This window comes from Flavobacteriales bacterium (assembly GCA_021739695.1).
Taxonomy (GTDB): Bacteria; Bacteroidota; Bacteroidia; order UBA10329; family UBA10329; genus UBA10329.
Genome location: JAIPBM010000014.1, coordinates 1 through 57,671 on the forward strand (window position 1 = coordinate 1; position 57,671 = coordinate 57,671).

The window sequence follows — 57,671 nt, forward strand, 5'->3', positions numbered from 1 at the left end:
CGTTGTAGGTGCCGGCAACAAGGGCGGTGAACGTTCCAGAAGCTTGCGGACCAGAACCAATGTCATAGCTATAGGCCGTTGTTCCGCCCGAAGCCGATACGGTGAACGAACCGTTGGCACTGCCACAGGTGGCATCGGTCACAGCATCTTCACTGAGCACCAACACAGCGGGTTCTGCAATGACCACCGCCACCGAGGTAGGACAGCTGTTGGCATCCAGAATGTTGACGGTGTATGATCCCGCGGTCAGCCCTGTGAATGTTCCCGAAGCCTGAGGCCCAGCACCGATATCGAAAGTGTAAGGAGCTGTTCCGCCTGATGCAGATACCGTTGCAGAACCTGTTGCTGCTCCGTTACAATCGGCATCTACCGTGGCATCCAACGTTCCAACAACAGGCGTAGGTTCAGAGATGGTGATGGGCACCACATCACTACAGTTGTTCGCATCAAGCACGGTGACCGAGTATGAACCAGCAGCAAGACCTATGAAAGCACCCGAGGCCTGAGGGCCGGATCCAATATCAAAGGTGTAAGGAGGCGTCCCGCCAGAAGCTGTTACTGTGGTTGAACCGTCTGAAAATGCATTGCAAGTAGCTGGTGAATTGATGGAAGAACCAGAAACGACTGTCGGTTCTGTTATTGTCACTACGATTTCGGTTACGCATGAACTATACGTGTCTTCCACCGTAATGGTGTAGGTTCCTGCACAAAGATTTATTGCAGTGCTAGAACCTCCATTGTTGTTGTCTGTAAAAACGATCGAATTATTCGAATCTCGAACCCACGTATAATTATAAGGCCCTATTCCGTCACCAACAACGGTGGCACTACCTAAACAATCCCCGAAACACGGATTCGCAACTAAATTGACAAGTATGGGTTCTGGACAACAGGTCAAAATGGCATTGGAAACAACCGAAGGGTCTGGCGAACATGCATAACTTGTCCAGTCGCCACTTTCTCCATCAGCAGTTGTAGTCACATTAACTCCTAAATTCATACCATCTGAACCTGGAGGGCAATCTGAGGATGTAATTGTCCAACAAAACTCCCATCCGCCATCACCTTCATCTCCATAATTGTCGCCTGGGTCTGATGGACTATTATCAAAGTCATCATCCTGAATGCTTTCGTAATAAAATCCTGAAGGAAACGAACCATTCGCGGGAATAGCACTGGCAATAGGACCAGTGTACCAGTTCCAAGTGCCCATTCCATCCACAGATGCTGCCGGAACAGTTGTAAGTGTACTTTGGTCCCAACCGGCACCAAAAGAAACCTGCACTCCATGCAGCCAATTGATATTTTGCTGTACCCAGGTGTCAATCGTGTAGCAGAATTCTACAGATGTTCCATTCTGATAAAATCCGTTGGTTGGAGGCGGATTAACAGAGATACTGGCTTCGGTCAAACATATATCACAGTTGAAAGAATTGGTAATTGAAAGTTCAAAATCATCCACATCACCAACACTTCCGCCAGAAACTTGAAGGTAATATGTGTTTCCGGGTATAACGGGTTCCACAATCAAATTGGCACTTCCCGAACCATTTGCACAACCAATACCAGCCAAACCTGCACAATCTCCACTCCAAAGACCGATTGAAGGAGATATCAATCCATTCACGGCAATGCTCAGCGAATTCCCTTGAGGAGTGAAACTGTACCAAACTTCCGGAACAAACGTGGGCATATCGCCACCTCCAGAACAACTGAGTTGGTAACTGTAAGGGTTGGCAGCTGTAGCTCCAATATTGCTTCCACACCAACTCTGTTGCGTTCCGACACCATCAGGACAAGCTGTCGGTGCTGTCAACACCCCCAAATTGCATGCTGTTTCGCAGACATCAGCCGCTGCACCTGTGCAAACTGGTCCGCCTGCGCAAGGGGGTGTACATGTAATATTCAGGGTCATGCAAGCAGTACTATTCAAGCACGGCCACCTATCTATCAAAACCCTCAGAGAACCTGTGTAATTAGCTATCCAAGTGATGCTGGATTGAGTTCCGCATGCATCGTCATTATAACCGACTGAAGTACCTCCATTGTACAACGTAATTTGAGTGTCAAAATCAGTATCGCCACAAGTCGAGAACGTATAGGTATTGCCTGCAACTACATCGACCGTTACATATTGCCCTCCTTGCACACAGGTGTTGGTCGCTGATCCAGGGCAACTTGTGGGTGTCAAGTCGGCAAGAAAAGTGTTGTTGTTACCGCATTGAGCAAGCGCTTGTTCTGAAAAAACAAGCAGCAAAAGCATGAACGCAATATGTAATGACCAGCGAATCATTCCACCCTATACTCCTCAGGCTTAGAACGTATCATTAGCTGCTTTTCCTCGCTCATTTGTTCGAAATCCTCCATGGATACGAAGGTTTTGCGCGTACCAGAAAATCCGGCACCGATCTTTGCAAGTTTCGATTTTGGATCGATTTCAGTTCGAACTGCTATCTTACCATTCTCGCACAATTTGAAAACAATCGTAATGGCAGGATCCACTTCACTAAAAAGCGAATACGAATCCAACGAAATCTGATATCCACAAGCTATTAGTTCCTTGGCGGAAATCAATTTAAAAGTTACTCCACCCTCAAACTGAATGGTTCTATCAGAATTTCGAAATCTGTAAGATTCCAATGAAGCATTTTGCAGCGAAATCTGATAGCTATCTGAACCCATTTCATTTGTAAGTATCTGAAATGAAGGACAAGCGACTTGAATATCTTGTTGAGCAGCAGCCTCAAGCGTGAAACAACAAATTCCAACCAGCGACAAGCCCCAAACGAAGTATTTCATTTTGATGGATGTTTTATATCCGTTTTTGACGATCGTTTTCCAGTTTATCGTGTAAATAGCGGAACACACACATAGCTTATGTGATTAGAGGGAACAGGTTGTCGATTTGGTCTTGGAAAGATACGTTTTTTCGTACGTGAAAAACGTAAAAAGATTCTGTAATTCTGTAGAAATAAGTACAGGGTCAGATCACGGTCCAGTTGGTAACATGAAGAGTCATACCGCTCAATATTCCATGCCAAATACTGTTTAGGCACTTGTCTTGATGTAACGGATATCAGCCTATAAGGAGAATTTGGACTTAACTACGGGTATAAAGAATCTGAAAATCGTGAAACGGATTTAGTAGGCTCGACATTCGTCCACTTAGCTCCACCAAAATAAAGCCTTCTCAATTGAGATGGCTTTTTTGTTTTCCACCAATTTGAGATTTCAACCTCCAATCGCCACCATTTCACGGTTGTTTCCGTGCTCGTCTGGGTTAGAGAAATCTTCGAAAGATTCCATTCCAGCACGGACTGCCTTTTTGTTTTGAATCGATGAGGTGATCAGTGGCATAAGATCTTCTCCGTTTCTCATCGCTGTTAGTAGATCGGTTTCCGAACCGGAGAACAGGCAATTCTTCAGTTTACCATCTGCCGTAAGTCGAATGCGGTTGCAACTATCACAGAATGGATTCGTGACCGTGCTGATGATGGCGAAAGAGCCCGCTGAGTTTTTGAGACGATAGTTCTTTGAAGTATCATTTGGTCTGTCAGAAATTCGTTCAAATCCAAACGGGCCAAAATGGTCTGATGTTCGCTTCAGAATATCATCCAACGAAACGCCTTTACTCCAATCCCATTCGTTGCCATTAAAGGGCATGAATTCAATAAACCGAACCGTAACGGGCGTTTCCTTGGTCCATTGTATGAAATCGATGATCTCATCGTCATTCACACCTTTCGTCACCACATTATTGATCTTCACGTCAAAACCACGGTCAATCAGTAGTTGGATATTCTGCGTAATTCGGTCGAAGTAATCTCGTCTGGTAATGGCCAGCATGCGTTCGCGTTTTAGCGAATCAAGACTGACATTAACTGCTTTGACGCCACACACTTCCAGTCTATCGATATGTTGATCAATGAGAATACCGTTGGTGGAAATACTCAACTCCACCGGAAGCGAGGAAAGCAATTCGATCACCGCTCCCGCGTCTTTCCGAACTAACGGCTCTCCGCCTGTCAGGCGGATCTTTTTCACGCCAAGATCAACGAAGGTTTTGGCAATGGCCATCACTTCTTCGGTTCGCATGAATTCCTCGCGCGGACGAAGCACAATTCCTTCTGCTGGCATGCAATAGGTGCAGCGCAGATTACAGCGTTCCGTTAAGGAAATGCGCAAATAATCGTGCTTTCTGCCGAACTGATCGACCAATATGTTGGTTTCTGCGCTCATCTCAATCGTGGCGAGCACCTTTCAGGATTCCGAAAATGTGGAGCAACGGAGGAAACAGTGCATCCATACTTTCCTTGGCTCCATTGGTTGAACCCGGCAAAGCCAAGACCAGCGTTTCACCTATCACTCCAGAAACCGTTCGCGAAAGCATAGAATAAGGGGTGCGGTCCTGTCCGTAACTGCGAACAGCTTCTGCAATCCCTGGAATATTTCTATCCAGCATTGGGATGATTGCCTCTGGTGTCACATCACGCTTCGAAAGACCTGTTCCACCTGTGAAAATGACCATGTCCGCGCCACGTTCAACTGCTTTATTTACTTCCGATTGAATCGCTTTCACTTCGTCTGGAATCACCAAGTAATCAGCAATCTTCACATCACAACTTTCCAGTTTAGAGATGATGGCTTTTCCCGCTTTGTCTTCTTTTTCGCCTCTGGAGATGGTATCAGAACAGACCACCACCACCGCTTGCAGGTCTTTCCTGAAACGGTTGGTGAAATCCGATTTTCCGCCCTTCTTTTTCAGGAGTTTGATGTGATGGATCTCCACGCCTTTGTCAATCGGTTTGAGCATGTCGTACATCGTCAGCGCCACTACGCTTGCTCCGTGCATCGCTTCCACCTCCACTCCCGTTTTATAGATGGTTTTCACATGCATCAGAATGGTGATTTCTAGCCCATCCATGCTGTATTCGATGCTGGCCTGCTCAATGGGCATCGGATGGCAATCAGGCAGCAGATCAGCAGTTTTCTTCACGCCTAAAAGCCCTGCGGCTTTCGCCATTTCAAACACATCGCCTTTCGGAACGGTTCTGTTCTTCAGCGCCTCAATGGTTTCGGGTTTGCTCACGCGAACAATGGCCTGTGCCGTTGCTTCGCGAAGCGTGTTCGATTTATGTGTGATGTCAATCATTGGTTTATTGTTGCACAGAGAAATTTGAGGAGTAGAGACGCACAGAGTCGGAAACATACATGATGAACTCACGTGATGGCTCTGTGTCACTCTGTTTCTCCATTCTCGCTCTGTGAAATGTTTTTATTTGTTCTCTTTCCAAATATGTGTTCCGTCCTCAAAAACCTCTTTTCCAAACACGGGAACTTTGGTTTTTATCTCTTCCACCAAATACCGCGTGGCTTCAAAACAATCCTTTCTGTGTGCCGATGATGTGAATACGAACAGGCAGATTTCGCCAGCATTCACGCGCCCCAAACTGTGGTAAATGTGCATGCAGGTGAGGTCGAATTTTTCAAATGCAGCTTCGCGAATTTCATGAAATGCTTGATTGGCCATTTCCTCATAAGCCGTATAATCGATGGCCGAGACGGTCTTTCCGTCAATCTCGTCTGCGCGCACCTGACCAAGAAAAATATCGTGGCCACCAATATTGGTTTTCACTTGATGATGTGCAATGGAGGTTGCAATCTTCTCAGGTGTTATCGGCCCTTGAACAAATACGTTTTTCGGTTTTCGTTCTTTGGTCATAGTGCATGTTTTTCGCGTGCGGCAATAGCTTTTTCTTTCACTTTCTGAACCTGTTCGTCATTTCGAGAAAACTCAAACGTTCGGGTGGAATTTGTGAGGAGATTAAACGTCATCAGTTTTCCTGACAATACCTCTCCGATTCCGAGAATGATTTTCAAAACTTCGGTAGCCTGATATGTGCCAATAATTCCAGGAAGTACACCCAACACGCCTGTTTCATTGCAATTCGGAATCTGGTTTTCGCCAGGCTTATCTGGAAATAAGCAGCGATACGTTGGGCCGCCTTTGTAATTGAACACCGAAACCTGTCCCTCAAACTGATGAATGGCTCCGTAAACGAACGGTTTGTCCAATTTCACGCAGACGTCATTAATGCGATAACGCGCTGCGAAATTGTCTGTGGCATCCACAAGTAAGTCGTAATTCGCAACAATATCCATGGCATTTCCAGCAGTTAGAAACTCGAAAAACGTTTGGATTTCCACTTCTGAATTGAGTTGTTTCAATCGCTCAGCCGCAACTTCAACTTTAGGCTTTCCAACATCAGAATTGGTGTAAAGCACTTGTCTGTGCAGATTCGTCTCGTTCACTACATCGCCATCAACTATTCCGATGGTTCCAATACCTGCAGCGGCCAAGTATTGAAGTGCAGGACAACCCAATCCACCAGCACCAATGACCAGCACTTTGGCGTTCATCAATTTCTGCTGTCCGCTTTCGCCAACTTCATTCAATGCTATTTGGCGTGCATATCTCATCCGCCTGCAAATGGAGGTAAAACGGCAATTTCATCTCCGAGCGTGATAATCGCATCTTCAGCTACAATCACATGATTCACGGCAATTTGATACGATGCGCTGTTCAAACCCGGAATCCGCTTCTCAATCTCACTTCGCAGCTCCGCAACGCTCGTTCCAGAGAAGTCCAGTTGGTCGTTCTCTGAGCCAGCCCATTCGGCTATCATTCCGAAGTATTTTACGTTGAATTTCATGTGAAAAAGAGTTTAGCGCAGGCAATGATCAGCACGAAAGCAAGCATACGTTTCAGCACCAGATTGTCGAAGCGCATGCTGCCAAAATAGCCACCCAACAAACCACCAATCAACGCGATTGCGATGAGCATGTACGCCTGTGGTTCAATCGTAATTCCACGACTGAAATGACCAGCCAATCCAGCTGCTGAATTCACCCAGATGAACGCAGCAGAAACAGATGCAGCCTCTTTCATTCTTCCCCAACCCATAATGAGAATGACGGGACTGAGAATGATTCCGCCTCCAATGCCGATCATCCCAGAAAACAGACCGATGGCTGCGCCAGCAAGCATTCCGTGCCAGAAAGGAACGTCTTTGATCCGATCGCTTTCTTTTCCGAAAACGCTCAACATTTTCAGTACGGCAAAGACCAGCAACACCGCCAAGATCTTCTTGTAAATGGATGCGTCAATCTCAATCATGCCACCCAAAAATGCCATAGGAACAGACGCTAAAGCGAACGCCAAAAACAACTTGGAATTGAAGTGTCCTTTCCTCGCGTAAGCGAAAAACGAAATGGCCGCTACGAACAGATTAAGCACCAACGCGGTCGGTTTCATCATCGAAACAGGAAACGACCACAAGGCCATGAGCGCCAAATAGCCACTGGCGCCACCATGACCGACAGCAGCATACATGAATGCCACAATGGGCAAGAGCGCCAAAAACCAGCCGATTCCATCTATTTCAAATAGGTTCATGACTGCACATTTTTGAGTTCATCTTCAAGAAATGAATGACAATTGGCATTAACACGTTCGTAGAGCGCAATGGCATCTTTGCCAGCTTCGGTAACGGACGTTCCGCCACCTCCGCTTCCGCCTGTAGTGCGAACAACCAAGGGTTCATCAGCCAATGAGTTCATATCATCGATGGTTTTCCACGCCTTTTTGTACGACATCTGCATGCTTTTGGCGGCCGCATTGATGGAACCAAACGAATCAATCGCTTTCAGCAGTTCAACCCTACCTTTTCCAAGGAAAAATTGACCGTTTTTCTCAATCCAAAGTTTGTTTCCGATAGCAATGTTATACATGGCGTTATATCCGATAGGAAATAACGAAAATAGTATGAGCTATTCAACTAATGTGTGACTGATGTTGCTTTACGATGGCAAGAGATGAACCTCAACTAAATCGCCAGCTGACTTAGGTTCGCAATTCGCTTCTACATACACCAAAGCGTTGGCCAACGCAAAGGTGTTGAGCATGGCCGAGCTTTGTCCTTCAAGGATTTCAACTGAACCACTCTGAACCGTTGCCTTCAGGAATTGAGCTCGGCCTAAGGGGCGAATGGAATTCTGCTCGGCAAGCGGCAATTGAAACGAAGGAAGCCAAACATCCTTTCGACCGTAAAATTTGCGCAGAACGGGAAGAACATATTCGTAGAAACACGTGAGGCTTGCGGCAGGATTTCCGGGCAATGCGAAGATGGCTTTCCCATCTTTCGTTCCGAAAAAAAGTGGTTTGCCAGGTTTCTGAGCCACTTTGTAAAACACTTGTTTCACTCCAAGTTCAGACAAAGCTGATCCAACGTGATCGTGGTCGCCAACAGAAATTCCGCCTGTAATGATGATGAGATCGTTGGTTTGTAGTGCTTTGCCAATCATCTCAATCGTCTCATCCAAACTATCAGAAATGCGATTACTTTCAGAATCGGTTCCTTCTCTGTGCAAGGCAGAAATCAGCATCTGAGAATTACTCTCGTAGATCTGTCCGTATTCGAGGTCCGTTCCAGGTTCTACCAGTTCGTTTCCGGTAATAAGAATGGTGGTTTTTGGCTTGGCGTAAACACCCACGGATGTGATGCCAAGCATGTACAAAAACCCAATGGTTCCGGGCGTGATTAGCGTGCCTTTTTCAAGCGCAACCTCACCTGTTTTCATCTGCTCTCCCTTCGGTCGGATGTGCATCATTTCGGCTACTTCGCGCTGAAGGATGATGGTATCTCCATCGCGTTCAATCCATTCTTGCTGCACAACCGCGGTAGCACTTTCGGGAACTGCTGCTCCTGTAAAAATCCGAACACATTCGTTTGTTTTTAGGTCGTAGTGAACAGGACTTCCTGCGGCCACTTCTCCTATCAGTCTGAACTCGGATTCAGCAGTTTTCGGACCAATTCCCAAGGCATAACCATCCATGGCGCTTTGCGGAAATGGCGGCATATCGATGGGCGAAAGCACGTCTTCTGCAAGAACATATCCAGCGCTTTCAGCCACATCTATGCGCACTAAACGGATTGGAGCGCTGTAATCAGCAATGAGGGATTTTGCTTCTTCGACTGAAATCATTGACTAGTTACAATTCGTAAAACTCAAATGTAGGACAATGAAAAAGGCAGGAATAAACCTGCCTTTTCAATTCTATCGATTTTGACGAAAGTCTATTTCTTAAATCCGTAAAACAGCTGTTTCCAGAAAGAATGAACTGGAAACTCATCAATGTCATCGAAACCTAATTCGTACGTTCCATCCTCGCTTTGTGGAATGTAATTCGTTCCGAAAATGTAATCCCAACTTGAAAGACTGATACCAAAATTCACACCTGGCATCTGACCTTCTGGCAACGCTTTCATGTGATGAAAAAGGTGCATTACCGAGTTGTTGAAAATGTACTTCAGCGGTCCCCAAGTAATGCGAACATTCGCATGATTCAAGTGCCCAATGGTGATGGCTACGAAGTGAATAAAGAACGCTTGTTCTGGTTCGAATCCACCAACCAACATGACGGCCAATGTTTTTAGAGGCTTGTAGAATACGTTCTCCATCCAGTGGTAACGTAGGTGAGCGGCAAAACCCATTTCCTGTACAGAGTGATGTACTTTATGGAATCGCCAGAAAAACTCATAGCGATGAAGTATTACGTGTGTAAACCACTGCACAAAATCGTTCAGAACGAAGAAGATGAGAATCTGCGCCCAAGCCGGTAAAGCCGTGAAGTCAAAGAAGCTCAAGGAGGTCATCGTTAAACCGAACAGACCTGCAGAGTACTCAATCAGCGCGTAAACGCCTGTAATTACCAATCCGAAGATGAAAAAGTTGAAATACATGTAAAATCCGTCCAACCAGAAATCCTTTCGGACAATCGGCTGGTTCTTTCTCCACGGAAAGGCAATTTCCAATCCCCAAACCAGTAGTGAAAGCACGGTTAATCCCCAGAAATAATTCTGGTACCACGGTTTGTAGTCGTAGTTGAAGGTTACTTCGCTTACAATCCAGCCCCAGTAGTTACCAATGGCAGTTAGGATGATGTCAAAAAATTCGCTCATGACGCTTCAGATAAGTTAACTCCTTTACGCAAAATAGTGCTCCCTAGTGCAATCAGCCAAATCACTTTAACGTAGAATACGGGTTTGTATACCTCGTAGTTGTCATGAATGAACATTACGAGTCCCATAGCGGCAAGACCAAGGAGAATAGTGAATATGCTGAGCCATTTATCGGTGATATTAAACTTGAGAAAACCTGCTCCTAAAAGCACGAGACCTGCACCAGAGAAAACCTTTCCAAACCGTGCTAAACACGTTATGTAATGGGTAACCGGAAGTATTCCATTCATGAATTGCTGAATTTCTTCTGGCGACTTATCCATTGTCATACCAATGCCCCAAGCACCGAATGAATAGTAGAATGCTGTAGCAAGGGCAGAAACGAAGGTTCCCACAATCAAAATACCTGCACCTGCAGTGGTCATTGCACGGAATGGCGGTTTAAATGTAATAGCAGCTAGTCCAACAATACCTGCACCCATGCCAACCCAACCGAAAATGTGCAATCGATATAGCCAAATCCATGGCCAAAAGTTTTCGTTAATGGCGGTAAAGTCTGACGGCACCAAGTATTCGCCCGAATGGTGAGGTAGCAATACCCAACCAATCACTAGCATAAGTGCTCCGACTATCAGCGCCCAGCCGGTGAATTTAGTTTCGAAATCGTTTTTCATTTTCGTGATGGTTTTTAAGAATAACTAACGAAGCTAAAGCCGAGCTGCCTATCCGATTGTGACAATAGTTACGCAGTGGATTTATTCGGAACGGATATGACTCCATTCAATCCACGAACCATCGTAATTTTTGATGTTACGATATCCTAAAAGTTCTGTAAGAACGAATAAAGTATGGGCCGAACGAACTCCAGAATGACAATAAGTGATAACGGGTTTATCGCCATTCAGTCCAATAGCAGCATATTTTGCTCTAAGTTCATCTGCAGGTAGAAATCGCTGTGAGCCGTTGTAATCCACAGCTTCGGCCCAATCCAAGTTTTTGGCAGAATCGATGCGACCAGGACGTGCCGCACCATCCTTGTGTTTGGAGCCAATGTGTTCTTCCAAACCGCGTGTATCAAGAATGAAAATGTCAGTGTCCAAAAGCGATTTCACGACCTCCTCGTGCAACGCCAAGATGCTCGAATCTGAATTTGCCGTAAAATGGTAGTCCGATAATTGGGGCTTAATCATCTCTGTAGAAATGTCTCCGCCCGTGCTAGTCCAAGCCTTCAATCCTCCATTAAGGAGTTTGATGTGCGAATGGCCATAAAACTTCAGGATCCACCAAAGCCGAGCTGCATCACATTCCGCCTTATCGTCATAAATCACGATTGTGTCTGATGAACGGATTCCCAATTGACTCAACAGAATTTCCATCTGCGATCGCGTTGGCATCATGCCATCGTAACGGTAAGTTGTATCCGTAATCTGATCGCGCCAAACATTCAGCGCGCCCGAAATATGTCCTTCGGTAAATTCGGCTGGTTTGCGAAGATCGATGAGCTTCATTCCGTTGATAGAAGCGCGTTTTTTGGCCAATTCTTCTGCTTCTATAAGACACTCGGTCGAAGCGTATTCCGCAGGGTTTGTTTTAGTTGTTTCAGATTCGGAACCGCACGAAACCGCGAATGCTGAAATTGACCAAATGAGAAGGCTAGTTCTCCAATTCATACCAATCTATATTGGTAAGTGGTTGTCTGCGACCAGCTGCCTCTGGTGCGTAGTATTTGGCCAAATAGTCTAAGATCAGCGGTTCGCTTTCTCCCAGATCCCAAAGGTTCTGTGTTTCCTGCATCCATCGGATCATCGTTTGCCACCCTTCTCGGGTAGCGCGATTTTGCGTTACCATCTTGGCAGAATGGCACGTGGTGCAATTATTAATGACCAATTGAAGGTTTTCTCCTTCCTTAAATCCAGTGGCGAGATGAATTCCATTCTCATATTCGGGCAAAGGAGCTTCTGCAACAACAGCAGCGTCTTTGCTTGGCATTGAAAATTCGAACGCTGGTGGATTGATGATGTAGTAGACAATTGCTGCCACACCAATAACAAGCACGTAGATTGCACGAGCTATGAATTTGATGTGTCCCTGGATCTGGTCAAGGATCTTCTGCCTTTCTGGATCGATCATCTTATTTGACCTTAACGGCAATTCGGTGGCAAGCGTTATTCAAATATCCTTTCGGATTCCAGTTCGGCAAAACCATAGGCTGTGCATTTCCATCGCTATCAGTTGCACGTGCCCAAACTTCGTAATAACCGTCTTCTGGGAAGGAAACCGTAGCACTGAAATGTTGCCACGCCAAGCGATTGGCAGCCTTCTCTAGTTTGCAAGGTTTCCATGTTGAACCAAAATCGATGGAATATTCCATTTGGCTTACTTCCAGATCACCGGCCCAAGCATGACCACGGATACTCAGCGTTTTTCCTTTATCAAGCATGGCGCCCGTTTTTGGGTAGGTGATGAGCGATTTCACAGGCATCGATTCGATGATACACATGTCTTCATCGGCAACCTTGTCACCTGGTGCAACAGGTTTGCACGGAACACGATAGCTCGGAGATTCCATCTTGGGTCCATCATGAACCACATTCCTAACAGCAATCCTCTTGAGCCATTTTCCAGATACGGAAGCAGGCCAACCGCCAGCCACCAACCTTAAGGGATAACCGTGCGCCAAAGGAATTTCTTCGCCATTCATTTTGAAGGCGATAAGTGTTTCATCTTCCAGCGCTTTGCTCATTGGAACGCCTCTGGAGATGACCACTTTTTCGGGGTTTCCAGTGAGGTGAACATCCGCGCCATAATAACCGATGTAAACCGCGTTGCTTTTGATGCCGACATCTTTCAACACATCTGCCAAGCGAACTCCGGTCCATTCGGCACAGGAAACCGCACCGTATTCCCACTGGTTTCCCTTGGCTGGCGGGTTGAATTCCTTTCTACCATTACCTCCACATTCTATTGTTAACTGGTATGTATGCTGAGGGAATTTGGTCTTCAGCTCTTGTAGCGTATAGGTTTTGGGTTTAGCAACCGACTCACCATCAATGGTCAAGGTCCATTTGTTTACATCTATGTCTTCTGGTATCAATCCGTTATTTCGGACGAACATCTTATCGTTTGGCGTGACCTTATCGTCCAGCAAATGCGGAGCCGATTCGATGTTCCAAGGTTTGTTGTTGAGAACCACCATGTCCTTATGCTTCTTGAACATGGAGTACGGGTCTCCATCCTGAAGAATAACAGGCACGTAATCCTTTGGAAGGTTGTTTCCGAATACAATTCGTGAACCGATAAGGGCTCCTAGCGTTGCTATTGACGAACGCTTGATAAAATTTCTTCTGCTTTTCATTGGCTAAACAATCCTACAAGGTATGAGAATGAGATCAGCCTTTATGTGACATTCGGCACAGATGCAGAAGTGACTATTCCAATTTAACTATCCTGGTCTGAATCACATCATCAGCATAGCCGATGGTAATCGTGTAAATGCCATCTGCCCAGTTATCGCCATTGATGATCAGTGCTGAATTATTAGGCGAACTGCTGTGGACAATCCGACCACTTACATCTGTCACGGTGAGTTGTTTTATCAATTCACTGCTGCGGATGTTCAGTACGGATGAGAACGGTATAGGATATATTTCCAAGCCCAATTCCTGTTCTCTGATGCCAACCGTCAACCAATTGTAAGGTTGAGAAATGGAAGAACAGCCATTCGCATCGAAGACCTCAACTGAGTAATCTCCAGACGTGCTTGGCGTGAATACAGCATCGACTGCACCGCTGATCGGACTTCCATCCAAGTACCACTGATAGCTGGTTCCCGAAGTCGATTCAAGATCGGAACCATTTGCCGATATCTCAGGTTGCGCAGGTAACGAATTGACCACCACGGCAACATCTTCCGAAACAGAACCACAATTGTTGGAGGCAGTAACGGTGTAGGTAGTGGTTTGAGCAGGCGAAACGGTGATGTTGCTTGTGGTTTCGCCTGTTGGCTGCCAATCGATCGTACCTGTTCCAGATGATGTGATCTGAACCGATTCTCCAGCGCAAAGCTCTTGATCGGCAGAAGCCGAAATGGTCGGGAGTGGATTCACATCGATCGTTAGTTGATCGGTAGCATTTCCGCAGGCATTTGATGCCGTAACTGAATAGGTTTCCTGACTGGTTGGACTAACGGTAATGTTGGAGGTTATTTGCCCGTTCGACCACGAATACGAGTCCGCATCGGTGGCTGAAGTGGTGATCTGCACAGATTGCCCTTCGCAAACAGACGTATTGCCAGAAACGCTAATGGTTGGTATTGGAGAAACCGTGGCAGTTACTTGCGTTCGGTTGGTGGCACAACCATCTTGCTGAATCAACCAATCGTAGAAGAAATAGTAGTAATCGACACCAGCCGTGCTAGATGTGATGGAAACCACTCCCGGAATATCGTACGGATAGCTTGCACCAGTGTTGTTGCGATAAAGATTTGGTCCTGCGGAGGTTCCCAATTGAAGATCGGTTCCAATAGGGAGCGTAAAATTCAATGGAACCACACTTTCTCCATTTGGAATATTGACTGTGGCGCTTTGAATGACCGTTCCGCCACTGTTGCGCAATTCGATGGTTCTGTTTCCTGCACCCTGCGAATACACGCGCACCGAAACAAGCGTCACCTGCTCGTAGCAATCGAAGAGTTGCGATTGGATATTATTGAAGTTGCCACCCGTTCCGAAGTTGTTGTTGGGAGCACCACCGTTCAGTGGCGCTGGCGTTATCTCGCTTTCCACATAATAGGAAGTGGTTGTGCTGATGGATGGCGTGGCGAACGTTGGCCCCGTGTTCACTTGATTTCCGCCCGAAGCAGCATCGAACCAATTCAGGTTTCCTGAACCCGTTGCTGAAAGCGATACCGAACCCGATCCGCATCGCGCAGCATTCTGTACGCTGGGAGCTTCGGCAATCGCTGCCAACACAGCCGTTCTTTCCGAAATGCATCCTGGGGTTTCTATCACCCAATCGTAAAAATGGTAGTAGTAATCAACACCAGCACTACTGTTGGTAATGGAAACCAGCCCAGCCAACGTGTATGGATAACTCGGCCCAGCATTATTGCGGTAAAGGTTTGGGTTGGTGGTTGTTCCCAACTGATAATTTGTGCCGGGTTGAACCGAAAAGTTCAAGGTTACCACTTGTTCTCCGTTCGGGATGTTGACCGTTGCAGACTGCAAAACGACTCCTGCACTGTTGCGCAGTTGGATGGTTCTGTTGCCGGCTCCTTGCGCGTAAACCTTCACGGTTTTCAGCGTGAACGCGTCCAAGGCATCGAAAAGCAAGTGCTGATCGCCCGTAAAGTTGCCTCCAGTGCCAAAGCTGTTATTGGCCGGGCCAAGCTGATACGTAGAAGGAAGCACGACATTCTCTACATAATATGTGGTGCTTGTGTTGATGGTGGGCGTGTTGAAGCTTGTTCCTGTTGCCATAACTGAACCGCCCGAAGCCTGATCGTACCATTGAAGCGTTCCGTTTCCGCTTGCCGAAAGCGCTACAGGGCCAGCACTGCAGCTGAATCCGCCTGCGGCAGTTGGGCCTGTCGGACGATCAACCAAGATGTAGTTGTTCTGAGACACCACATTGCTGCCAAAGCCATTGGTGGCTGTGAGCGAAACGGTGTATGTTCCTTCGCTTTGATACGTGTGAGTCGGGTTTTGGTCTGTCGAGGTGTTCCCATCACCAAAATCCCATAACCAAGATGTAGCACCATTTATCGATTGATCGGCAAACGAAACTTCGCCATTGCAACTGATGATCGGTGAGCCGCTGAAACTTGGCGATGGCGGTGCATTGGGCTGCACACATTCCCATGTAAGGACAAACCCAAGTTCGGTTACATACACATCTGAGGTTTGCCTTAAGGTGATGGAGCCACCTGTAGACGTGACCGTCCCGCCATTTGGCAAACCAAAACCATCATATTGTCCGATCAGCGGACTGTTGGTATTCGGTCCATCGTAGATGAAGAGGTAATCATAGCCAGCTTCGTAACCGAACGAACTGAAGTTGAGTGTAACAGACGTGGCGCCTGTTGGCGATATCGTTGTGGTCACGTCACTGTTGTCCTGATAGTTTTCGTTGGGGCCGCCAGCATCGTAAAGCGTACCGGTGCACCAAGTGAGGGTTTGCCCGCCATTATCGGGCATCAAGGCCACACATGGGTTATTCGGGTCGATGCTGATATAATTCGTGCGAACGAGGTTGTCCGTTCCGCAGTTTCCGCCATCCACAAAAAGCGAAACCGTGTAAACTCCGTTGTTGGTGTAGGTGTGCGAAGGACTGGCCAACGAACTGGTGCCTCCATCTCCAAAATCCCACGTGAAGGCTGCTCCGTTTGCACTGAAATTGCTGAAATCGATGGTGATCGGAGCTTCACAATTGGAAGTGATGGAAGCCGCAAAATCGCTGACCACCGTAGCATCGAACGGGTCTCCGACACCAACAGCATACCATGCGTTGGCGGTGGCAATTACCTGTGGCGAACATCCGCCAAATAGATCGATGGCCGATTGGATGGAGTAGAAGCGCGCATCGGCATATTCGGAAGTAGGGCCGAGGTAAACGGTAAGACTGCGGTAGGCAATTGCCTGTGCATCGGCCAGACCAATGCCTGTAACGTTGTAGGAATCGCCAAGGTCATTCGTGCCTGTTTCTCCTTCCACAAGGATGTAATACCATTTGTTTTGCACGCCACTGTTGGTGTGTACGCCTCCATTGTCTGCCGTGCCTGTGGCCCAATTGTTTCCGTTGTACGTGTCTGGATCGCCATAGGCAGGCGGATTGCTCATCGAGCGGAGCGTTCCCACATCTTCGCCCATCAGCCAATCTCCCGATGATGGATTCTGGATCCACTCTACCGAAGCACCGAAAACATCAGAGAACGATTCGTTCAACGCACCCGATTCGTCCTGATAGACCAGTCCGGCAGAATTCTCGGTCACACCATGCGCCATCTCGTGGCCGCAGATATCCAAAGCGGTAAGTGGTTGGCCATCCCCATCTCCGTAGGTCATGCGGGTGCCGTCCCAAAAGGCATTGAAATAACCCACATCGTAATGCACGTAGCTATTGATCTGCATGTTGGCATCGTCAATGCTGTTGCGGCCGTGCTCGTTCAAGAAATAATCGTAGGTCATTTCGGCACCCCAATGTGCATCAGTGGCGTACTGGTCCAGGTTGGCGTTTGCGTTATTCCAAACGTTGTTCGCGTCTGTAAAATCGACCGAGTTACCATAACTCGTTCCCGTGTTCATGTCAAAGGTGCGCACACCGCCTCCTCGGCCAACCTCGCGAAGCCTGAAACCTCCATTGAAACTATCTGCAATGATGGTTTTTGTGCCAACATATCCCGTTTGGGCTGTTCCGGCCACATCGGCCACATGAATGCGGTGGTTCTCAAAAAGCACTTCACCCGTTAGAGCATCCACAAAGACTTCGGCACGATACAATGGCTTGTGTGCGTAGATGTCGAACTTGTAGGCAAGTCGGAAATCGGCTGGTTGTGTGAAGTCGAAACGTGGGTTGATGTACACCAATTCTCCCTTCGGGAAATAAGTGGCCGTTGGATCTCCTGATTCCCATTTCAGGTGATCTTCCTCACTCGGAAGTTCCCATTTATAAGACGCTGCACCAACGTGTTGCTTGGCGCTTTCCAAGGCATTTGCCTCTGTTAATGAAGCTTGCATGCTGCCGATCTGCGTTGGCAGCTTTCCGTTGATGGACGAAACCTTGTCGTTACTGCCATGGGTATGAACGAAGGCTCCGAAAACAGGAATCCCGTTGTTGGTGAGCTGGTAACGGCTGTGCTGCATGCCCAAGTTGTCCAACTCATCGCGCAGCTTGACAAAGCCAAGGTTTTCGTTCAGGTCGAATGCTTTTTTGGCCCATGCAGGGAACTTGGAAGCAGGGAATTGATGGGCCTCTTTGAGCTGAACGAACGCGGGTGTGGCCGATTTCTGCTCAACCCGAACAAGGCTGGCTCCGCTGATGATCTTGTCGGCATCAGCACCTCGGTAATCCTGAGCATAGGCCTGTGGTAGCGCAAAAGAAAGTCCCACGAGTAGGGACAGAAAGGTGATCTTCATGTGGACCGTAACCAGATTAGGGTTCTAAAGTTGCGAAAAGATCAAGCAAGGAATGTCTGTAAGTAAGCAAAGGGGTGTTTTAGGTTCACCCGTCATTGTATCAAGTTGCGTCATTGCGAGGGAGGAACGTCCGCGGCAATCTGTCACCTTACGCGTCATTGCGAGGACGAAGGACGAAGCAATCTCTTTCTAATAGAGACTAATTCTCTCTGAGATTGCTTGGAGTTACGTCCTTTCAGGCCGTGAGCTCCCTTCGGTCGGTTCGTTCCTCGCAATGACAGATGCTCAGGCAACATTCAGCGCTCCATCCGCGCATGCGCAACTCCGAAAGGCAACACCCCGAGCTCCATCTTCCCATTCACAAACCCGGCAGACAGGTATTGCCGCTCAAAACATTGGTTTTCGTACTACACAACTATTGAAACGTGGAGATTTTACCATTTGTGTAACTACACAATTGTCGAAACGAGTAGATTTTACCATTTGTGTAACTACACAATTGCCGAAACGAGTAGGTTTTACCATTTGTGTAACTACACAATTGCCGAAACGAGTAGGTTTTACCATTTGTGTAACTACACAATTGCCGAAACGAGTAGGTTTTATCATTTGTGTAACTACACAATTTGCGAAATCTGCTAATTTTACTGTACGTGTAGTACGTTAAAGGGCAATCTGATGTCTGAATGCACCCTTTTCGGTCTGCCATTCACCCTTATTGCCTTGTGTCATGCCTATCCGACAATTTCCGCGCACCAACTATCAGCGAATAGCTGCCTTGCAAACCATAAAAGATAAGATTGACAATCCGCTTATTACTTCACACCCTTTCAAAGCAGCTACTGTTCAGCAATTGATGGATTTCTACCCTGAGTATGTAAACTTATTACATGATCTGAGGGTAGCTAAAGGCGAACAGACGGGCACCACATCAGAAGTAAAACAGTTGCGGAAGATGGCTCGTATTTGGGTACGTCAAGGATACAGCTCCATCATAAAGGCCGTTGTACGTGGCACCTTCAACCGGTCTGTTCTCAATTACTATGGCCTGCCGCTAAGCACAAAGGGAGCCCCAAAAATGACTTCGGAATCCGATATACTGTCTGCAGCAGTTGCATTGCATGAAGGAGAAACAAACCGAGTGGCAGCAGGAGGCGAGCCGATCGCCTTTCCTTCGGTGGCCGAAATAATGGTGCATGCCAACGCCTTTAAAGCCGTTAACCTAGACCAAGGAACACGTAAAGATTTCTTTGGCGATGTGCAAAAAGCCATTGCCGTAGCAAATGTGGAAGCAGACAGGCTGATACTGAAGCTATGGAACGAGATTGAAACCGACTTTAACACAGGTGAAGCCCCTAAAATGAGACGCAAAGCCCGCGAATGGGGCGTGGTGTACGTTTCGGGGCGCAGGGAGACACCAACGGCAGAGACCAGCTCGGTCATGGGTTTCATTACGGATGAACACACAGGCAAGCCGCTGCGCAGGGTGCGTGTGCGGGTGAATGGTGTATATGACCGCATCAAAAGCAATGCGAATGGGCGCTACTCGTTGCCGCTGTTACAAGCAGGAGAGCATGTGGTACTATTTCAACATAAGAGTTATGCGCCTTTAGCGCAGACCATAACGGTAATAGCAGGAGAAATGGCCGTGCTGAACATCCAACTGGCCGAAAAAGAGGCCGCAGCGGGCAAATAATTTTCATAGCGCGTCATTGCGAGGGAGGAACGACCGCGGCAATCTATCACCTTACGCGTCATTGCGAGGACGAAGGACGAAGCAATCTCTTTCCAAGTCTAAGTGTGCTGTATTCACAGTGAGATTGCTTGGAGTTACGTCCTTTCAGGCCGTGAGCTCCCTTCGGTCGGTTCGTGCCTCGCAATGATGGATGCTTTGGGTGGCGCAACGGGCAAATAAGAAAGGCGAGCTCTTTCGAACTCGCCTTTCACCCACTTACCTGAAAAAACATCAGTGCTTCACGAGCTTCATCACGGCTCCCGAAGTTTCTTCACGTATAAAGTAGATTCCTGCTGAGAATGAACTGGCATCGATGCTGGTTCGTCCGTTGATGGTTGTTGATAGAACCACTTCTCCCATGGCATTCATCACACTGATCTGTGTAGTGGCAGCGGCCTCAATCACAAACTCATTGGCGAATGGGTTCGGGTAGATGTTCAAAGAACTTGCAGCTGCTTCGTTCACTCCAACCGATAGCACCTCTATGTATTGGCTCGGAGTTACACCCGGCTCGCATGGGAAATCGATGAATGTAGCTTCCAAAGAATAGTTGCCACTTACCGTAGGGGTGTAGGTCAAGCCAGTGGCATTCGGTATCGCGTTGCCTTCCAACAACCATTGGAACGTATGCGTGGTCGGATTGCCAAAAGCAAAAAGATCAGTGCCATCCTGATAAAAATAAATATCTGCCATGACCGAATTCTGATTGGAGGTCAAACTTACCGGTACACTTTGCGTCTGTCCGCAGGCATTGTAAGCGATGGCACTGAGGCTAACCGGACCATTCCAAGCACCTGTGGCCTGAATATAAACACTGCTATCCGTGTCGGCCGTAGCAATCCATGTACTCAACGATTGATAGAAGATCTGTCGGGTGGTTGTTGTAGCATCATACTGGAAACTGTAGAATTCGGCAGGCGCATCTTTGCACAGAACCAAGCTTCCGCTCACCAAAGTAGCCGCAGCAGGTGGCTCTTGGAACACCGTCACCTCGTGGGTCTCCGTCCGAGCGAAGCACACGTTGGTCTTGGTAAAGGTGATATCGCCCGACTCTCCGGCCGTGAACACACCGCCATTGCTGTTCGGATAGGTGCTGGTCTGCACCCAGTTGTTAGGCGTGGTCCAAGAGATCGTTTCTCCAGTTGCTTCAACATAAACCGGTGCGCCACCACCCACACAAATAGTGGCGGGTGCTGTGATGGAGAACGGAGCAGGAGGAGTGACAACCGGCAAAGCAATCTGTTGGTCTGGACCAGTTGAACAAACATTCTCAGCGCGCACGGTGAATGAAAGGTATTGATAGTTGAACATAGGATCGGCCGGCACCGTCATGGTCAGCACATTGCCGTTCAAGACGCCCGTCCAATCGTTCTCTGGCGTGAAACTGTAGGAAGTAGCATTCGGGTGAAAAAGGGTGTATTCCACTTCCTGTCCGGCACAAGCTGGGCCTGCTGCGGTAACGGTAGGTACGCTATTGATAGCCAAACAGGTGTTAAACGCGAACACTTGTCCACGCTCAGTTTCGTCCAGTGCGCGGTCATAAACCAGGAGGTCGTCAAGGTATCCGTCCAGTTTGCCAGTGGCAGTTTGAGCACCTGTGGCATTCGCTGTGGCGTTCTGGCCAAGGCTAAACACATCGCCAGCGCTGTAGCTGATGGGGTCAAGACCAGCAGAGGCACTTCCCTGAAAGCCGTTGTTCACGTACATGTAATAAGTCCCCCCTTCCCTCATAAGGACGTAATGACGCCAAGTTGTCTGAGCATTCGGGAGGTTGCCGCCATACTGAAATCCTCCACCACCAGAGGTATAGAGGAATCCGTATAATCTCACATTCCCGTTAACCAGAGCATGATGAAATCCTGCTTTATCTGCCAAAGACACCAGCATGGCATTAGCCACCAGTTCGGGCGATGATTTGGACCAAAAAGCAATCGTGAAATCGCCTGTGAGCTGAAGCGCTGCGTTGTCGTCCAGGCTATAATTCACTTTGTGATCGCTAGCAGACACGAACTGAAGGCACTTGTTGGCCTCGCCATTACGGTCGGTGGCTCCAAGTGCAGAAAACACAGATGGAGTGATGGTACTTGGGCCTGCCGCGTTACCGTTGCCATCCAACGGGAAATAGGCTACCAACCCACTGGTCGGATACTGGGCCATGGAAACTCCTGAAAGAAGCATCAGGCCTAATGATAGAAAATGTTTTTTCATATGATGATAAGTTGAATTTGAGCGCAAAACTCGTTTGAAGCCGTTTCATCGAGCGGCACGATCTTCCCAAACCCCGAAATCGTTTTCCGAAGCCCTGCTTTATTTTCATCGATACCTTGTTTCTTTGGATCAGCCCTCAATCGGGCCGTACTTTTGCCACACATGCGCCTCCATCCTCTTTGGCTTAGCTGTTTCTGCCTGCTGCTTTTCGCCATGCGAGAGGCAAGGGCGCAGCAACCCATGGTGCAGCATTGGTCGCAGGCTTCGGGCATTCCTTCCAATATTGTTTTTGATGCCGTTCAGGATCATCGGGGCTACATCTGGTTCGGCAACGAAAAGGGCCTGAGCCGATTTGACGGCAAGGACGCCATCACCTACACCCATCCGAAGATGAACGGCACGGCTGTGAGCAACGTTTTAGAAGATGGATCGGGCCGCATCTGGTGCCAGAATTTCATTGGGCAATTGTTCTATGTGCTCAACGATTCGATGTACTTCGAACAGCAGATCGCCAGCAATAGCAACTATGCTCCCATGCTGCTCGATGCCAAGGGGCAACTTATCACCGCCCTCGGAAACAAGATCCAGATCTACGATCAGAAAGAGCGGAAACTGCTCATGACATTGGAAGTGGACGAGGAGGTGAATACGCTCCATCAGCAGCAGAACAAGCTTTGGGCAATGACCTCCGGCAAACTCTACCTATTTCAGGATGGAGAACCTAAGCAAACGCTCGAATTTACGGGTCTTCTCGACTTGGGTGCAAATCTCTTGGCTAGCATGGGAGATAAGGTCTATGCTTTTCCCAAAACGGGCAATTCGGGATTGGTCTTTGAGTTGGGCGAAAACAGCAAAGCTATTTCGGCTCTTCCGCCCGATCAGGTCGTTCAATCGGTGCGGGTCTTTGGCGATACCATGATTTGGGTGGGCACCACAGGCGGGCTCTACCTCTTCGACCGCCATTTAAAGCCCTACAGCTGGTTTCCACAGCCCTTGTTGCAAGGCCGAAGCGTGTCTTCCACGATGATCGATGCCAACGGGGCTTATTGGGTTACCACCATCGACAATGGGATTTATCGCATACCAGATCTGCGCAGCGTTTACTGGGAAAAGCAGGACGCACAATTCACGGTTTTCAATCATCAACTCGAAGGTTCAAAGGTCTTGGTAGGTACCGAGTCGGGAGATGTGCTCGAAGTGTTGAATGGCGGCCTCAGCCGTTTCGTTTCGGCCAAGGCAAAGCATCGGGTCAATGTGGTCTTTCATGATGAATCAAAGGAATTGACCGTGGTGGCAGCCGATCGGGTCTATGTTTCGCAGAATGGGGTCGAGCTGAGTACCATGACAGCCGCTGGCAAGGACATTCTTAAAACGGATGACAGCGGTCCGATTGTGATGGCGGGAACAAGTACCGTCAATTTGCTTGACCCACAGAATCCCAAGGCCGAAATGAAGCAAATCGGAATGGGTGCTGCCGCTTTTCGTTCCACTGCCGCTGCTTACAACGCCAGCACAGGAAAGGCACAGGTTGCCACCAGTTTGGGCATCTGGGAATTCGACCCAAAGACTGATTCCGTTGCAGTTCCACTTTACGGGGATGTGCTTGCCAATCGCCTTGTTTGGGTGGGCGACACCTTGATCGCCTCCACGTTGCAAGAAGGAATTCTCATGCTTCGCGATGGCAAGGTAATCGGAAATCTGGAACAGCCACAAGGCCCCTTCAGCCGAATGGAATTGGTGGGGAACGTGCTTTATGTACGAAAGGAAAGGACCATTCACGCCATCGATCCGCGCACTTGGAAGCACCGAAGCGTGAACACCTCATTCCTCAACAATGGAGATGTGATCACCGACTTTACGATAAGGAATGGTCAACTCTTTCTTGCTGTTGGAAACCGGATTATCCGGTCTGAGCTGAATTTTGAGACGAACCCACGTGTTGTCCCACTGGTTGAGCTCACAGAGTTCCGAAGCAACGACCGACCTATCGCGGTGATTGGCCCCATCTCGCTTCATCACGAACAGAACAGCATTCAGTTGCACTATGCCGTGCCGTGGTTTGGCGATCTGAGCGCGCTGGCCGTTCAGTATCGGGTAAACGATGGCCTGTGGCAGACCAACGACCCCATGTCGCGAATGGTCAATCTGCCTTTTCTCTCGCCTGGCGATTACCGATTGGAATTACGAACGCTCTTGAGTGATGGTCGTGTTTCAGAAAGCACTTCGCTTGAAATGCGCATTCGCCCACCGCTTTACAAACGTTGGTGGTTTCAGTTGCTGGGCATTCTTTTCCTCGCAGCAGCTTTCTATGCTTTGTATCGCTATCGCGTAAGGTTGATGAGCCGACAGAATCTCTTGCTTCAGCAGAAATTGAAGCTAGAACAAGACCTAGAACGCTCCATGCTGGCTTCCATCCGTTCGCAGATGAACCCGCATTTCATCTTCAATGCGCTCAATACCATTCAGAGTTACATCTACATGAACGACCGAACCAACGCGGTCAACTACCTCGGAAAATTCGCACAGCTAACGCGAAAGGTCCTCGATCTGAGTACCAACGAATTGGTTACGCTGCGCGAAGAATTGGATGCGCTCAATCTGTATCTTGAGTTGGAAAAGATGCGATTTGAAGAAAGTTTGGAAGTAGAAGTGAACGTTGATTCTGCCATCGATATCGACCTCATCAAGATTCCGCCCATGCTTATTCAGCCTTATGTCGAGAATGCGCTGAAACACGGTCTGCTTCATCGCAAAGAACATCGGAAACTGAGTTGTTCGTTTCGGGTAGATAGCGCGTCACTCGTGGTCACCATCACCGACAATGGCGTTGGGCGAAAGCGGTCTGAAGAATTAAATGCCAAAGCCGCGCGCCACAGGCCGTTTTCAACCGAGGCCACGCAGAAACGATTGGAGCTGATGAACCGAGCATTGCCCAATGGGTTTACGGTCGAATACATCGATAGGCAAGCGGAAGACGGACAATCCGAAGGCACAACAGTAGTACTTAGAATGCCTATCGCAGTGCAATCATTAACAAGCAATTAGAGAACAGGATGGAGAGGATGAAAGCGATCATTGTGGATGATGAGACCCGCGCACGCCAAATGCTTCGTGCCATGCTGGCCGATCTGTGCCCCGAAGTGGAGGTGGTTGCCGATTGCGATGACCTGCCCAATGGCATCAAGGCCATCAAACGTCTTGCTCCTCAATTGGTTTTCCTCGACATAGAAATGCCGAGCTATAGCGGCTTGGAAATACTCGATTTTTTCAGCGAAGGCGAAGTGAATTTCGACATCATCTTCACCACCGCCTACGACCATTATGCCATTCAGGCGTTCAAGGTTTCTGCTGTAGATTATCTGCTCAAACCCATTTCTCCCAACGAACTGCGTGCGGCTGTTCTTCGGGTCATCAACCGCAACAAACGAGAGTTGGAGCCGCTCGAACTATTGCGCCAGAATTTGAATTCGGAAGCGAACTCGAAGTTGGCGGTTCCGCAGCTGAACGGCTATCGCTTCATCGACCATTCGGATATTCTTTACCTGAAAGGCGAACGGGCCTATGCCACCATCTTCCTAAATGATGGAAGCTCTGTTTTGGCAAGTCGAAACCTCAAATATTTCGAGCAGCTATTGACCGATAGTTCGAAATTCTTCCGTTGTCATCGTTCGTTTATTGTCAATGTCGATCACATTACGGAGTATGTGAAAACGGATGGTGGTAATCTCATCCTGCAAGGCAACCGACATGTAAGTGTGGCCATGGACCGCGTTCCCGTTCTGATGGAAAGATTGGGACGTTGACAAACGAAAAAGGCGCACCCTTTCGAATGCGCCTTTCACCCACTTACCTGAAAAAACATCAGTTCTTCACGAGCTTCATCACGGCTCCTGAAGTTTCTTCCTGCACAAAGTAGATGCCTGAAGTAAGGTTGCTTGCATCAATGCTTGTTCTTCCGTTTATCGTTCTTGAAAGAACAACTTCTCCCAAGGCGTTCATCACACGGATCTGTGTTGGTTGGATGGTTTCAATCACAAATTCTGAGTTGAACGGGTTCGGGTAGATGTTTAAACCGTTTGTAGTAGCATCAGCAATTCCTGTTGCAACGCCTGTGTAAGCGAATGGGTCGGAGGTGCCGCTGCAGCCAGATTCTGTCACGGAAACGGTGTAGTCGCCATCGGCCGTTGGGGTGTAGCTGTAGTTGTTTGCTCCGCTGATGGGGTTTCCATCCAAATACCACTGAAGGTTGAAGAAGGTTCCACCTGTTACCTCAAGTGTTCCCATGTTGTCCACTATTTCGGGCTGCGGATCAATTACCGTGATGGTGGTAGTAGCCGAAGCTGTGCAACCGAACGTGGTGCTGGTGGCAGTAAACGTGTAAGTGGTGGTCTCAGTTGGTGAAACGGTGACATTTGCAGAAGTCATTCCTCCAGGCTGCCAATCCAATACGGAGTTGTGGGCTACTTGGCTGGACAACATGCGGGAAGCTCCAAGACAGATGCTTGTATTGCCTCCAAATATGGTAGCTGAATTGTCAACACCAGTGTTTACAAGCACATAGTCAGAAGTAATACTAACCCCACAAGCGGAAACGATGACCTGATAGTAGGTAGACCCTTCTGTTGCATTATAGGTGGCATCATTCGCCCCAACAATATCAGACATGTTGGCGTTATTGTTCGGACTGGACTGCCATTGGTATGTGATGCCTGAACCGATCGCGTCAACGGTTATTGCGCGAAATCCTTCAGTCGGGCAGATATAAAGTGATGACGGAAGGGGTGCAAGGATAACTGGGCCGCTTCCTGCCACGCTGCATTCGACAGAGTAAGAGATTGTTCCACAATCGGTGGTCAACTTCGCTCTATAGTATCCGGCAAGCGATATGACGAGGTCTGAACCAACCTCTCCGGTCATGTCCTCCCAATCGCTAACGAAGTTCTGCCACTGAACAGTGGTTGTCTGTTCGGCAACTGCCACGCTGATGGTTGTGGTGGTTGAACCTTGGCAAATACCAACCGCTGATGGAGGTTGGGAAGTGATGACCGCTGGAGGACAGCCACCTGTTGCATTGAAAACCGGATCATCATTCGCGTTATCGACATGGCCTTGAATGCCAGTAATTCCACCGGAATCGATCGTTTGGGTTCCGTTTGACGGAGTTTGCGCAAAGGCGCTAGAGAAAAGTAAGGATGAAATGAGTACTGAGTATAGTTTTCGCATGATGAATTGGGTTTGAAATTCGCGCGAAAGTCCAAAAGCGAATTCAAGTTCTGCGAGACCAATTCACGAAACGCCCTTCTGGCTTTACGAAACGCCCTATACAAGAAAGGCGCATCCTTTCGAATGCGCCTTTCACCCACTTACCTGAAAAAACATCAGTTCTTCACGAGCTTCATCACGGCTCCTGAAGTTTCTTCCTGTACAAAGTAGATGCCTGACGAAAGGCTGCTTGCATCAATGCTTGTTCTTCCGTTTATCGTTCTTGAAAGAACAACTTCTCCCAAGGCGTTCATCACACGAATCTGTGTTGGTTGGATGGTTTCAATCACAAATTCTGAGTTGAACGGGTTCGGGTAGATGCTTAAACCGTTTGTAGTAGCATTTGCAATTCCTGTTGCAACGCCTGTGTAAGCGAATGGGTCAGAGGTATTGCTGCAGCTACCCTCAACTACATAAACCGTGTAATCGCCATCCACTGTTGGTGTGTAAGTAGCACTTACAGCACCTTGAATGATGTTTCCATCCAAATACCACTGAAAGCCATTGAAAGTTCCGCCAGTTATTTCCAAGGTTCCCATGTTTTCCACAATCTCTGGTTGAGGGTCAACTACGGTAACAGTTGCAGTGGTGGTAGCCGAACATCCGAAAGTATTGCTGGTGGCAGTCACGGTATATGTGGTTGTTTCGGTTGGAGAAACGAGATACTGTCCGTTGCCTGTGCCATTGGCTGGCGACCAAACAAAGGAGCTGCTCTGAGCCACTTGTGTTACAATGGTTACGCTTTGCCCCGCACAGATTGTCCCTAGGCCTGGAGAAAACCCTCCAATGGTTATAGAGTTATCGGAACCGTTTGCAACCTGAATATAGTTGGAGGTGATTGAGTTGCCGCAAGCGGTAACTATCACTGTGTAATAAACGTCTGGAATTGCAGCTTGATACGTTTCGTTAGTAGCTCCAACGATGGAGTTCTGGTTTCCATACGGCTGTCCTGCCATATTGCGATACCATTGGTAGGTCATTCCTTCACCCACTGCAAAGGCATTCAGTTCTACATGACCAACCGAAGGGCAGATGTATGATGGAGAAGCATTTTGCGAAACGAATGCTGGAGCATCAACAGCCACCTCGGTCTCTTCAGAATAGCCATAAGCACCGCAAGCACTCTGAGTTTCTACCCGATAGGTTCCGGCCGTGGTCACGGTTATCGTTGAACCGGTCTGGTTGGTCAAGTAACCCCATCCGTTGCCTGTGTTCACCTGCCAAACAAGAGTGGCATCCGTATCTGCGACATCAATACTAATGTCGGCAGAACCGCCACTACAGAATGCTACAGCAGCTGGCGGTTGCGTGGTGATTACAGCTTGATCGCAGATCTCCTCGTTGTAAAGATCAAGGACTTCTTGAGCAGAAAGAACACGGTTGTAAACGCGCAGGTCGTCAAATTTTCCATCCAAATATTGGGTTGTTCCGCACTGAGCACCACTGGCGCCAGCATAACGGGCGGCACTCAAATGAGCCGTTCCGTTGTCCATTCCGTTACCAATTCCGGTGCTTACGGTTTCTGAGATGCTGGTGGTCTGAAGTACACCGTTGATGTAGATCTTCATTCCCGAAAGATTGTTACTTATCAACTGCCCGACATTCACGGAATAAACGATGTGCGTCCAAGCATTGGCCGAAACCGTACCATTGGTTCTGTAGCGCACGTGGCCGCCAGTAAGCGCCCCGAAGAGCTGAGCCTCTACTTGATTGGAAGCATTGATCAAAAACGCATATTCGCGACCTGCCAATCCGCAGGTGCTTTCAAAAGCGGCCTTGCCAAGCATGTATCGGTAAGTGCTGTTTATCTGGTCAAATTTTACCCAGAATGAGAAAGCGAAATCGTTGGTTCCGCCTGTTTCAACGTCAAATACGTCACCGAATGTCAAATATGCAGCAGTAGGAAGGTCGTAGGCGTTTCCCGCGTTTCCGAAGCGGTCTGTGGTCGTCACTGCGCCCGGTTGGGCGACAGCAGATGTAGAAGTGTAGAAATCGTACAATGAACCGTTCGTAAACGTCCATTGGCCAACAAGTCCGCTCGTTGGAACCTGTGCAAAAGCGCTCGTAATAAAGATGAATGAAAAGAGTACTGAGTATAATTTTCGCATGATGAATTGGGTTTGAAATTCATGCGAAAATCTAACCGCGAACTCAGCTTTTAAGACGGCAATTCACGAAACGGCTGTTTGGGTTTATGAAACCGCTAACCGACCTTGATGCGCTGCAAAGTTTCTTCAATAAACGCCTTCTTTTCCTTAGGAACGGAAACCGTTTGACCGTTATCAAGCACCAACAAACTTTCGGATTTGCTGTAGCGTTTCACAAAGTTGAAGTTGACCAGATAGGAGCGATGCACTCGTACCATGAACGGGCGATCTTCCAATACATTTTCGAAGAAGAGTAGGCGCTTGCTGACCAATAGTTCGGAGCCGTTTTCGAGATGCACTTTCGTGTAGGCGCCATCGGCCTCCAAGAGCACAATATCCTTTATCTCCACAAAAAGAAAACCGTCTGAAACAGGTAAAGCGATGCGATTGAAATCCTTGTTCTCTGCCGAACGCTCGGCCAATTGCATGCGTTCGCTCATCATTCCAGAAGCCGTTCGTTCCTTCAATTTTCGGATGGCATCCGTAAGCTTTTCGGGCTGAACAGGTTTGAGTAGATAATCCACCGCAGAAAGCTCAAACGCCTTGATGGCGTATTCGCTGTAAGCGGTCACAAAAATGATGTGGAAGTTCATTTCGGGAAAGAACTGCCCGATTTGCAAACCCGAATACTGCGGCATTTCCACATCCAGAAAAACAACTTCGGGTTTGTGGAGATTGATGGCGATCACGGCATCAGGAACGTTGACGCACATCGCCACCACTTCAACTTCGGGCACAGCTATTTCCAGCAATTGCTTCAGCCCCTTTCGGGCGCGCTCCTCATCGTCAACTAGGATGGCTTTGATCATGGCGCCATAAAAGTACGTTTCCAACTTGTGGAGTTGGCCGCTATCTTTGTATTGATGACGGTCAATTTTTACTTCACGAAGCATGCATTGATTGAAATGAGTGATGAAAACATCTCTATTCAAAACGTGAAAGAAGTTGTATTGAACGGAAAGGTGATTAGAACTTATCCTGAAGACCCCAAAGGTCTATCGCGACTGGTGCTCGGATTTCCTGATGGACGCGCCATTCATGTGGTTTGCGCACAACATCTGCAAACCGTTCACGTCATTACAGCATACCTGCCAAGTACCGACATTTGGGAGAACGATTTAGAAACGAAACGACAAGAGCCATGATTTGTAGCACCTGCCAAATTGGAACATGTAAAGAGGGAACGACCGAAGAATTGTTCAATAAGAACGGCCGTCTTATCATTCTGAAAGATTTGCCTGCTATGGTTTGCAACAATTGCGGAGCGAAGTTCTATAGTGAGCAAACCTCACAGATCATTCTAGATAATCTAAAGAAAGCGGAGAACTCAAATGCTGAATTGGAAGTTATCAGTGCCAAGGTGGCCTGAACCGTTCAATGGATCGGAATTGTCAGAATGACTTTCGTGCCGCTTGCCACATGGTTTTCATAAAGGTCGATCACCTCAACAGAACCTGAAATCCCTTTCCCGTTCTTCATAGCTTGAAGCCGATTTTCCGTGGCTTCGGAAGAAAAACTTCGGTGTTTCTTTTTCTGCTTCGCGAATTCTTCTGCCTTGGCGCGACCGACACCGTTGTCTTCGATCGTCACTTGAAGCACGCCACCGTTCTCTTCGAATTCGAGAACAAGTTTTCGGTTTTCTTGCAGATGAAGCAGGCCGTGTTTCAGTGCGTTTTCCACATAAGGCTGAATGAGCATAGGCGGAATGCGTGTTCCTTGAGCATCAATCTCAGGACCAATAACCATCGAAATTTCAAGTGTGTCACCAAAACGGAGTTTTTCCAATTCCAAGTATTGGTTCAGCATGTCAATTTCTTCGGAAAGACGAACCGTTTCCTTGGCCGAATTCTCCAAAATGGTGCGGGTCAGACCAGAGAAGGTCCCGAGGTAGCGGATAGCGTTCTTGGTATCTTTACTCAGCACCAACTCCTGAATAGAATTGAGTGCGTTGAACAGAAAATGCGGGTTCATCTGCGAACGCAATGCCGTGAGTTTTGAGGTGACGACCGCGTGCTCTAATGCTGCCTTTCTATTGATGTGGCGGATTCGAAGAAGGAACAATCCCGAGACCAGCGCGATGGACAAAGCAGCCACCAAAAGGTAAAACCACCACGTTTGCCAAAAGGGTGGATTGATGGTGAAACTGAATGAGACGAGCTCCTCGCTTTGCACATCATCTTCATTCAACGCAAATGCCTCAAATTGGAAACTTCCTGCAGGAAGGGCGTTATAAACGATCTCAATGTGATTACCTGTCTGTTCAGCCCAATTTGTGTCCAAACCGAGGAGTCGGTATTTCACTTTACAGCTTCCCCGACTTCGGAAGGCAAGCACCGACAGATCCACTTTCAGTTCGTTGAATGTGTAATTGTATGAAGCGTTCTCCGAATTTGAAATAAGACTATCGCCAAGCGAAATGGCATTGGTGATGAGTTTTGGAGGGGTCGCATTTGTAGGAATTGAAGCGGACGGAACGACCGTTAGACCATTGTGCGAAGCGAGGTAAACGTTTCCATTTGAAACGAGCATATCGTTCACTTCTTTCAACGGCATGCCATCCAGCAAACCGAAATGAGTGAATTTTCCATTGATAAAACGGTCCAGACCATTGGCGTGGGCAATCCAAACCGTGTCGTTGGCAAGCGCCATGCAATGAAGGTTGTCAGAACCCAGTCCGTTTGAAGTGTTGAATTCCTCAATGATCTTTCCTTCAGAAACCTTAAACAAGCCGTTCGAAATCGTGGCGATCCAAACATTATCCAAGGAATCTATCTGAATATCCGCAGCAAAAACGGGCTTTCCGTCTTTCAGAAATGGGACGAGGTTTAAGTCATTTCCGTAATAAACTCCGTCTTTGAATGCTGCCCAAATTTCTCCTTTGGAGGTAATGACAACCTTTCTACAAAATCCTTCACGAAGCTGTTTCCGTTCCCACTTTCTATCGACAGTAGGATGCAGTTTCGCGAGTTCTGTAACGGTTGCAATCAAAATGGTGTCGCCCTCCCACCGTACGAAGTCCTTTGCGTTTCCTCCAACAGATATTTCATCAATCTGTCCATTTTTCCAAATTGAAAAAGAACCACGTGCAGCTAGCAATTTCCCATCCTCAAACTGAAGTCGCTCAACTGTTCGGTGCATTCCATTTTTGGGCTCAAGGAATGGTCTGATCGTTTCCGATTTCGGATTGAATGTGATTACCGCACCATCAAAATTTCCCATCAGAATTTGGCCAGATGCATCTAAGGTCAGTGAGGTCGAATTGGACAACTTTTTGCCAAAAAGAGCTTTGCCGTAGGTGCGAATTCCGATGCTTGGCATTGCCAATATTCCGTTGTCCAAAGTGGTGAACCAAAGCGTTCCTTCACGGTCTTCCATCACGTCAGAAACACGCTGATCGGGGAAATAGGTTTTCGTTTCCGATCCATCAAACACCATGGCTCCAGCGTTAGTACATACCCAAAGTCTGTTCTGACGGTCGCTGCAGATTCGATTTACGCGAGCTGTGATCGGTTCGGCTTGAAAACCTTCAAAAAGTGCCACGCGATCTTCCTTTATCTCTAGCCAAACGGATTTCCCATTGCTTACCTGCTGCCAGAGAACGAGCGTCATTCCTTTCCATTTTGTAAAATAGCAACGGCCCTCAGAAAGCGTGGGGGAAATGGGAGCAAATGACAATGGAATGGCTTGACCAGTTATTGAATTTAGCTTATGAAACCCAGTTCCTCTAAAGTAAGTGATCACCTCACCCTGACCATCATTAAAGATTATGTCGATTTCTTGACGCTCGGAACCGGGAAGTTTGAAATGAGTGGTTTTACCGTTATCCGAGGCATGATAAATTCCATTGTCAGAACTGAGCCAAACTCCGTCTTGGCTTGTTCCAAAACTGGGAAATTGCTTCTGCTTTGACGACCAATCGACAAACAATTTTAGGCTGTCATTTTCAACTCGGAAAATCTGTCCAGTAAAGCTGCCGCACCACAGATTTCCCTTTGCATCCAACTCCAAATTGGAAAGTGCTCTACCGCTCATTTCCGGATTTGAGTATTGCTTGAATGCTGCGCCATCGTAGCGGAAAAGTCCTGCATTGCAGCCTATCCAGATGTAGCCTTCTTGATCTTGAAGAATGCGATAAACCTCCTTGCTGGGGATTTCATCGGGCGTCAAAGGATAGGAAAATGGCTGCTGTGCTAAAGCTGCAAAGCAGATCAGTATTCCAGTCAGAAATGAAATGGCCGTTTTCATCGCGGTTAAAAGTAGGGAGAGAAAAGAATTGAAACTCCAGACATCACCGTGTCGGATTGCCTAAAGGGTAGGGTTTTGGTGGGGTTAGTGGCAGGATTTGACCCGATAGCTTTGACATCACAAACTAAAACCCTTTTAACATGAAAACAACAATTACTTCAATTTTCAGCCTTTTTGCCTTGCCGCTTTTGGCACAGGTAACTATTGATCAAAGCAGTTTTCCTCGCCCAGCGGGATTCGTTGACAATGGAGTCCAAGCCGTGTCCAACGGAGTTGCGCTTCCAACGCATGGCGACAACCAAACTTGGGATTATGGTGGGTTGGTCTCTGCCCTTCCTACCACTACTGTTTATTATGATGCGAGTGGAGATTCAGATTTTCCAACCGCGTTGAACCACCGCGATCAGCAACTCAGCTTTCAAGGGTTTCCTATTCCGGCCAGCCTCTACGAAGCTGTTGATGCGGACGGATGGTACGAACAAGGCCGTGTGTTGCAAGAATCTATCAACTCTATTTCTTTTATGACAGGAGGAGCCAACGATGAACTCAATTTCCCTGCGCAGGTGCAGACATACGAAGGACGTTTAAATCTGCTGGATTTTCCTGTTCAGTATGAGGATACGTGGACTCAGAGCAATATCGAATACACTCAATTTGAGCTAACGGTCGCTGCGTATTCACTGAACAATACTCCTGGACAACAGAAACGCACCAACACGCACGTTAGAACTGTTGTGGGTCAGGGTCAACTTACCATTCCAGACGTAAACGGAAACCCTTCAGGTGCGTTGGATGCTGTACTTATTAAAGTGGAGCGTGCTGTTCTTGATAGCTTCTTTTTAGGCGGACAATTGGCTCCAGCACCGTTGTTGAATACATTCGGATTGACCCAAGGATCTATTTTCGAAGAGGAATATTACGTTTTCTATGTCCCTGGTTACATAACAACTGCGCTAAACATCAATCTTGATGAGCAAGGCGCTGTATCAACGGTGTTCTATCGTCCAGGTGCTGCCGAACTTTCTACTTCCATTGGAGATGACCTTTCTTTCAATGCGATGAAAATGTATCCGAACCCGGTTGCAGCAGGAGATGTGATGAACGTTGAACTTCAGGATAAAACTGATGCAACTACGATTGAATTGTTTGACATGACAGGTCGTCAAGTGTTCTCCACTCCGGTTTCAACCAGTTCAGGCGTTGCGCGAGTTGCACTCCCAACCAACCTTTCAGTTGGAATGTACAATATGGTTGTGCGAAGTGTTGATACTTCTGTTTTGAGTGTAAGTAAATTGATGGTGAAATAGTCAACCGATCAATAGGTCATTTTAAGCCCCGACCCGAAACTTCGGGTTGGGGCTTTTCATATAGCAACATGACAAGACAGACGTTTACATACAGTATCCTCAGTGGCATTCTGCTCGGATTAGCGAATAATGAGGTGTTCGGACTGCCGATGGCGCTTTTGGCGTGGGTTGCCCTCGTTCCGGTGTTGTTGGCATTGCGCCAAGCACAAGGATTCGTGGGCTATTTCTTCACGGGATATGTGTTCAGTCTGGTCTATCTTTTCATTGCCATGTTCTCGTTCCTCACCGCCTATTTCGTTGGAGGTGCGGTGCTCATTGCGGTGGGCGCGTTGCAGTTCAGCCTGCCGTTCGTGGTCAGCTATTTCTTGCAGAACAGAGTCGGTTGGAAACGGTCGCTGTTCATACTTCCGTTGCTGTGGCCTGTGGTTGAGTGGTTTGTGCTCGAATCAGCCCTTTCGATGCCGCTATTTGCCATGTACATCAGTCAGGCACCGATGCTGTGGCTGGTGCAGCATATCGACATTTTCGGCTACAGCGCCATTTCGTTTTGGCTGGTGCTACTGAACGTGCTGATCGCTATCGTCATTGCCGACACTTCCACCAACGCGACAGGAAAAGTGAGGTTGAAAAAGCTTTTCACCATTGCGTTTGCTATGTTCATGCCTCCGCTTGCTTATGCCTTTTTCATCCATTCTTCTTTAGAAGATAATTTGGACGAAAAGGTAACGGTGAGCCTCATCCAATCGGGCAATGCACCGCATCTGTTGGTCACGGATTCTGCCATGACGATGAACGTGATGAAGTATGCCGAATTAACCACATCGGCAGTAGAGCAATCCTCTTCCGATCTCGTGATTTGGCCAGAGGGCGCTATGCCTGTTCCGATTATAGAAAGGAAAGTTGCGCGCGAGCAATTGATGATCAATGTGCTGAAATGGAATACGCCTTTGCTCACAGGCTGTTTGGATAGGAAGCTTTACGAATCAGTTGAAGAAACACCCGCCTTGCAGCAATATCTTGATCGCGATTATGAGGTCTATAATTCTGCTGCAATGCTTACTCCTCAATTGGCTTGGCGCCATTTGAAAAATGGCCTCGATATAAGCAGTTTGAAATTATATCATAAGCAGCAACTGATGCCATTTACGGAGTATGTTCCGTATTCGGATAAGTGGCCGTGCTTATCAAAGCTGACAATTGATCTTGGCGATGGGGCCAATTTCAGTGCAGGAGAAGGACCTACATCGTTGCTTTTCGCCACGCGAGATGAGCGAGTTGTAAAGGTCAGCCCCATCATCTGTTGGGACATTTTCTATCCCTTGCCTTCGATAAAAGCAGCCCGAGAAGGCAAAAACTTCATCGCAGCACTCACCAACGAGAGCAGATTGGACGATTTGCCGACCATCGCCTATGAAGTAGAATGTTTCACACGACTCCGAAGCATTGAAACGAGGCGGTCCATTGCTAAATGCGGCACCACCGGACGAACCTTCTTCACCGACCCCTTCGGGCGGGTGTACGGGAAAGTGCCAACTCAGCAAGCGGTGAGTTCAACAGAAGAAGTGCAATTGTCTAAAACAAGAACAGTTTACAGTCGGTGGCCGCAGTGGTTTCCAATATTTTGTGCAATTGGAAGTGTGAGTATGTTCATCATCAGTTTCAAAACAGAGAACAAGTTTTTAGGATAAAGAATAGATTAGCTACACCAACATGGAAAAACAAATCCATAAACTAAATGAAGAAGCTTGGAGCCTTCGTATTAGCGATCGTTCCCGTTCTCATGAACTTGCTTCCGAAGCCTTGAAATTGGCAGAAGAGAGTAAAAGCAGGAATGAAATTCTTCAGGCGAAGCTCACACTGGCATCGGGAGCCAATTTCAGAATGGAATTGGATCTGTCGACAAAGCTGCTCGAGGAGGTGGATGTGTATATCCGCGATGAAACGCCAAGAACCATTGTGGCTCGATACCTTCACCAACGGTGTTACTGGCATTTTCAGAAGGCGGAGTTTCAGGAGGTGCTGAAAGTTGGTCGGGAAATGATCGAATTCATCAACGGCAAGGGTTTGCATGATGAGCGTGCATGGGTACTTACCACCATGGGCATTGTTCATCAAAGGATGGCGCAAAGCCATTTGGCATTGAACAGTTACCGACAAGCAGAGGAACTGCTGCAAAAGGTGGGAGACAGGTCGCAGCTATCGAACGTGAAAATGTCTATTGGTACCGCGCTGGGCGAACTGGAAAAAAAGGCCGAGGCGCAAGAAATGTTCAAAGAGGCTTTGAACCTGCGTTTATCTGTGGGTGGCGATTTTCATGCTGGAATGATCATTGGCAATATGGCCAAGATCTACTATCAGACAGGCGATTATCCGAAGTCGCTCCTACGCTGGGGCGAAGCCATTGAGCTCTTGCGTAAAGCGGGCGGCATGCCTTTTTGGGCGCAAAGCGTTGCCGGTCGAGCGGATACATTAAGGGCAATGGGTAAGATCGAGGAAGCTGAAACCGAGCTGAAAGGGGCAATTGAAGAGTCAGACAAGATTCCCGCACTCATCCTTATAAACGTACACATGGCTTTGGCGCGCATTTATGCCGACTCGCAACGTTGGGAGTTTTCGCTCAACACATTGAGAGATGCGGAAGCGCTAGTCACAGAATCGACCGACCACAGCCAGCTTTTTGACCTTTACACTGGTTTTCACATGGTTTTCAAAGCGCTTGGAATTACCAACGAGGCTCTGGAATATCACGAACGAATGTATTACCACCGCGAACGACATCTCAATGAGCTTAGCCTCAAACGCTTGGCAGAATGGGAAGCCTTGTACGATTTGCAGCGCACGCGCGAACGAGACCGTAAACTGTTGGAGAAGACCAAAACCATGCAGGAGGAACTGGCGGAAGTTATCAATGAGCGTGATGCACTACTTGATCGGGTTTCTAAATGCGACACACTGCTGGATGAGATGCTCGCGCTCATTCCAGCCAAAGCCAAGGGAAGGATTGAGCGTCTGGTGCGGAATGCACGGAAATTAGAGCAAGACCAGATTTCTGACGCAGTGCTTCAGACACGCATTTCTGAAGCGCATCCTACGTTGACGGTGGCCGAATTGCGCACCTGCACCATGATTGTTAGTGGCTGGAGCACGAAGGAAATGGCCGAGCGTAGCGGTACCAGCGTCAAGAACATTGAGAAGCACAGAGCCGCCATCAGACGCAAGGCGGGAATTCCCCGAAGCGTGTCGTTAACGGTTTACCTCAAAGGGCTGGTCAGGTTGGCATGAGCGTGCCCATCGGCACTTATTGAATGTAACGACCAAGCTTCTCCAAGACCCGCAAGTATCAGTAGGGTTCAAGTAGGGTTACTGTTGTAAAAACCCCCTATAGCTTTGAAAATCAAATCCCAAAGCTAATTATCATGAAAAAACATTACTCACTTATCCATCGGGCGGCTGTAGTATTCCTCGTCCTTGGCGCCTACTTCTTACAGACTTCTTCGGTAATGGCCACCATGACCTATTGCTACGAACCGTGTGGTGAAGAGAGTGACTTTCGGCAGACAACGGAAGGCTTAGACCGGCCTTCAGGTTTAGAGAACGATGCGATTCTTAACCTCAATTCCACCACAGTAAACCTTGCTTTTTCTATTGGTTCAAGCGCTGTCACTCAGATTGGAGGAACCGTTAAAGACAGCGATGGCAATTACATCGTTACCGGTGGGTTTACAGGCACCATAGAGTTTGGCAGCCAAACCATCACCTCCAGCAAGGATTACGATTTTTTCATAGCGAAATATGACAACAGCGGTGATCCGGTTTGGATAAGGACCGCAACTGGTCTGGTCAATTTGCCAGACTATCTTTCTGTTGATGGTGGCATTGCACTTACGGTTAATCCGACCACGGGCGAGATATATGTAGGCGGCACCTTCGTTAAGTCCATGCAATTTTTGGACGGAGATCAAGCAGTTGTCGCTTCGCTCAGTGACGGTCGGAACGATAACCTCGTCAACTACGAACTTTTTGTGGCGAAATATGATGCCGCTGGTGAGTTGGAATGGGCATTGGGTGGCGAGAGCGGAAGCAATGCTGCAGCTAGCAACCTCAACGAGGGCCGCAACATGATCACGAGCATCATTCTCGATGACGATGGATATCCGTATGTAGGAGGGCGTTTTTCAGGGACAAACCTCTTCGGAGAAACGGTAAGTGTGAGCGGAATGGGCGACTTCTTCTTGGCTTCGCTCGACTCGGACGGGAGCTCGCCATTCTGGGTTTCTATTGCAGGAACGCCTGGCGATGATGTTATCACTTCGCTTTCCATAGATGGTTTAGGCTACATCAACGTGCTTGGGGTGCTTGGTGAAGGACTTGTGGAATTCCCTAATTCGTCTGTTACATACGAGAACGGAACGGGCAACTACGACACGTTTGTGATGAGCTACGACATAAATGGCGACTGGTATTACGTGAGTTTCCTTGGAGCTGGCGAAGAGGTGGTTGGCAACGATGTTGCAAGCAATCTTGACGGCAGTATGTTCGTTGCGGGCCAATTTAAAGGAGAGGCAAGCTTTGTCGGTTCAAATATTGTTCTTGAATCGGATAGCGCGATTGATTGTGTCTTCCTAGTAAAATATGACTTACAAGGAGACGCCCTATGGGCAGTACGAAGTGGTGGTACGCATTACGCGAAAGCCAATCGTGTGGTCAACGATGCCGAGGGCAACGCCTATGTGTATGGTATATTCAGTGAGATGGCCATCTTCGGTATTGAGACAGCCGCGCCCGATACGCTTTACTCTAACGGCATCACGGACATGTTCCTCATGAAGTATGACGCTGATGGAAATTATCAATGGGTGCGAAGATTGGATGGAAGCGAGACGGAGAGTCTCGACCTCATTTCAAGTCTTGAGAACAACATTAGAAGCAACCCAACGCAGATGGTTTACAGTGATGTAAATGGTCCAGAGATCATCCTCAGCGGAGATTTCAATGGCACACTATTCGGACTCACAGCACCAACCGATGTGCGCCTCGGTTTTGTGGCTGCTATTGATGTGTCAGAGATTGTAACGGGTGTAGATGAGAATGCAGTTGCTAGCATCGGTCTGCTCGCTTATCCGAATCCGATGAACGGTGAAGGAATCGTGCAATTCTCATTAGATAGAACAGAAGTAGTTACAGCGGAGCTCACCAATGCTATTGGTCAAAAGGTTAGCACGCTTGCTTCAGGTTCATTCGGTACCGGACAGCATCGCGTTTCCATTGATCGAAACCAACTCGTAAGTGGCATTTACTTCTGCACCATCAATACATCACAAACTAGCGAGACGGTTCGCTTGGTTTTACTGTAAGCATTAGCATTGGCTGTAAGACAAGACCGAAAGAAAATTTTCCTTTCGGTCTTTCTTTTTTGCGTGACACCGTTTAGCATGGGCCCTTCCTTAATTGCTAAACGTTCTAACTTCGCGTTATGAGCGGTTCAACCTACAAGCGGCCATTACAACCAGCGCCAGCAAAACTTTACGAGAACGGGAAGTTCAGTTATGCCTCGTTCGATGGGCCGATATCAAACCCGAATCTGATAGATGCTGAACAGCCGTATCAACTTCCGCTGCCGCGATTACTGAAATGGATGCAGCTACGCGAATGGCAGGCTTTTCAGATAAGCAATGGAACGCACTTTGTAATGGTGGCGATCTATAATGCGAAGAAGATCTCGTTGCTACAGTTCATCGTTTACGATATCATCAACAACAAAAAATACCGTTACGAGAAGAAGGTAGCGCCTTGGTCTATTGATGTGGCAACGGGCTTGTTCGGAACAGAATCGAGCTACATCAGCAAGAATTTCAGCGTAGTTGCCAAGCATGATCTGAACAATAATTTGCTCGAACTCACGGCTTCCATCCGAAACCAGAAAGGATTGCCAGATGTGGAGGCGAAATTCAAAGGCATTCACGACACAAAACGCTACGAACCGATGGTGGTGTGCATGCCGTTTTCAGAGAAAAAGGCCATGTATTCGCACAAATGTCTGATGCCGGTTTCAGGGAGCATTCAGTTCGGGAAGGATGTAATTCCGTTCCCCGAGAAGATCAGCCAACTCATCATTGACGATCACAAAGGCTACTATCCATACCCGACCGTTTACGATTGGGTAACAGGAATGGGCCGCGATGCGGAAGGCAAACTGATTGGTTTCAATTGCACCGACAATCAGATTCTCGATCACGAAAAGAACAACGAGAATTGCCTTTGGCACGATGGAAAGTTGAGTGTGCTTCCACCCATAAAGGTCACGCGACCTGATGGTTATAAAGGCATTTGGTTCGTGAAAGACGAATACGGCACGATCGATCTGCAATTCCGTCCAGTCATTCACACAGCCGTGGACGTGAATCTGCTCATTCTGCGAAGCAAATACCAAGGCCCGTACGGTTTCTTCAATGGCTTCATCAAAAACCGCGATGGAGAGAAGATTGAGATAAAGGAAATGTTCGGAATGGGCGAGGATTTTTATCTGCGAGCTTGAATTAATTGAAAGTTAATTGCCTCGGATGCTGATTGAATGGTTACCAAAACTATTTTCGCACCAAAATCAAACATATGTTATCTGACAAAATTTCTCTTGTGGTTTTTGATATGGCTGGAACCACGATGGTTGACAATGGCGAGATCGAGGATTGTTTTCTTGAGGCCTGCGTTCAAAATGGATTGAACGTAAGTCGAGCACAGATCAATGCCATGATGGGTTGGTCTAAGATTGTGGTTTTCCAAACTTTCTGGAAAAAGAAACTGGGAGAAAACCATCCTGATCTGGAAGACAAAGTGGAGGAATCTTACAACACTTTCCGCGATCTTTTGGAAGCTCACTACGAAGAAACAGACCAGCATCCTACAGTTGGCGCGTTGGAAACAATGGCTTGGTTGCGCGATAATGGCGTGAAAGTGGCTTTGACTACCGGTTTTTACCGAGAAGTAACAGATATCATATTGGAGAAATTGGGATGGGATGAAGGCTTGGATGAGAATTACGTGTCCACCGGCAGTTCAATTATTGACATGTCTATCACTTCTGACGAAGTTCAAAAAGGCCGTCCGCATCCGTTCATGATCCAAAAAGCCATGAAGCAATTCGGAATCACAGACCCGAAAAAAGTGGTGAAAATCGGAGATACGCCTGTTGATCTTGCCGCTGGCCGAAATGCAAAATGCCTGTACAGCCTAGCGGTAACGAATGGTTCGCATACTGAGGCAGAACTTTCTAGGTTGGACAATGACGGATTGCTGCCAACAGTTGGGCATTTGAAAGGCTTCTTGATTGAGAAGCTTGGATTGAAAAATGCCTGATAATTCCATTGAAAAAACGGTCGAAGAGGTTTTCGGCCTCTTCAAAAAGCACGGCAATGCCGATTATATCGGTGAGGCCATTTCACAATTAGAACATGCTTGTCAGGCAGCGCAATGTGCCGAAAAGGAAGGCTTCGCAGAAGAAGTCATTCTGGCTGCGCTATTCCACGATATTGGTCATCTCTGCGAAATGAACGGAGACAAACCAAACATGGGCGGTTATGGCGTGATGGAACATGAAAAACTCGGTGCCGATTTTCTTCGTGCGCGAGGTTTCTCCGAAAATGTGGCGAAACTCGTTCAAAGCCATGTGGCAGCTAAGCGCTATTTGTGCTATGCCGATGTAGATTATTATGGCAAACTTTCCGAAGCATCCAAGAAAACACTCGAATATCAAGGTGGAATAATGAGTGCCGAAGAAGCTGTCGCGTTTGAAGAAGATCCGCTTTGCGCAACCATCATTCGCATGCGCCATTGGGACGAAATGGCCAAGGAAATTGGCGTTCCATTGCCCAATATGAAACAGTATGAAAAAATGGCGCAGAATCATCTGGATAACAGATGAATATCCAACTGAGGAACAGAAAAACTTGCTCATCAATTAGAAAACGGATTATCTTTCCTACATCATTCATGTCTGTTAACGGGAAATACGATCTTCAAGAACGGTTGATAACGTTTTCGGTAAGTATTATTGAGTTAGTGAGAAAGCTATCTGACAGTAAGGAATCACGCTACTTTGGAGGACAGATATTACGTTCTGGAAGTGCACCGGCTTTGATCTGTGCGGAAGCACAGGCAGCTGAATCTCGCAAAGACTTTATTCATAAAATGAAACTTTGTCAGAAGGAATTGCGTGAAACGTCCGTGAATCTCAGGATTATGAGCAAAACAGAAATCGCAAAACCTTCCTCGATTGAACCCATATTTAAAGAATGCGGAGAATTGAACGCGATTCTTTATTCATCAATTCAAACTGCTCAAAAGAACATCAATGCTTAGCTATTTATCCCAACGGAATTCACTTATTCTGTTCTTCCGTTCATCTGTTCACTAGTTATTCAGTTTACTTTCTAAAATGTCTTGGACGAATTACCACAGTCACACCAACTATTGTGACGGCACCAACACCCCAGAAGATTACATTAGAAAAGCACTTGCATTAGGAATGCCGACCTACGGCTTCTCATCGCATGCTCCAATCCCATTTTTCGATTGCAAATGGGCCATGAAGATTGATGATCTGGAAGGCTATGTTGACGAGATCTATCGTCTTCAGCAGAAGTATGAAGACCGGATCGAGATTCTTCTTGGTTTGGAGGTCGATTACATTCCTGATAAAATGGGCCCAACGGCCGATTTCCTACAAACGGCCGGACTCGATTACGCTGTTGGATCAATTCATTTTGTGGACTCGTTCACTGGCGGAAAAGGGTGGGAGATCGATGGAACGCTGGAAGCTTTCAAGAAAGGATTGCACGAGATATTTGGTGGCGATGTGAAAGCGGCCGTAACGCGCTATTTTGAACTTACACGAGAAATGCTTCTTGAGGATTGTCCTGAGATAGTCGGGCACCTCGATAAGATCAAAATGCAAAATCTGCGCGAGCACTTCTTTTCTGAAAATGACAAATGGTATCGCGATGAAATGATGCAAACCTTGGAAGCCATTTCCAAGACCGATGCCATCATGGAAGTGAATACGCGCGGACTTTATAAGAAACGTGCAAACGAAACGTATCCGAGCAAGTGGGTTTTGGAAGAGGCTTTGAAACTCGACATTCCAGTACAGATCAACAGCGATGGACACACTCCAGATGAGATTTTGGGCGAGTTCGGAACCGCTGCGGAATTGCTGTTGAATGTAGGCTACAATAGCTGTGTGATTCTCATTGATGGCGAATGGTCGGAGGTTGGTTTGACCAAAGAAGGCTACGACATCTAATTTCCATTCTTAACAATTCGGCAATGTTGTCACGTCATCCATTTCAGAACTTGGCAACTTGAAAAACCTCGGAAGCAACATCACCAAATGGTTGGCGAATTCGAATGGATTCGTCCTTTCGGTGTACGCCATTGTAGCGGCATTTTCCACCTATTCATGCATGTACGCGTTTCGCAAACCGTTCTCGGCTGCGAGTTTTGATGGAGTGGACGATATGTTCGGGCTTTCGTTCAAATCGGCCATTGTGATAGCGCAGGTTTTAGGCTACACGCTTTCTAAATTCATTGGAATAAAAGTGGTTTCCGAAATGGGACGAAACAAGCGTGGTTTGGCCATTCTTACATTGATCGGAATTGCAGAACTAGCACTTCTCGGGTTTGCTGCTGTTCCGGTCAAATTCAAATTTTTGTTCTTATTCCTAAACGGAATTCCACTCGGAATGGTGTGGGGATTGGTCTTTAGTTTCTTGGAAGGAAGACGCTACACCGAACTGATGGGCGCTGGATTGTGCGCCAGCTTCATATTTGCTTCTGGCTTTGTGAAAAGCGTAGGAAAATGGCTGCTTATTGAAGGTGTATCCGATTTCTGGATGCCTTTTGCGGTGGGAGCGATTTTCGCTGTTCCGTTGCTGTTTTTCGTTAGCATGTTATCGCTATTGCCCGACCCATCTAAAGAAGACGAGGAACTGCGAACCAAGCGCGAACCGATGACAGGTGCGCAACGAAAAGCGTTCTTCATGAACTTTGCCGGTGGATTGATTTCGCTGATCATCGTTTACATCATGCTCACTGCCTTCCGCGATTTCCGCGACAATTTCATGGCTGAAATTCTTGGCCAATTAGGCTTTGGAGATACACCGGCCATTTTCACCACTACCGAAATCCCAGTGACGATTGGTGTGTTGCTGATGTTGGCCTTCGTCATGTTCATCAGGAATAACATGTTGGCGCTCACCATCAATCATATCATTATCGGATTGGGCTGTGCGGCTGTTGGAGCCAGCACGTGGCTTTTTCATCACGATTTCATCGGACCCATTCCGTGGATCATGCTTACGGGTTTTGGCGCTTACATGGGCTACATTCCCTTCAATTGTATCCTTTTCGAGCGATTGATCGCGGCCTTCAAATACCCGAGCAACGCAGGCTTTCTCATCTACTTGGCTGATGCCTTCGGTTACCTCGGCAGCGTGGCTGTGCTATTTTACAAAGACTTCTTCGTCAGCGAGATGGATTGGCTCACATTTTTCACCTACGCATGCTACGCGCTCAGCATCGTTGGGGTGGTTTTCACCATCTTCGCCATCATTTATTTCGAACGTAGAAAACTGTTGCTCAACCGATGAACAGAATACCTGAAGAACAGGAAAACAGAAGAATTGATTGCTCTGTGAACTCTGTGCCTCTTTTTGTGCCCTCTGTGGTTCAACTTATATGCATCATTCATAATTAGTATCACTTTGAAAGACAAACTGCTTTTTACCCCTGGTCCACTGACCACTTCCATGACCGTGAAACAGGCCATGCTTCGCGATCTTGGCTCGCGCGATTTTGAGTTCATCAACCTCGTAAAAGAGATCAGAGATCAATTGCTCGAACTCGGAAACGTAAGTCAAGCAAAAGGCTATGAATGTGTAATCATGCAAGGTTCTGGAACTTTTGGGGTGGAAAGCATGATTTCTTCCGCTTTGGCGAAGGATGGTCATTTGTTGGTGTTGGTGAACGGGGCTTACGGAGAACGCATCTGCAAAATGGCGGAGGTTCATGGCTTCCGATACGATGCCTTGACCTACGATGAAGACCAAGCGCCTTCTGTTCAGGAATTGGACGATTTTCTTGCCAAAAACCCAAGCGTGTCGCATGTGGTTGTGGTGCATTGCGAGACCACCACGGGCATTTTCAATCCGATCAAAGAATACGGGATGGTGATCAGAAAGCATGGAAAACGCTACATGGTCGATGCCATGAGCAGTTTTGGTGCTGTACCTGTTGATCTGGCTGAGTGCAACATCGACTTCCTTGTTTCGAGTAGCAACAAGTGTATTGAAGGCGTTCCGGGTTTCAGTTTCACCTTGGTAAGCCAAGCTGCGTTGAAGGAATGCGAAGGCCGTTCACGCACGCTAAGCCTCGACCTGTTTGCCCAATGGAAAGGACTGGAGAATAACGGTCAGTTCCGTTTTACACCGCCTACACATTCGCTGTTGGCCTACCATCAGGCCATAAAAGAATTGTATGCAGAGGGTGGAGTGGAAGGCCGCTCAGCGCGTTATCAGAAGAATTATCAAACGCTTGTTGGCGGCATGCGCAATATGGGTTTCACGGAGTACTTACCTGAAGAAAAACAGGGCTACATCATTACTACGTTCAATCATCCTGATAGCGCCAATTTCAACTTCAACGCATTTTACGAAAAGTTGAATGAGCGTGGTTTTGCCATCTATCCGGGAAAACTGACCAAAGCAGATTGCTTTCGAATTGGAAACATCGGCCGCATTTCAACAGAAGATGTGGAAGCCTTGCTTAGCGCTATTGCGGAGGTGAAGGCCGAAATGGGGTTCTGAAAACGGTGAAATGAAAAATGAAAAAGGAGAAAACGTTCAGTGACGTTTTTCATATCTCAGCTTATCGTTTTTCTTCCCTCAACATTTGTAACTGCTGAATATCTAAAAGGTCTTTTGGCCTGCTGGATTTGATTTTGCTATTGATAAGGTCTTCATACGCAAGCACCCGATACTTCGCAATTTCGAGCGAGTTGATCGTGGTTGTTTCAGCATTGGTAAATGCTTCGTCAAATGTTTTTCCAGGATTGAAACGGGTAATAAGTTCTATTTCCTGAATAGGGGATATTTTGATGGAAATGTTCTGTTCAGCGCGTTTCACATCTTCAGGAAACGCATCAAAAGCATAGCCCATTTCGTTCAGAACAATTTTCAGGTGGTCAAGATTTTCTTGGCGAATGTCAATCCAAAAATCAACGTCTGTGGAATGCCGTTGGTAGCCGTGGAAATTAACGGCACCACCACCCACCATTAGCATTTTTACTTCATGCTTATTTGCCAGTTCAATGAACTGTTGAACCTTGTCATCAAACTCCATCTTCCGATCTTGTAAGAACGAAGTTTCCTTTTTCAAGTGGTTTTGCCTTCGTTCCGAACTTGGTAAACTCACTCACCATTTTCAAGAAAACCTGCACGCGCTCCGCAGGAGACAAAGCCAAGAACTCCTCTTGCCGCCTGCGGTTGTTGTTCTCCTTTGTATCGAAAATGAGCTGTGACATGATGTAAAGCTACGATGAAGAGAAAATAAAAACGAAAAAGGAGAAAATGTCTAGCACGTTTTCTCCTTTTTCCTCCCTACGGGGAAAGTTGCTCCATTGCCCATTCATCTCCGTTTTTGATGTAGACGAAACGATCGTGTAAACGGCTTGGGCGACCTTGCCAGAACTCCAATCGTTCGGGAATGACCACGTAACCGCCCCAATGCGCAGGTCGCGGTATGTCACCATCACCGAATTTCGCTTCCAGTTCCTTTACCGAATTCTGTAGCTGACCTGGGCTCGAAACGATGCTGCTCTGTGCCGAAGCCCAAGCCCCGATTCTGCTTTCGCGCGGTCGCGATGCCCAGTATGCATCGGAATTTTCTTGCGAAACTTTGTGAATTGGTCCTTCGATGCGGATCTGTCGATCCAATTCGCTCCAATGGAAGTTGAGCGCTACGTACGGATTGGCAGCAATCTCAATGCCTTTGCGGCTGTTGTAGTTGGTGTAAAGCACAAATCCGTCTTCACTCACATCGCGCCAATACACGATGCGCGATGATGGACGGCCGTTTGCATTGACCGTACTCAGGCACATGGCATACGGGTCCAAGATCTGCGCGTTCACAGCTTCTTCCATCCATGTGGCAAACTGCTCCATGGGATTTTCGTTCAGGTCGGATTTGCTCAGCGGTTTGCTGGCAAAATCGCGCCTAACGGTATTGATGTAATTACGGACTTCTTCTAAACTCATTTGTACCCAATTACTGACCTTCGAAAAAGTCTTCATCTAATTCTTTAACTTCATAAATTGTTCGAACCTGAACTCCGACATTGAATTCATGCATCAAGTCTACTAACTTGTAACCATCAATCAATATTATAGAATGGTGCGCATCATTCGCCTTTTTCTCTGCACCACCATCAAAACTAGAAGTAGTAACGAAAACACCTTTACTAGTATCTCCACTCATCGCACCGATGAAATTTCTGATTTCTTTTTCACGAACCTTGTTTTCACCGTATCGCTTGGCTTGAATGTAGATTTTAGATAACCCGAGTTTATCCTCGTTTATTATTCCGTCTATTCCTCCGTCACCTGACTTTGAAGTTTCTATGAAATCTCCATATCCCATTTTTTTCAAAAGGATCAGTATGACTTTTTCAAAGTAGTACGGGTCAATTGTTTTTAGTTTTTCAAGGAGTTCATTTTTAACCTGAAGTTCGATTTCCGAGAAGCCTGAATCTATCAGGTCCTGTGGTGAAGAATTGTCAATTTTTAAGTCCTTATGATTGTCTTTCTCTTTTTCATCTGAATAGAACTTCAAAAAGTCAGATTCACCCTCAACATCTTTTAATTTCAAGCCATCTCCTTGGACTTTACCTTTCTTAGTTATCTGAACCATCCCTCTCTCAGGATAAACGATGAACCCACCCTTTTTAAGATAGGACTTGCCCCAAGCAATTCTGTTCATGATAAGGACGTCACCGCTCTTCGTTTTTTCTTCCAAAAGTTCTTTAGGTAAGTGAGAATAATACTTCTCCACGACACGTTTTAACAGTTCTCTGTGATGAATCGTTTTCCCATCACTAAGAATATCCAGAATAGGGTTAAAAGTTTCGTGAAACTTGGGGAGTTCTGCTGTCATTCAAACGGTTCATTTTGTGGACGTCCAAATTAGCCAATTACGCATTCTCAAGCTGCCTCATCCGCATCACCAGATAGAGCGAAAAAGCCGCGGCAACACCGGGAACTAATCCAATCAATAAGGCAATCCAACCGTACTTGATGCCTTTTTCGAACTTCTCGTAAACAACCCAAGCGGCAAGCACTAGCCAGCAACAAACGGCATCGGTAGCAAAGCCCGAAGAATAAGGATTTACGAATCCTGCTTTCACTGCAGCAACAATATCTGGGTCGGCAAAAAATACTGGGCCCATTGTAATGAAGAAGAATGCGGCAAAACCGATTCCGATGATTCCGAGCGTTGAGATGTAAGCTGTTTTCATTTTGGATGGATTTTGATGATGAACGAAGATATAACTGTTCCGAACTTAATTCGATAGGTTTGAATCTCTCAAATGAGCCAACAGAAACTCCTCATCATCGGCACTGTTTTTCCAGAACCGAATTCTTCGGCTGCGGGCAGTCGGATGTTGCAGCTCATTGAGCTGTTCCAACGGCAAGCGTGGGAAATTACTTTCGCTAGTGCAGCCGCTGAAAGCGAGTTTGCTGTTGATCTTTCGGCCATTGGAGCAAAGCAGGTTTCCATTGAGTTGAACAGTTCCTCGTTCAATGATTTTGTTCGGGAACTCAATCCACAGATTGTGCTTTTCGACCGCTTCATGACCGAAGAGCAATTCGGTTGGCGCGTGGCGGATACTTGTCCGAATGCCTTGCGTGTTTTAGATACCGAAGACCTGCATTGTTTGCGCCATGCGCGTCATCAAGCCTTAAAAGAAAACCGAGAATTTGCTATCACGGACTTATTAAACGAACACGCCAAGCGCGAGATTGCGAGCATTTACCGTTGCGACCTATCGCTCATCATTTCCGAGTTCGAAATGGAGTTGCTGAGAACGGTTTTCAAAGTCGATGAAGACGTGCTTCATTATTTGCCTTTTATGCTGACCACGCAACGGCCCCCTCTAACTCCCCCCAAGGGGAAGAAATGGAGCCATGAGCAAATGTTGGAGCAAGGTGACAGTTCCCCTTCCTTTCGGGGAGGGGTTAGGGGTGGGGTATTTGAGGAAAGACAACACTTCGTCACCATTGGTAATTTCCTGCATCCACCCAATTGGGACGCAGTGCAATACCTAAAATCAGACATCTGGCCGTTGATTCGAAAGCAACTTCCTAAAGCTGAAATGCACGTTTATGGCGCTTATACCAGCGAAAAAGCCAAGCAACTTCATTCCCAAAAAGACGGATTTCTCATTCTCGGAAGAGCGGAAAATGCCAAAGAAGTAATCAGTAAAGCGAAAGTGCTTTTAGCGCCATTGCGTTTTGGTGCAGGACTGAAAGGAAAACTGGTGGAAGCTATGCAGTGCGGTACGCCAAGCGTCACCACTTCAATAGGTGCAGAAGCCATGCACGGTTACTTGCCGTGGAGCGGTGCAGTTGCCGATTCACCAAAAGAATTCGCGCAAGCGGCTATAGAACTTTACACAGATAAATCCGCTTGGGAAACGGCTCAGATAAATGGCGTTTCCATCATCAATCAGATCTATCCGAAGGAGAAATTGGGTTTAGAATTCATTCATCGATTGGAAAATCTACAATCCAATTTGGAAAGCCATCGCCAACAGAATTTCATCGGTTCTATGCTAATGCATCATAGCATGCGCAGCACGGAGTTTATGAGCCGTTGGATAGAGGCGAAGAATAAAAGGTAGGAGGCCTCACCCTGAACTTGTTTCAGGGTCTAAAGCAGATGCTGAAACGAGTTCAGCATGAACGTTAGTAAAACACCGCTACTTCCTCCAACGTTTTTCGTTCCAGATCAGGCACTTCAGCACCTTTAGCAGCATATCCCACAGGAATCAACAGAAACGGTTTTTCGTTCTCAGGACGATTTAAAACTTTCGAAAGAAAATTCATCGGGCTCGGAGTGTGCGTCAAAGCCACCAAACCAGCATTATGAATGGCTGCTAAGAGAAAACCACTTGCCAAACCGACACTTTCAGTTGCGTAATAGTTATTCTTCTTTTCGCTATCGACCAATTCATAAGAGCGTTTCATCACTATAATGAGCCATGGAGCGATTTCCAGAAATGGCTTGATGTGGTCGGTGCCGAAAGGTTCCAGGTCTTTGAGCCAACGCTCACTCATTCGTCCGTGGTAATTCTCATACTCTTCTTTTTCTGCGGCTTCGCGAATTTTCGATTTAATGTCTGCAGAACTCACTGCACAGAAAGTCCATGGCTGCATGTGCGCACCTGATGGCGCTGTTGAAGCAGTTCGAATCAGATTCTCAATCACTTCTCTCGGAACAGGTTTGTCCGAGAACGTCCGCAAGGATCTGCGCTTATTCATGAATTGGTAAAAATCTGTCGACCGTTGATGCATTTCTGCTTCGGGGAAATTAAGTGGCCCGTAAGGAATGAAGCCGTCTTTCGAATCTGTCATCTTCTGTGCTTTGGGTTATGAAGCTAGTATAAAGATTCCTATACATTTGCCGCGAATCCGACTGATGTCGGGCTAAAAGTCTCAATATGAAATTCGGAACCAAAGCAGTACACGCTGGTGTAGAGCCAGATCCAACAACGGGAGCCATCATGACTCCGATCTATCAGACATCAACCTACGTGCAAGCGGCACCTGGCGATCACAAAGGATACGAGTATTCTCGAACTGGAAATCCAACACGAAATGCGTTGGAAAAAGCCATTGCCGAGTTGGAAAATGGAAGCTACGGTGCTTGTTTTGGTAGTGGAATGGCTGCTATTGACTGCGTTATAAAAATGCTGAAACCGGGCGATGAGGTAATCAGTACGAACGATCTATATGGCGGAACCTACCGTCTGTTCACGAAGATCTATGAAGGATTCGGTATCAAATTCCATTTTGTACCGATGGGCGATTTGGAATCCGTGAAAGCCAAGGTGAATGCCAATACCAAACTCATTTGGGTAGAAACACCAACCAATCCGATGATGAACATCATTGATATTGAAGCAATGTCTAAGATCGCGAAAGCGGCCGGAGCTCTTTTGGCGGTCGATAATACATTTGCCACTCCAGCACTTCAGCAACCGCTTGATCTTGGTGCCGATATCGTGATGCATTCGGTAACGAAATACTTGGGTGGTCATTCAGATGTGGTGATGGGCGCCTTGGTTGTGAAAGACAAAGCTCTTTCAGAACGGATGTATTTCATTCAGAATAGCAGCGGAGCCGTTTGCGGACCGATGGATAGCTTCTTGGTGCTACGCGGATTGAAAACGCTTTCTATAAGGATGAAACAGCATTGTATCAACGGAAAAGAAATTGCCCATTGGCTGAAGGATCATCCAAAAGTGGACAAAGTCTATTGGCCAGGTTTTGAATCTCATCCGAATCACGAAGTGGCCAAAAAGCAGATGAGCGGTTTTGGTGGAATGGTTTCTTTCACATTGAAGGAAAACACCATCGCGGCAGCAACCAAAGTGCTTTCGAACACGCATCTTTTTGCCTTGGCAGAAAGTCTGGGCGGAGTGGAATCGCTTCTAGGTCACCCGGCCAGCATGACGCATGCTTCCATCCCGAAAGAAGAAAGAGAGAAGACGGGTGTTGTAGACTCGCTTATCCGTTTGAGCATAGGAATAGAAGATCCCGAAGACCTGATAGCCGACCTAAAAGCTGCATTAGGGTAATATTCGTTACATAAAACCGCGACTCTCGAACTTATATTTGTGAGTGAACATAAACCGAATGATGAAGAATTTTCCCTTGATTTTTGCAGCCGTGCTGCTTTCAATAGTTTCAACACAGGCTCAAAACGCACATTGCGGTTTTGATGCTCAGTTTGAAAAGATGCTTGAGCAAGACCCCGCTGGTCTACAGAGGATTTTAGAGTTTCAGGATCAAGCCACTGATATTGCCCGTCAGAATGCCGAATATGAAGGAGAACGAGGCGGGCCACGCATCATCCCAACGGTGTTCCATGTCATTCATCAAGGTGGAAATGAGAACATCAGCTACGAGCAGATTGAGGATCAAATGCGCATTCTGAATGAGGACTACAGCAGGTTAAATGCCGATGCTGTGAATACTCGTCCTGAGTTTCAGGGTGTGGCTGCAAATCCGAATGTTGAATTCCGTTTGGCCAAATTGGATCCACAAGGAAATTGTACTGATGGTGTGGTTCGCGTATGGTCGTCATTGACCTATAACGCTTCTGACGACAATGGTGTTAAAGGTGTGAGCTATTGGCCAAGCACGAAGTATTTCAATGTATGGGTTGTGGCTTCAATTGCTGGAGATGGTACCAGTGGTGGGATCACCTTAGGCTATGCTCAGTTCCCAGGATTTGGAAGTGCCAACACGGACGGAGTTGTGGTGCGTGGAGATTTTATTGGAAGCATTGGTACTGCTGCGAACAACACGAATGTGGGTCGCACCTTGACACATGAAGCAGGTCATTGGCTCGGTTTGTTCCATACGTTTCAAGGTGGTTGCGCTGGCGGATTCTTTGATGATGGTTGCGATGACACTCCTCCAACTGCCGAGGCAAATTACGGCTGCCCGCTTACGCGAAACAGCTGTACAAACGACAGTCCAGATATAATTGATCAAGTAGAGAATTACATGGATTATTCAAATGGAACGTGTCAGAACATGTTCAGTCTTGATCAGAAAGCAAGAATGGATGGCGTCCTTTCCGGAACGCGTGCACAGCTGATTTCCAGCAATAACTTGAACAGTACGGGAGTTTTACTTAGCGAGACTCCATGTGCTCCAAAGGCAGATTTCTTTGCGCTGCAACGACTAACCTGCACAGACGAGCCCATAGTGCTATCTGATGCCAGTTTCAACGGCACCGTAGATACTTACAGCTGGAGCATGCCAGGTGGCACTCCAAGTACTTCAAGTAGCGCCAATCCATCGGTTTCCTTCGCTTCTCCAGGCGTTTATTCTATTACACTAACGGTGAGCAATGCCGAAGGAACTGATAGCCATACACAAACAGATTACGTAACGGTTATTCCGGGGTCGGCTCAGATCACAAGCTATTTCAGTTTTGAAGGATTTGAGGAAGATCAGGAAGATTACCTCGTTTTTTCTGATGGCGTGGGATCAACATGGCAAGAGACGAATACGGCCTTTACAGACAACAAAAGCATCTACCTGAATAATTACAGCACAAATCCATCAGGAAGCACGGATGAATTCCAACTTCCGTCTGTGGATATGACCCAAATGAATGATCCGGACCTTTATTTCCGATTAGCCTACAAACAGCGTTCGGGTGGAGAATCAGACAACCTTCGAGTGTATGTTTCTAAAGATTGTGGGCAGAATTGGGCGCTGCGCTACAACAAAAGTGGGGCATCGCTATCAACGGTAAGCGGTACTCAAAGCTCTGCTTATACGCCAAGTTCAAGTGCAGATTGGGAGCTGGTGAACGTGAATCTGGGAAGTTATGCCAATGAAGAGAATCTATTGGTGAAATTCAGAGGAGTGAGCGAGAAAGGAAATAACATTTACATCGATGACATTCAAATTTCCGGGCCACTTGGTGTAAACGACCAGCAGGCCGATTTTGAGTTTACTGTGAGTCCAAATCCGTTGGTAGATAATGCGCAGATCAATTTGGAAGTGGCAAATTCTGGGAATTACGGAATCACGTTGATGGACGTGGCCGGGAAAATAGTAGCGACAATTCATCAAGGAACACTCTTGAGCGGAGCGCACCGATTCACATTAGACCGTTCCATGGTACAGAGCGCTGGAATCTACTTGCTGCAAATTCAAGGAACTGCAGGAAGAACGGTCAAAAAACTGGTTGTGGAGTAATCCTTCAGCATTGGACGAATTGCAAAACAAAGGCGTGGGTTTCCACGCCTTTGGTGTTTTTACATACGTTGCAAAGTATTGTACTCGCATTGTTGAGGAGGTTTCCCATGTAATTTTAGTGTAAATGAATGGCTTGTTCCTTTTCGGAATTTCTGCATTCTATTGATCAAACCACATGAAACCTACCACATGAAAAGCATTTTACAAACCACTGCATTATTGACCCTGCTTGTTGCCATCGGCTGTCAACAGCCATGCACCACCACCACTTTCAACGTGAACAAATACTCGGGCGACACCGTTTTTGTCAAGCGTGCCTATGCCATTTGTGGCGATACATTGAACTACTATGAAAGACAAGTGACAAGCGACTCAATAGTCGTTTCTGAGGGCGAAGTGCTGAATGGAAAGAAGGAGGGTCAATGGAAGACCAGCGGATGGAACAAAACCGTTTCCGATTATCAACATGGAATTGCGCTACGGGTTGAAATATCAAACAAAGAGGGAGTGCTGGAGCAGGAAGAAGTGCTCGGTCCAGATTCTCTATATAAGGTAAAATCGTTTTACGAGGATGGAACACTCGAGTCGGAGTTTTTCCAAACCTTGGATGGTCTTATGACCGGTCGTGGAATAGAATATGACAAGGCTGGCAAAAAGATTGCCGAAGGCGAATATTTGACCGAATGGATCATAGGCGATACCATGTACATTGAAAGTCCACTGCCACCGTATGACCTTGAGATGACCATCATTTCGGATGCTGGCGGCAAACATGGCCCGTGGTTCTACTACGATTCGAATGGGAATGTAACGGATACTGTAAAGTTCAATGCGGGCAAGGCAGAATGGACTGGTAATCTGGTCGGCCTTTGGGATTCGGATAGCGTTGCAACCACTTACACTGCACCCTCAGAAAAGGTGTTGCCTATGCTCGCATACGGCTTCGAGGATTTCAAAGGATACGAATTCACAGAGTCTGGAAGCCTGCATGCCAGAGGCAAAAAAGGAAGATTGGGCCGTACCATGCATTACGATTGGACGCACGACAATAGTTATCTCGAAGTGACCGACCAAGGCGACCATCTTTCCTTGCAGATCAGAAGGTTTGATGACACCCGCCTCATTCTCATCCTTGATGACCTTACATTCTATCTGAGGCGGGCAGAGTAGGTCGCTGGGTGCAACAGACGAAGCAATCTGTCTGAGAACACTGGGCTGCGTTCGCAATAACGAACCCTTATCTTCGTAGCCAAATTCGATTCCCATGCGCAAGATCCACCACCTTTCCAGCTGCGATACCTGCCAACGTATTATTAGTGAACTAGGTCTAAGACAGAAGGATTTTGAGTTCCAGGACATCAAGGTTGAGAACATTTCTGCCAAAGATTTGGATGCCGCAAAGGAGAAAGTTGGATCTTACGAAGCCTTGTTCAGCAAGCGTGCCATCAAGTTCAGAAGTTTGGGATTGAACGAAATGAAGCTAACGGAAGCGGATTATCGGAAGTACATCTTGGAAGAATACACATTTCTGAAACGACCCATTATTTGGATAGAAGAAGAAGTATTTGTTGGCAATGCCAAGAAAACGGTGGAAGCCGCCAAGGCCGCTCTGCATGAATAAACAACTCTTAGCGCACCTGATGTTGTTCTGTGCGCAGCTCTTGTATGGGCTCAATTACACCATTGCAAAGGAGGTGATGCCCGAATATATTCAACCCTTTGGGTTTGTGCTGTTGCGGTGTTTGGGAGCGGTTTCGATGTTTTGGCTGGTCAGTCTTTTTGTAAAGGAGAAGATTGACCGAAAGGACTTTCCCAGATTGCTGCTTTGCGCACTTTTTGGCATTGCTATCAATCAGTTGATGTTCTTCAAGGGATTGAGCCTTACGCATCCGATAAATGCAGCCGTCATCATGATATCTACACCTATTCTGGTGCTGATCATGGCAGCTGTCATTATCAAGGAACGGATTACAGCGAAAAAGGCCTTGGGCATCGGTATAGGAATGATCGGTACGATGCTTATTCTTCTGGCTGGCAAGGAGCTTTCTTTCAGTAGCGACACATTTACGGGTGATCTTCTGATCTTGGTCAACGCATCGTCTTACGGAGTATATCTCGTGCTTATTTCGCCCATTATGAAGAAGTATCATCCATTTACGGTGATCAAATGGGTGTTTCTCTTTGGGTTGATAATGGTGCTACCATTCGGTTTTGAGGAATTTTCGCAGATCCAATGGAGCACTTTCCCGCCAAACATCATTTGGGCCACTGTCTTTGTGGTGGTCGGGCTCAGTTTTTTCGCCTATCTCTTTAACATTTCAGCGCTTAAATATGTGAGTCCTTCGGTGGTGAGTACCTACATCTATCTGCAACCGATCATTGCCTCAGCTTTCGCCATCTCGTTGGGAAAAGACCATTTGAGCTGGGTCAAAGTGGCATCAGCCGTGCTGATCTGCACCGGAGTTTATCTCGTCAGTTCTAAGGCCGCGCCTCAGGCCGTAGGAAAAGAAACGTAAAAGGTGGTTCCTTCCGATTCGGAAGTTTCAAACCAGATCTTGCCGT

50 protein-coding genes (1 of these 50 running past the window's edge) are annotated in these 57,671 nt (G+C 47.1%); 22 read left to right on the plus strand and 28 right to left on the minus strand.

The window, feature by feature from the left end:
• From K9J17_10010 to K9J17_10085, 16 genes are all read right to left on the minus strand, one after another.
• A partial coding sequence (locus K9J17_10010) for a SprB repeat-containing protein (protein MCF8277059.1) occupies positions 1-2,263 on the minus strand: 2,263 nt, incomplete at its 3' end.
• A 26-nt stretch (positions 2,264-2,289) separates the two neighbouring features.
• Positions 2,290-2,799, minus strand: a complete 510-nt coding sequence (locus tag K9J17_10015) for a hypothetical protein (GenBank protein MCF8277060.1) — start codon at positions 2,797-2,799, stop codon at positions 2,290-2,292.
• A gap of 432 nt (positions 2,800-3,231) precedes the next feature.
• On the minus strand, positions 3,232-4,239 hold the full coding sequence (gene moaA, locus K9J17_10020; GenBank protein ID MCF8277061.1) for a GTP 3',8-cyclase MoaA: 1,008 nt from the start codon (positions 4,237-4,239) through the stop codon (positions 3,232-3,234).
• Position 4,240: 1 nt separating this feature from the next.
• Positions 4,241-5,152, minus strand: coding sequence for a bifunctional molybdenum cofactor biosynthesis protein MoaC/MoaB (gene moaCB, locus K9J17_10025; GenBank protein MCF8277062.1), 912 nt, complete (start codon positions 5,150-5,152; stop codon positions 4,241-4,243).
• A gap of 123 nt (positions 5,153-5,275) precedes the next feature.
• The gene (locus K9J17_10030; GenBank protein ID MCF8277063.1) at positions 5,276-5,722 is read right to left on the minus strand and encodes a molybdenum cofactor biosynthesis protein MoaE; all 447 of its coding nucleotides are present in this window, start codon (positions 5,720-5,722) and stop codon (positions 5,276-5,278) included.
• The gene (locus K9J17_10035; GenBank protein ID MCF8277064.1) at positions 5,719-6,480 is read right to left on the minus strand and encodes a HesA/MoeB/ThiF family protein; all 762 of its coding nucleotides are present in this window, start codon (positions 6,478-6,480) and stop codon (positions 5,719-5,721) included. The genes K9J17_10030 and K9J17_10035 overlap by 4 nt, the downstream gene beginning before the upstream one ends.
• Positions 6,477-6,713 (minus strand): MoaD/ThiS family protein, encoded by a 237-nt coding sequence (locus tag K9J17_10040; GenBank protein MCF8277065.1) that lies wholly within the window; start codon positions 6,711-6,713, stop codon positions 6,477-6,479. The genes K9J17_10035 and K9J17_10040 overlap by 4 nt, the downstream gene beginning before the upstream one ends.
• A complete protein-coding gene (locus tag K9J17_10045) occupies positions 6,710-7,456 on the minus strand; it encodes a sulfite exporter TauE/SafE family protein (GenBank protein MCF8277066.1) in 747 nt (248 codons plus the stop codon). The genes K9J17_10040 and K9J17_10045 overlap by 4 nt, the downstream gene beginning before the upstream one ends.
• Positions 7,453-7,791: a LysR family transcriptional regulator gene (locus K9J17_10050; protein ID MCF8277067.1), complete on the minus strand. Its 339-nt coding sequence runs from the start codon at positions 7,789-7,791 to the stop codon at positions 7,453-7,455. Before K9J17_10050 ends, K9J17_10045 begins: the two co-directional genes overlap by 4 nt.
• A gap of 69 nt (positions 7,792-7,860) precedes the next feature.
• The gene (locus K9J17_10055) at positions 7,861-9,045 is read right to left on the minus strand and encodes a molybdopterin molybdotransferase MoeA (GenBank protein MCF8277068.1); all 1,185 of its coding nucleotides are present in this window, start codon (positions 9,043-9,045) and stop codon (positions 7,861-7,863) included.
• A gap of 92 nt (positions 9,046-9,137) precedes the next feature.
• Positions 9,138-10,022, minus strand: coding sequence for a sterol desaturase family protein (locus tag K9J17_10060; GenBank protein ID MCF8277069.1), 885 nt, complete (start codon positions 10,020-10,022; stop codon positions 9,138-9,140).
• Entirely contained in the window at positions 10,019-10,696 is a 678-nt protein-coding gene (locus K9J17_10065) for a hypothetical protein (protein MCF8277070.1), read from the minus strand. Before K9J17_10065 ends, K9J17_10060 begins: the two co-directional genes overlap by 4 nt.
• 81 nt (positions 10,697-10,777) lie before the next feature.
• A complete protein-coding gene (locus tag K9J17_10070) occupies positions 10,778-11,692 on the minus strand; it encodes a hypothetical protein (protein MCF8277071.1) in 915 nt (304 codons plus the stop codon).
• Positions 11,676-12,128: a monoheme cytochrome C gene (locus K9J17_10075; protein ID MCF8277072.1), complete on the minus strand. Its 453-nt coding sequence runs from the start codon at positions 12,126-12,128 to the stop codon at positions 11,676-11,678. Before K9J17_10075 ends, K9J17_10070 begins: the two co-directional genes overlap by 17 nt.
• A gap of 25 nt (positions 12,129-12,153) precedes the next feature.
• Positions 12,154-13,377 carry a sulfite oxidase gene (locus tag K9J17_10080; protein MCF8277073.1) on the minus strand — a complete coding sequence of 408 codons (1,224 nt, stop codon included), beginning with the start codon at positions 13,375-13,377 and terminating at the stop codon, positions 12,154-12,156.
• Positions 13,378-13,450: 73 nt separating this feature from the next.
• Complete coding sequence (locus tag K9J17_10085) at positions 13,451-18,154, minus strand: M4 family metallopeptidase (protein MCF8277074.1); 4,704 nt, start codon at positions 18,152-18,154, stop codon at positions 13,451-13,453.
• Positions 18,155-18,884: 730 nt separating this feature from the next.
• Between K9J17_10085 and K9J17_10090 the strand changes: the two genes are divergently transcribed.
• Positions 18,885-19,850 carry a carboxypeptidase-like regulatory domain-containing protein gene (locus tag K9J17_10090; GenBank protein ID MCF8277075.1) on the plus strand — a complete coding sequence of 322 codons (966 nt, stop codon included), beginning with the start codon at positions 18,885-18,887 and terminating at the stop codon, positions 19,848-19,850.
• 270 nt (positions 19,851-20,120) lie between these two features.
• Here the strand turns inward: K9J17_10090 and K9J17_10095 are convergent, their stop codons facing one another.
• The gene (locus K9J17_10095; protein ID MCF8277076.1) at positions 20,121-22,097 is read right to left on the minus strand and encodes a T9SS type A sorting domain-containing protein; all 1,977 of its coding nucleotides are present in this window, start codon (positions 22,095-22,097) and stop codon (positions 20,121-20,123) included.
• Between the two features lie 162 nt (positions 22,098-22,259).
• Here K9J17_10095 and K9J17_10100 point away from each other — a divergent pair, with 162 nt between their 5' ends.
• The gene (locus tag K9J17_10100) at positions 22,260-25,142 is read left to right on the plus strand and encodes a histidine kinase (protein MCF8277077.1); all 2,883 of its coding nucleotides are present in this window, start codon (positions 22,260-22,262) and stop codon (positions 25,140-25,142) included.
• Positions 25,143-25,159: 17 nt separating this feature from the next.
• On the plus strand, positions 25,160-25,900 hold the full coding sequence (locus tag K9J17_10105) for a LytTR family DNA-binding domain-containing protein (GenBank protein ID MCF8277078.1): 741 nt from the start codon (positions 25,160-25,162) through the stop codon (positions 25,898-25,900).
• A gap of 58 nt (positions 25,901-25,958) precedes the next feature.
• Here the strand turns inward: K9J17_10105 and K9J17_10110 are convergent, their stop codons facing one another.
• The 3 genes from K9J17_10110 to K9J17_10120 form a co-directional block, all read right to left on the minus strand.
• Entirely contained in the window at positions 25,959-27,320 is a 1,362-nt protein-coding gene (locus K9J17_10110; GenBank protein MCF8277079.1) for a T9SS type A sorting domain-containing protein, read from the minus strand.
• Between the two features lie 155 nt (positions 27,321-27,475).
• The gene (locus K9J17_10115) at positions 27,476-29,467 is read right to left on the minus strand and encodes a T9SS type A sorting domain-containing protein (GenBank protein ID MCF8277080.1); all 1,992 of its coding nucleotides are present in this window, start codon (positions 29,465-29,467) and stop codon (positions 27,476-27,478) included.
• 95 nt (positions 29,468-29,562) lie between these two features.
• Positions 29,563-30,339 carry a response regulator gene (locus tag K9J17_10120; protein MCF8277081.1) on the minus strand — a complete coding sequence of 259 codons (777 nt, stop codon included), beginning with the start codon at positions 30,337-30,339 and terminating at the stop codon, positions 29,563-29,565.
• Positions 30,340-30,369: 30 nt separating this feature from the next.
• Between K9J17_10120 and K9J17_10125 the strand changes: the two genes are divergently transcribed.
• Both K9J17_10125 and K9J17_10130 read left to right on the plus strand, forming a co-directional pair.
• Entirely contained in the window at positions 30,370-30,651 is a 282-nt protein-coding gene (locus K9J17_10125) for a DUF4258 domain-containing protein (GenBank protein MCF8277082.1), read from the plus strand.
• Positions 30,648-30,875: a YgiT-type zinc finger protein gene (locus K9J17_10130; protein MCF8277083.1), complete on the plus strand. Its 228-nt coding sequence runs from the start codon at positions 30,648-30,650 to the stop codon at positions 30,873-30,875. The genes K9J17_10125 and K9J17_10130 overlap by 4 nt, the downstream gene beginning before the upstream one ends.
• 5 nt (positions 30,876-30,880) lie before the next feature.
• Here the strand turns inward: K9J17_10130 and K9J17_10135 are convergent, their stop codons facing one another.
• Complete coding sequence (locus K9J17_10135; GenBank protein MCF8277084.1) at positions 30,881-33,751, minus strand: histidine kinase; 2,871 nt, start codon at positions 33,749-33,751, stop codon at positions 30,881-30,883.
• 140 nt (positions 33,752-33,891) lie between these two features.
• Between K9J17_10135 and K9J17_10140 the strand changes: the two genes are divergently transcribed.
• From K9J17_10140 to K9J17_10190, 11 genes are all read left to right on the plus strand, one after another.
• Complete coding sequence (locus K9J17_10140; protein MCF8277085.1) at positions 33,892-35,058, plus strand: T9SS type A sorting domain-containing protein; 1,167 nt, start codon at positions 33,892-33,894, stop codon at positions 35,056-35,058.
• Between the two features lie 68 nt (positions 35,059-35,126).
• Positions 35,127-36,746, plus strand: a complete 1,620-nt coding sequence (lnt, locus tag K9J17_10145) for an apolipoprotein N-acyltransferase (protein ID MCF8277086.1) — start codon at positions 35,127-35,129, stop codon at positions 36,744-36,746.
• Positions 36,747-36,768: 22 nt separating this feature from the next.
• Positions 36,769-38,340, plus strand: a complete 1,572-nt coding sequence (locus tag K9J17_10150; protein MCF8277087.1) for a tetratricopeptide repeat protein — start codon at positions 36,769-36,771, stop codon at positions 38,338-38,340.
• A 134-nt stretch (positions 38,341-38,474) separates the two neighbouring features.
• On the plus strand, positions 38,475-40,412 hold the full coding sequence (locus tag K9J17_10155; GenBank protein MCF8277088.1) for a T9SS type A sorting domain-containing protein: 1,938 nt from the start codon (positions 38,475-38,477) through the stop codon (positions 40,410-40,412).
• A 119-nt stretch (positions 40,413-40,531) separates the two neighbouring features.
• Positions 40,532-41,593, plus strand: coding sequence for a DUF2804 domain-containing protein (locus K9J17_10160; protein ID MCF8277089.1), 1,062 nt, complete (start codon positions 40,532-40,534; stop codon positions 41,591-41,593).
• A 74-nt stretch (positions 41,594-41,667) separates the two neighbouring features.
• Complete coding sequence (locus K9J17_10165; GenBank protein MCF8277090.1) at positions 41,668-42,411, plus strand: HAD hydrolase-like protein; 744 nt, start codon at positions 41,668-41,670, stop codon at positions 42,409-42,411.
• Positions 42,404-42,976, plus strand: a complete 573-nt coding sequence (locus tag K9J17_10170) for an HDIG domain-containing protein (GenBank protein MCF8277091.1) — start codon at positions 42,404-42,406, stop codon at positions 42,974-42,976. The genes K9J17_10165 and K9J17_10170 overlap by 8 nt, the downstream gene beginning before the upstream one ends.
• A gap of 68 nt (positions 42,977-43,044) precedes the next feature.
• Complete coding sequence (locus K9J17_10175; protein ID MCF8277092.1) at positions 43,045-43,413, plus strand: four helix bundle protein; 369 nt, start codon at positions 43,045-43,047, stop codon at positions 43,411-43,413.
• A gap of 76 nt (positions 43,414-43,489) precedes the next feature.
• Positions 43,490-44,356: a histidinol-phosphatase gene (locus K9J17_10180; protein ID MCF8277093.1), complete on the plus strand. Its 867-nt coding sequence runs from the start codon at positions 43,490-43,492 to the stop codon at positions 44,354-44,356.
• 160 nt (positions 44,357-44,516) lie between these two features.
• Positions 44,517-45,701, plus strand: a complete 1,185-nt coding sequence (locus K9J17_10185; GenBank protein ID MCF8277094.1) for a DUF5690 family protein — start codon at positions 44,517-44,519, stop codon at positions 45,699-45,701.
• Positions 45,702-45,815: 114 nt separating this feature from the next.
• Positions 45,816-46,916, plus strand: a complete 1,101-nt coding sequence (locus K9J17_10190) for a 2-aminoethylphosphonate--pyruvate transaminase (protein MCF8277095.1) — start codon at positions 45,816-45,818, stop codon at positions 46,914-46,916.
• A gap of 61 nt (positions 46,917-46,977) precedes the next feature.
• On the opposite strand, the gene K9J17_10195 is transcribed toward K9J17_10190, so the two are convergent.
• The 5 genes from K9J17_10195 to K9J17_10215 all read right to left on the minus strand — a co-directional run bounded on the left by K9J17_10195 (position 46,978) and on the right by K9J17_10215 (position 49,621).
• Positions 46,978-47,451: a hypothetical protein gene (locus K9J17_10195; GenBank protein ID MCF8277096.1), complete on the minus strand. Its 474-nt coding sequence runs from the start codon at positions 47,449-47,451 to the stop codon at positions 46,978-46,980.
• Positions 47,441-47,632, minus strand: a complete 192-nt coding sequence (locus K9J17_10200) for a hypothetical protein (GenBank protein ID MCF8277097.1) — start codon at positions 47,630-47,632, stop codon at positions 47,441-47,443. Before K9J17_10200 ends, K9J17_10195 begins: the two co-directional genes overlap by 11 nt.
• 76 nt (positions 47,633-47,708) lie before the next feature.
• On the minus strand, positions 47,709-48,365 hold the full coding sequence (pdxH, locus tag K9J17_10205; GenBank protein MCF8277098.1) for a pyridoxamine 5'-phosphate oxidase: 657 nt from the start codon (positions 48,363-48,365) through the stop codon (positions 47,709-47,711).
• A gap of 10 nt (positions 48,366-48,375) precedes the next feature.
• Complete coding sequence (locus tag K9J17_10210; protein ID MCF8277099.1) at positions 48,376-49,260, minus strand: restriction endonuclease; 885 nt, start codon at positions 49,258-49,260, stop codon at positions 48,376-48,378.
• 37 nt (positions 49,261-49,297) lie between these two features.
• The gene (locus K9J17_10215; protein ID MCF8277100.1) at positions 49,298-49,621 is read right to left on the minus strand and encodes a DUF2834 domain-containing protein; all 324 of its coding nucleotides are present in this window, start codon (positions 49,619-49,621) and stop codon (positions 49,298-49,300) included.
• 72 nt (positions 49,622-49,693) lie between these two features.
• Here K9J17_10215 and K9J17_10220 point away from each other — a divergent pair, with 72 nt between their 5' ends.
• Complete coding sequence (locus K9J17_10220; protein MCF8277101.1) at positions 49,694-51,007, plus strand: glycosyltransferase family 4 protein; 1,314 nt, start codon at positions 49,694-49,696, stop codon at positions 51,005-51,007.
• Positions 51,008-51,071: 64 nt separating this feature from the next.
• Here the strand turns inward: K9J17_10220 and K9J17_10225 are convergent, their stop codons facing one another.
• Positions 51,072-51,740 (minus strand): nitroreductase family protein, encoded by a 669-nt coding sequence (locus K9J17_10225; protein MCF8277102.1) that lies wholly within the window; start codon positions 51,738-51,740, stop codon positions 51,072-51,074.
• 86 nt (positions 51,741-51,826) lie between these two features.
• On the opposite strand from K9J17_10225, the gene K9J17_10230 reads away from it, so the two are divergent.
• The 5 genes from K9J17_10230 to K9J17_10250 all read left to right on the plus strand — a co-directional run bounded on the left by K9J17_10230 (position 51,827) and on the right by K9J17_10250 (position 57,625).
• Positions 51,827-52,966, plus strand: a complete 1,140-nt coding sequence (locus K9J17_10230; GenBank protein MCF8277103.1) for a cystathionine gamma-synthase — start codon at positions 51,827-51,829, stop codon at positions 52,964-52,966.
• A gap of 61 nt (positions 52,967-53,027) precedes the next feature.
• Positions 53,028-55,109 carry a T9SS type A sorting domain-containing protein gene (locus K9J17_10235; GenBank protein ID MCF8277104.1) on the plus strand — a complete coding sequence of 694 codons (2,082 nt, stop codon included), beginning with the start codon at positions 53,028-53,030 and terminating at the stop codon, positions 55,107-55,109.
• A 189-nt stretch (positions 55,110-55,298) separates the two neighbouring features.
• On the plus strand, positions 55,299-56,279 hold the full coding sequence (locus K9J17_10240; protein ID MCF8277105.1) for a hypothetical protein: 981 nt from the start codon (positions 55,299-55,301) through the stop codon (positions 56,277-56,279).
• Between the two features lie 94 nt (positions 56,280-56,373).
• A complete protein-coding gene (locus K9J17_10245; protein ID MCF8277106.1) occupies positions 56,374-56,730 on the plus strand; it encodes a hypothetical protein in 357 nt (118 codons plus the stop codon).
• Positions 56,723-57,625, plus strand: coding sequence for a DMT family transporter (locus K9J17_10250; GenBank protein MCF8277107.1), 903 nt, complete (start codon positions 56,723-56,725; stop codon positions 57,623-57,625). The genes K9J17_10245 and K9J17_10250 overlap by 8 nt, the downstream gene beginning before the upstream one ends.
• On the opposite strand, the gene K9J17_10255 is transcribed toward K9J17_10250, so the two are convergent.
• Positions 57,601-57,671, minus strand: the final stretch of a protein-coding gene (locus tag K9J17_10255; protein MCF8277108.1) for a GHKL domain-containing protein. The gene runs 3,532 nt beyond the window's last position; the window shows 71 of its 3,603 coding nt (coding positions 3,533-3,603); the start codon falls outside the window, past its right edge; it ends in the stop codon at positions 57,601-57,603. The genes K9J17_10250 and K9J17_10255 overlap by 25 nt on opposite strands.

What these genes read in the sequence shown, in the direction of transcription:
- K9J17_10015 (MCF8277060.1), bottom strand. Translation starts at nt 2,799, where the DNA reads ATGAAATACTTCGTTTGGGGCTTGTCGCTGGTTGGAATTTGTTGTTTC.
- moaA (MCF8277061.1), bottom strand. Translation starts at nt 4,239, where the DNA reads ATGAGCGCAGAAACCAACATATTGGTCGATCAGTTCGGCAGAAAGCAC.
- moaCB (MCF8277062.1), bottom strand. Translation starts at nt 5,152, where the DNA reads ATGATTGACATCACACATAAATCGAACACGCTTCGCGAAGCAACGGCA.
- K9J17_10030 (MCF8277063.1), bottom strand. Translation starts at nt 5,722, where the DNA reads ATGACCAAAGAACGAAAACCGAAAAACGTATTTGTTCAAGGGCCGATA.
- K9J17_10035 (MCF8277064.1), bottom strand. Translation starts at nt 6,480, where the DNA reads ATGAGATATGCACGCCAAATAGCATTGAATGAAGTTGGCGAAAGCGGA.
- K9J17_10040 (MCF8277065.1), bottom strand. Translation starts at nt 6,713, where the DNA reads ATGAAATTCAACGTAAAATACTTCGGAATGATAGCCGAATGGGCTGGC.
- K9J17_10045 (MCF8277066.1), bottom strand. Translation starts at nt 7,456, where the DNA reads ATGAACCTATTTGAAATAGATGGAATCGGCTGGTTTTTGGCGCTCTTG.
- K9J17_10050 (MCF8277067.1), bottom strand. Translation starts at nt 7,791, where the DNA reads ATGTATAACATTGCTATCGGAAACAAACTTTGGATTGAGAAAAACGGT.
- K9J17_10055 (MCF8277068.1), bottom strand. Translation starts at nt 9,045, where the DNA reads ATGATTTCAGTCGAAGAAGCAAAATCCCTCATTGCTGATTACAGCGCT.
- K9J17_10060 (MCF8277069.1), bottom strand. Translation starts at nt 10,022, where the DNA reads ATGAGCGAATTTTTTGACATCATCCTAACTGCCATTGGTAACTACTGG.
- K9J17_10065 (MCF8277070.1), bottom strand. Translation starts at nt 10,696, where the DNA reads ATGAAAAACGATTTCGAAACTAAATTCACCGGCTGGGCGCTGATAGTC.
- K9J17_10070 (MCF8277071.1), bottom strand. Translation starts at nt 11,692, where the DNA reads ATGAATTGGAGAACTAGCCTTCTCATTTGGTCAATTTCAGCATTCGCG.
- K9J17_10080 (MCF8277073.1), bottom strand. Translation starts at nt 13,377, where the DNA reads ATGAAAAGCAGAAGAAATTTTATCAAGCGTTCGTCAATAGCAACGCTA.
- K9J17_10085 (MCF8277074.1), bottom strand. Translation starts at nt 18,154, where the DNA reads ATGAAGATCACCTTTCTGTCCCTACTCGTGGGACTTTCTTTTGCGCTA.
- K9J17_10090 (MCF8277075.1), top strand. Translation starts at nt 18,885, where the DNA reads ATGCCTATCCGACAATTTCCGCGCACCAACTATCAGCGAATAGCTGCC.
- K9J17_10095 (MCF8277076.1), bottom strand. Translation starts at nt 22,097, where the DNA reads ATGAAAAAACATTTTCTATCATTAGGCCTGATGCTTCTTTCAGGAGTT.
- K9J17_10100 (MCF8277077.1), top strand. Translation starts at nt 22,260, where the DNA reads ATGCGCCTCCATCCTCTTTGGCTTAGCTGTTTCTGCCTGCTGCTTTTC.
- K9J17_10105 (MCF8277078.1), top strand. Translation starts at nt 25,160, where the DNA reads ATGAAAGCGATCATTGTGGATGATGAGACCCGCGCACGCCAAATGCTT.
- K9J17_10110 (MCF8277079.1), bottom strand. Translation starts at nt 27,320, where the DNA reads ATGCGAAAACTATACTCAGTACTCATTTCATCCTTACTTTTCTCTAGC.
- K9J17_10115 (MCF8277080.1), bottom strand. Translation starts at nt 29,467, where the DNA reads ATGCGAAAATTATACTCAGTACTCTTTTCATTCATCTTTATTACGAGC.
- K9J17_10125 (MCF8277082.1), top strand. Translation starts at nt 30,370, where the DNA reads ATGACGGTCAATTTTTACTTCACGAAGCATGCATTGATTGAAATGAGT.
- K9J17_10130 (MCF8277083.1), top strand. Translation starts at nt 30,648, where the DNA reads ATGATTTGTAGCACCTGCCAAATTGGAACATGTAAAGAGGGAACGACC.
- K9J17_10135 (MCF8277084.1), bottom strand. Translation starts at nt 33,751, where the DNA reads ATGAAAACGGCCATTTCATTTCTGACTGGAATACTGATCTGCTTTGCA.
- K9J17_10140 (MCF8277085.1), top strand. Translation starts at nt 33,892, where the DNA reads ATGAAAACAACAATTACTTCAATTTTCAGCCTTTTTGCCTTGCCGCTT.
- lnt (MCF8277086.1), top strand. Translation starts at nt 35,127, where the DNA reads ATGACAAGACAGACGTTTACATACAGTATCCTCAGTGGCATTCTGCTC.
- K9J17_10150 (MCF8277087.1), top strand. Translation starts at nt 36,769, where the DNA reads ATGGAAAAACAAATCCATAAACTAAATGAAGAAGCTTGGAGCCTTCGT.
- K9J17_10155 (MCF8277088.1), top strand. Translation starts at nt 38,475, where the DNA reads ATGAAAAAACATTACTCACTTATCCATCGGGCGGCTGTAGTATTCCTC.
- K9J17_10160 (MCF8277089.1), top strand. Translation starts at nt 40,532, where the DNA reads ATGAGCGGTTCAACCTACAAGCGGCCATTACAACCAGCGCCAGCAAAA.
- K9J17_10165 (MCF8277090.1), top strand. Translation starts at nt 41,668, where the DNA reads ATGTTATCTGACAAAATTTCTCTTGTGGTTTTTGATATGGCTGGAACC.
- K9J17_10170 (MCF8277091.1), top strand. Translation starts at nt 42,404, where the DNA reads ATGCCTGATAATTCCATTGAAAAAACGGTCGAAGAGGTTTTCGGCCTC.
- K9J17_10175 (MCF8277092.1), top strand. Translation starts at nt 43,045, where the DNA reads ATGTCTGTTAACGGGAAATACGATCTTCAAGAACGGTTGATAACGTTT.
- K9J17_10180 (MCF8277093.1), top strand. Translation starts at nt 43,490, where the DNA reads ATGTCTTGGACGAATTACCACAGTCACACCAACTATTGTGACGGCACC.
- K9J17_10185 (MCF8277094.1), top strand. Translation starts at nt 44,517, where the DNA reads ATGTACGCGTTTCGCAAACCGTTCTCGGCTGCGAGTTTTGATGGAGTG.
- K9J17_10195 (MCF8277096.1), bottom strand. Translation starts at nt 47,451, where the DNA reads ATGGAGTTTGATGACAAGGTTCAACAGTTCATTGAACTGGCAAATAAG.
- K9J17_10200 (MCF8277097.1), bottom strand. Translation starts at nt 47,632, where the DNA reads ATGTCACAGCTCATTTTCGATACAAAGGAGAACAACAACCGCAGGCGG.
- pdxH (MCF8277098.1), bottom strand. Translation starts at nt 48,365, where the DNA reads ATGAGTTTAGAAGAAGTCCGTAATTACATCAATACCGTTAGGCGCGAT.
- K9J17_10210 (MCF8277099.1), bottom strand. Translation starts at nt 49,260, where the DNA reads ATGACAGCAGAACTCCCCAAGTTTCACGAAACTTTTAACCCTATTCTG.
- K9J17_10215 (MCF8277100.1), bottom strand. Translation starts at nt 49,621, where the DNA reads ATGAAAACAGCTTACATCTCAACGCTCGGAATCATCGGAATCGGTTTT.
- K9J17_10220 (MCF8277101.1), top strand. Translation starts at nt 49,694, where the DNA reads ATGAGCCAACAGAAACTCCTCATCATCGGCACTGTTTTTCCAGAACCG.
- K9J17_10225 (MCF8277102.1), bottom strand. Translation starts at nt 51,740, where the DNA reads ATGACAGATTCGAAAGACGGCTTCATTCCTTACGGGCCACTTAATTTC.
- K9J17_10230 (MCF8277103.1), top strand. Translation starts at nt 51,827, where the DNA reads ATGAAATTCGGAACCAAAGCAGTACACGCTGGTGTAGAGCCAGATCCA.
- K9J17_10235 (MCF8277104.1), top strand. Translation starts at nt 53,028, where the DNA reads ATGAAGAATTTTCCCTTGATTTTTGCAGCCGTGCTGCTTTCAATAGTT.
- K9J17_10240 (MCF8277105.1), top strand. Translation starts at nt 55,299, where the DNA reads ATGAAAAGCATTTTACAAACCACTGCATTATTGACCCTGCTTGTTGCC.
- K9J17_10245 (MCF8277106.1), top strand. Translation starts at nt 56,374, where the DNA reads ATGCGCAAGATCCACCACCTTTCCAGCTGCGATACCTGCCAACGTATT.
- K9J17_10250 (MCF8277107.1), top strand. Translation starts at nt 56,723, where the DNA reads ATGAATAAACAACTCTTAGCGCACCTGATGTTGTTCTGTGCGCAGCTC.